51 protein-coding genes are annotated in these 56437 nt (G+C 66.8%); 30 read left to right on the top strand and 21 right to left on the bottom strand.

The window, feature by feature from the left end:
* Nucleotides 1-256: 256 nt before the first annotated feature.
* Nucleotides 257-2947: a winged helix-turn-helix domain-containing protein gene (locus tag BMY12_RS18125; RefSeq protein ID WP_093289250.1), complete on the bottom strand. Its 2691-nt coding sequence runs from the start codon at nucleotides 2945-2947 to the stop codon at nucleotides 257-259.
* Nucleotides 2948-3421: 474 nt separating this feature from the next.
* Complete coding sequence (locus BMY12_RS18130; RefSeq protein ID WP_093289252.1) at nucleotides 3422-4339, bottom strand: LysR family transcriptional regulator; 918 nt, start codon at nucleotides 4337-4339, stop codon at nucleotides 3422-3424.
* A gap of 114 nt (nucleotides 4340-4453) precedes the next feature.
* On the opposite strand from BMY12_RS18130, the gene BMY12_RS18135 reads away from it, so the two are divergent.
* The 4 genes from BMY12_RS18135 (at nucleotide 4454) to BMY12_RS18150 (ending at nucleotide 8528) form a co-directional block, all read left to right on the top strand.
* The gene (locus BMY12_RS18135; protein WP_093289253.1) at nucleotides 4454-5056 is read left to right on the top strand and encodes an FMN-dependent NADH-azoreductase; all 603 of its coding nucleotides are present in this window, start codon (nucleotides 4454-4456) and stop codon (nucleotides 5054-5056) included.
* Between the two features lie 38 nt (nucleotides 5057-5094).
* Nucleotides 5095-5493, top strand: a complete 399-nt coding sequence (locus BMY12_RS18140; RefSeq protein WP_093289255.1) for a DoxX family protein — start codon at nucleotides 5095-5097, stop codon at nucleotides 5491-5493.
* 45 nt (nucleotides 5494-5538) lie between these two features.
* The gene (locus BMY12_RS18145) at nucleotides 5539-6408 is read left to right on the top strand and encodes a pirin family protein (protein ID WP_093289256.1); all 870 of its coding nucleotides are present in this window, start codon (nucleotides 5539-5541) and stop codon (nucleotides 6406-6408) included.
* Nucleotides 6409-6743: 335 nt separating this feature from the next.
* Entirely contained in the window at nucleotides 6744-8528 is a 1785-nt protein-coding gene (locus BMY12_RS18150; RefSeq protein WP_093289257.1) for an acyl-CoA dehydrogenase C-terminal domain-containing protein, read from the top strand.
* Nucleotides 8529-8754: 226 nt separating this feature from the next.
* On the opposite strand, the gene BMY12_RS18155 is transcribed toward BMY12_RS18150, so the two are convergent.
* From BMY12_RS18155 to BMY12_RS18175, 5 genes are all read right to left on the bottom strand, one after another.
* Nucleotides 8755-9189 carry a DUF3429 family protein gene (locus tag BMY12_RS18155; RefSeq protein ID WP_093289259.1) on the bottom strand — a complete coding sequence of 145 codons (435 nt, stop codon included), beginning with the start codon at nucleotides 9187-9189 and terminating at the stop codon, nucleotides 8755-8757.
* A gap of 114 nt (nucleotides 9190-9303) precedes the next feature.
* Nucleotides 9304-9954: an MBL fold metallo-hydrolase gene (locus BMY12_RS18160; protein ID WP_093289260.1), complete on the bottom strand. Its 651-nt coding sequence runs from the start codon at nucleotides 9952-9954 to the stop codon at nucleotides 9304-9306.
* Between the two features lie 62 nt (nucleotides 9955-10016).
* The gene (locus BMY12_RS18165; RefSeq protein ID WP_093289262.1) at nucleotides 10017-10415 is read right to left on the bottom strand and encodes a YchJ family protein; all 399 of its coding nucleotides are present in this window, start codon (nucleotides 10413-10415) and stop codon (nucleotides 10017-10019) included.
* The gene (locus BMY12_RS18170) at nucleotides 10412-10807 is read right to left on the bottom strand and encodes an MAPEG family protein (protein WP_093289263.1); all 396 of its coding nucleotides are present in this window, start codon (nucleotides 10805-10807) and stop codon (nucleotides 10412-10414) included. The genes BMY12_RS18165 and BMY12_RS18170 overlap by 4 nt, the downstream gene beginning before the upstream one ends.
* Nucleotides 10808-10859: 52 nt before the next feature.
* Entirely contained in the window at nucleotides 10860-11618 is a 759-nt protein-coding gene (locus tag BMY12_RS18175) for a class I SAM-dependent methyltransferase (protein ID WP_177189067.1), read from the bottom strand.
* Nucleotides 11619-12026: 408 nt separating this feature from the next.
* Here BMY12_RS18175 and BMY12_RS18180 point away from each other — a divergent pair, with 408 nt between their 5' ends.
* Nucleotides 12027-13652 (top strand): methyl-accepting chemotaxis protein, encoded by a 1626-nt coding sequence (locus BMY12_RS18180; RefSeq protein ID WP_093289266.1) that lies wholly within the window; start codon nucleotides 12027-12029, stop codon nucleotides 13650-13652.
* Between the two features lie 171 nt (nucleotides 13653-13823).
* Here BMY12_RS18180 and BMY12_RS18185 read toward each other — a convergent pair whose 3' ends face one another.
* Both BMY12_RS18185 and BMY12_RS18190 read right to left on the bottom strand, forming a co-directional pair.
* Complete coding sequence (locus BMY12_RS18185; protein ID WP_093289268.1) at nucleotides 13824-14555, bottom strand: alpha/beta fold hydrolase; 732 nt, start codon at nucleotides 14553-14555, stop codon at nucleotides 13824-13826.
* A complete protein-coding gene (locus tag BMY12_RS18190) occupies nucleotides 14552-15568 on the bottom strand; it encodes a M14 family zinc carboxypeptidase (RefSeq protein WP_093289269.1) in 1017 nt (338 codons plus the stop codon). The genes BMY12_RS18185 and BMY12_RS18190 overlap by 4 nt, the downstream gene beginning before the upstream one ends.
* A gap of 144 nt (nucleotides 15569-15712) precedes the next feature.
* Between BMY12_RS18190 and BMY12_RS20410 the strand changes: the two genes are divergently transcribed.
* Entirely contained in the window at nucleotides 15713-15859 is a 147-nt protein-coding gene (locus BMY12_RS20410; RefSeq protein WP_177189068.1) for a hypothetical protein, read from the top strand.
* Here BMY12_RS20410 and BMY12_RS18195 read toward each other — a convergent pair whose 3' ends face one another.
* Entirely contained in the window at nucleotides 15860-16768 is a 909-nt protein-coding gene (locus BMY12_RS18195; protein WP_093289271.1) for a 5'-nucleotidase, read from the bottom strand.
* Between the two features lie 48 nt (nucleotides 16769-16816).
* Nucleotides 16817-17605: a sulfite exporter TauE/SafE family protein gene (locus BMY12_RS18200; RefSeq protein WP_093289273.1), complete on the bottom strand. Its 789-nt coding sequence runs from the start codon at nucleotides 17603-17605 to the stop codon at nucleotides 16817-16819.
* A gap of 267 nt (nucleotides 17606-17872) precedes the next feature.
* Between BMY12_RS18200 and BMY12_RS18205 the strand changes: the two genes are divergently transcribed.
* The 3 genes from BMY12_RS18205 to BMY12_RS18215 all read left to right on the top strand — a co-directional run bounded on the left by BMY12_RS18205 (nucleotide 17873) and on the right by BMY12_RS18215 (nucleotide 23139).
* The gene (locus BMY12_RS18205; RefSeq protein ID WP_093289275.1) at nucleotides 17873-22219 is read left to right on the top strand and encodes a DEAD/DEAH box helicase; all 4347 of its coding nucleotides are present in this window, start codon (nucleotides 17873-17875) and stop codon (nucleotides 22217-22219) included.
* 203 nt (nucleotides 22220-22422) lie between these two features.
* Entirely contained in the window at nucleotides 22423-22647 is a 225-nt protein-coding gene (locus BMY12_RS18210) for an AbrB/MazE/SpoVT family DNA-binding domain-containing protein (protein ID WP_093289276.1), read from the top strand.
* A 15-nt stretch (nucleotides 22648-22662) separates the two neighbouring features.
* Complete coding sequence (locus BMY12_RS18215) at nucleotides 22663-23139, top strand: type II toxin-antitoxin system death-on-curing family toxin (protein ID WP_093289278.1); 477 nt, start codon at nucleotides 22663-22665, stop codon at nucleotides 23137-23139.
* Here BMY12_RS18215 and thiC read toward each other — a convergent pair.
* Complete coding sequence (thiC, locus tag BMY12_RS18220; RefSeq protein ID WP_093289279.1) at nucleotides 23124-25013, bottom strand: phosphomethylpyrimidine synthase ThiC; 1890 nt, start codon at nucleotides 25011-25013, stop codon at nucleotides 23124-23126. The genes BMY12_RS18215 and thiC overlap by 16 nt on opposite strands.
* A gap of 274 nt (nucleotides 25014-25287) precedes the next feature.
* On the opposite strand from thiC, the gene lptF reads away from it, so the two are divergent.
* Both lptF and BMY12_RS18230 read left to right on the top strand, forming a co-directional pair.
* Nucleotides 25288-26352 carry an LPS export ABC transporter permease LptF gene (gene lptF / locus BMY12_RS18225; RefSeq protein WP_093289281.1) on the top strand — a complete coding sequence of 355 codons (1065 nt, stop codon included), beginning with the start codon at nucleotides 25288-25290 and terminating at the stop codon, nucleotides 26350-26352.
* Nucleotides 26349-27368, top strand: a complete 1020-nt coding sequence (locus BMY12_RS18230) for an LptF/LptG family permease (RefSeq protein WP_177189069.1) — start codon at nucleotides 26349-26351, stop codon at nucleotides 27366-27368. Before lptF ends, BMY12_RS18230 begins: the two co-directional genes overlap by 4 nt.
* A 74-nt stretch (nucleotides 27369-27442) precedes the next feature.
* On the opposite strand, the gene BMY12_RS18235 is transcribed toward BMY12_RS18230, so the two are convergent.
* The 3 genes from BMY12_RS18235 to BMY12_RS18245 all read right to left on the bottom strand — a co-directional run bounded on the left by BMY12_RS18235 (nucleotide 27443) and on the right by BMY12_RS18245 (nucleotide 30253).
* Nucleotides 27443-29026: an NCS2 family permease gene (locus BMY12_RS18235; protein ID WP_245732617.1), complete on the bottom strand. Its 1584-nt coding sequence runs from the start codon at nucleotides 29024-29026 to the stop codon at nucleotides 27443-27445.
* Nucleotides 29026-29472: a DUF3574 domain-containing protein gene (locus BMY12_RS18240; RefSeq protein WP_093289374.1), complete on the bottom strand. Its 447-nt coding sequence runs from the start codon at nucleotides 29470-29472 to the stop codon at nucleotides 29026-29028. The genes BMY12_RS18235 and BMY12_RS18240 overlap by 1 nt, the downstream gene beginning before the upstream one ends.
* Nucleotides 29473-29545: 73 nt before the next feature.
* Nucleotides 29546-30253 carry a Crp/Fnr family transcriptional regulator gene (locus BMY12_RS18245; RefSeq protein ID WP_093289284.1) on the bottom strand — a complete coding sequence of 236 codons (708 nt, stop codon included), beginning with the start codon at nucleotides 30251-30253 and terminating at the stop codon, nucleotides 29546-29548.
* A 128-nt stretch (nucleotides 30254-30381) separates the two neighbouring features.
* On the opposite strand from BMY12_RS18245, the gene BMY12_RS18250 reads away from it, so the two are divergent.
* The 12 genes from BMY12_RS18250 (at nucleotide 30382) to BMY12_RS18305 (ending at nucleotide 42853) form a co-directional block, all read left to right on the top strand.
* Entirely contained in the window at nucleotides 30382-32034 is a 1653-nt protein-coding gene (locus tag BMY12_RS18250; RefSeq protein ID WP_093289376.1) for an acyl-CoA synthetase, read from the top strand.
* Nucleotides 32035-32081: 47 nt separating this feature from the next.
* Nucleotides 32082-33404, top strand: coding sequence for a dihydroorotase (locus tag BMY12_RS18255; RefSeq protein WP_093289286.1), 1323 nt, complete (start codon nucleotides 32082-32084; stop codon nucleotides 33402-33404).
* Nucleotides 33405-33413: 9 nt separating this feature from the next.
* Nucleotides 33414-33806, top strand: coding sequence for an endonuclease domain-containing protein (locus BMY12_RS18260; protein WP_218140254.1), 393 nt, complete (start codon nucleotides 33414-33416; stop codon nucleotides 33804-33806).
* 132 nt (nucleotides 33807-33938) lie between these two features.
* Nucleotides 33939-34496, top strand: a complete 558-nt coding sequence (locus BMY12_RS18265) for a DNA-3-methyladenine glycosylase I (protein WP_093289287.1) — start codon at nucleotides 33939-33941, stop codon at nucleotides 34494-34496.
* 58 nt (nucleotides 34497-34554) lie between these two features.
* Nucleotides 34555-34896, top strand: coding sequence for a hypothetical protein (locus BMY12_RS18270; RefSeq protein ID WP_093289289.1), 342 nt, complete (start codon nucleotides 34555-34557; stop codon nucleotides 34894-34896).
* Nucleotides 34897-34975: 79 nt separating this feature from the next.
* Complete coding sequence (locus BMY12_RS18275; protein ID WP_143069004.1) at nucleotides 34976-36388, top strand: TolC family protein; 1413 nt, start codon at nucleotides 34976-34978, stop codon at nucleotides 36386-36388.
* Complete coding sequence (locus BMY12_RS18280; RefSeq protein ID WP_093289292.1) at nucleotides 36385-37722, top strand: multicopper oxidase family protein; 1338 nt, start codon at nucleotides 36385-36387, stop codon at nucleotides 37720-37722. Before BMY12_RS18275 ends, BMY12_RS18280 begins: the two co-directional genes overlap by 4 nt.
* A 70-nt stretch (nucleotides 37723-37792) precedes the next feature.
* The gene (locus tag BMY12_RS18285; RefSeq protein ID WP_143069005.1) at nucleotides 37793-38182 is read left to right on the top strand and encodes a hypothetical protein; all 390 of its coding nucleotides are present in this window, start codon (nucleotides 37793-37795) and stop codon (nucleotides 38180-38182) included.
* A gap of 63 nt (nucleotides 38183-38245) precedes the next feature.
* On the top strand, nucleotides 38246-38677 hold the full coding sequence (locus BMY12_RS18290; RefSeq protein ID WP_093289295.1) for a heavy metal-responsive transcriptional regulator: 432 nt from the start codon (nucleotides 38246-38248) through the stop codon (nucleotides 38675-38677).
* A complete protein-coding gene (locus BMY12_RS18295; protein WP_093289296.1) occupies nucleotides 38674-41001 on the top strand; it encodes a heavy metal translocating P-type ATPase in 2328 nt (775 codons plus the stop codon). The genes BMY12_RS18290 and BMY12_RS18295 overlap by 4 nt, the downstream gene beginning before the upstream one ends.
* Nucleotides 41002-41056: 55 nt before the next feature.
* The gene (locus tag BMY12_RS18300) at nucleotides 41057-41908 is read left to right on the top strand and encodes a metal-dependent hydrolase (RefSeq protein ID WP_177189070.1); all 852 of its coding nucleotides are present in this window, start codon (nucleotides 41057-41059) and stop codon (nucleotides 41906-41908) included.
* Between the two features lie 114 nt (nucleotides 41909-42022).
* On the top strand, nucleotides 42023-42853 hold the full coding sequence (locus tag BMY12_RS18305; protein WP_093289298.1) for a MerR family transcriptional regulator: 831 nt from the start codon (nucleotides 42023-42025) through the stop codon (nucleotides 42851-42853).
* 22 nt (nucleotides 42854-42875) lie between these two features.
* On the opposite strand, the gene BMY12_RS18310 is transcribed toward BMY12_RS18305, so the two are convergent.
* From BMY12_RS18310 to BMY12_RS18325, 4 genes are all read right to left on the bottom strand, one after another.
* Complete coding sequence (locus BMY12_RS18310) at nucleotides 42876-43895, bottom strand: TerC family protein (protein ID WP_093289299.1); 1020 nt, start codon at nucleotides 43893-43895, stop codon at nucleotides 42876-42878.
* A gap of 120 nt (nucleotides 43896-44015) precedes the next feature.
* Nucleotides 44016-44717 carry a DUF2490 domain-containing protein gene (locus BMY12_RS18315; protein WP_093289301.1) on the bottom strand — a complete coding sequence of 234 codons (702 nt, stop codon included), beginning with the start codon at nucleotides 44715-44717 and terminating at the stop codon, nucleotides 44016-44018.
* Nucleotides 44717-45205, bottom strand: coding sequence for a hypothetical protein (locus BMY12_RS18320; RefSeq protein ID WP_143069006.1), 489 nt, complete (start codon nucleotides 45203-45205; stop codon nucleotides 44717-44719). Before BMY12_RS18320 ends, BMY12_RS18315 begins: the two co-directional genes overlap by 1 nt.
* An 88-nt stretch (nucleotides 45206-45293) precedes the next feature.
* Nucleotides 45294-45899 carry a metal-independent carbonic anhydrase family protein gene (locus tag BMY12_RS18325; protein ID WP_218140256.1) on the bottom strand — a complete coding sequence of 202 codons (606 nt, stop codon included), beginning with the start codon at nucleotides 45897-45899 and terminating at the stop codon, nucleotides 45294-45296.
* Nucleotides 45900-46046: 147 nt separating this feature from the next.
* Between BMY12_RS18325 and BMY12_RS18330 the strand changes: the two genes are divergently transcribed.
* The 5 genes from BMY12_RS18330 to BMY12_RS18350 all read left to right on the top strand — a co-directional run bounded on the left by BMY12_RS18330 (nucleotide 46047) and on the right by BMY12_RS18350 (nucleotide 50684).
* Nucleotides 46047-46835 carry a helix-turn-helix transcriptional regulator gene (locus tag BMY12_RS18330; RefSeq protein WP_093289304.1) on the top strand — a complete coding sequence of 263 codons (789 nt, stop codon included), beginning with the start codon at nucleotides 46047-46049 and terminating at the stop codon, nucleotides 46833-46835.
* Nucleotides 46832-48745, top strand: a complete 1914-nt coding sequence (locus BMY12_RS18335) for a hybrid sensor histidine kinase/response regulator (protein WP_093289305.1) — start codon at nucleotides 46832-46834, stop codon at nucleotides 48743-48745. Before BMY12_RS18330 ends, BMY12_RS18335 begins: the two co-directional genes overlap by 4 nt.
* Nucleotides 48742-49209: a response regulator gene (locus BMY12_RS18340; protein WP_093289307.1), complete on the top strand. Its 468-nt coding sequence runs from the start codon at nucleotides 48742-48744 to the stop codon at nucleotides 49207-49209. Before BMY12_RS18335 ends, BMY12_RS18340 begins: the two co-directional genes overlap by 4 nt.
* Nucleotides 49210-49298: 89 nt before the next feature.
* Entirely contained in the window at nucleotides 49299-49652 is a 354-nt protein-coding gene (locus tag BMY12_RS18345; protein ID WP_093289308.1) for a hypothetical protein, read from the top strand.
* Nucleotides 49653-49718: 66 nt separating this feature from the next.
* Entirely contained in the window at nucleotides 49719-50684 is a 966-nt protein-coding gene (locus tag BMY12_RS18350; RefSeq protein ID WP_093289310.1) for a hypothetical protein, read from the top strand.
* Between the two features lie 5 nt (nucleotides 50685-50689).
* Here BMY12_RS18350 and BMY12_RS18355 read toward each other — a convergent pair whose 3' ends face one another.
* Nucleotides 50690-51184, bottom strand: coding sequence for a peroxiredoxin family protein (locus BMY12_RS18355; protein ID WP_218140257.1), 495 nt, complete (start codon nucleotides 51182-51184; stop codon nucleotides 50690-50692).
* Between the two features lie 138 nt (nucleotides 51185-51322).
* The gene (locus tag BMY12_RS18360) at nucleotides 51323-51958 is read right to left on the bottom strand and encodes a peroxiredoxin (protein WP_093289313.1); all 636 of its coding nucleotides are present in this window, start codon (nucleotides 51956-51958) and stop codon (nucleotides 51323-51325) included.
* 264 nt (nucleotides 51959-52222) lie between these two features.
* On the opposite strand from BMY12_RS18360, the gene cas9 reads away from it, so the two are divergent.
* Together cas9 and cas1 are read left to right on the top strand one after the other, a co-directional pair.
* A complete protein-coding gene (cas9, locus tag BMY12_RS18365) occupies nucleotides 52223-55534 on the top strand; it encodes a type II CRISPR RNA-guided endonuclease Cas9 (protein WP_093289314.1) in 3312 nt (1103 codons plus the stop codon).
* A 6-nt stretch (nucleotides 55535-55540) separates the two neighbouring features.
* Complete coding sequence (gene cas1, locus BMY12_RS18370; RefSeq protein WP_093289316.1) at nucleotides 55541-56425, top strand: type II CRISPR-associated endonuclease Cas1; 885 nt, start codon at nucleotides 55541-55543, stop codon at nucleotides 56423-56425.
* Nucleotides 56426-56437 lie beyond the last annotated feature (12 nt).

Genomic DNA, 56437 nt, shown 5'->3' on the forward strand with positions numbered 1-56437 from the left:
CGCCGCTTGAGCGTCTTCCGCAGCAAGCCGCCGCCGCCTCAAGACACACGACTGATCCGGCATCAGCACCCAGGCCGGTGCCGGCAGCGAATTGCTGCATCGCTGCCTGCGCGGCGACATGTCAGCGCGGAAGGCGGGTTACGCGGCTTGCGCCGCTACCCCCCCCTACGTGACTACGTGACTGCACAATCGGCTTGATCAACCACCGTTGGCGTGCGCATCGTCTGCATGCCTGGCACAGCGCCGGCGTCTGCTTTCAAATCAGCTTCATCTGCCGCGCCGCGCTGATCGCTTGCAGGCGGCTGCTGACGCCGAGCTTGGAGTAGATGTTCTTCAGGTGAAACTTCACGGTGTTTTCGGAGACGAACATCTTGCGCGCCAGCACTTTGTTGGCGGCGCCGTTGGCGAGCAGCACCAGGAATTCCTTTTCGCGATCGGTGAGCGCTTCCAGAGGCTCGAAGACTCGTGTGGCCTGCTGCTGCGCGGCGCCGTTCGCGGCGCCGCTGGCCTGATGCAGACGCTCGAGAAAGGCCGGCACACCCGCATCGCCACGCATGCCTTCTTCTTCACGCTGAGCTTCGGCCGCGAGCATTTTCTGCAGCTGCGGGCCTTCGTCTAGAAAGGCGCGCAAAAAGCCGCGCGGCGCGGCCAGGCGCAGGGCCTGCTGCAGCGTGCGGTGTGCCTGTACTTCGCCACCCTGCTGCTGATGCGCCAGCGCCTGCAGGATCAGCAGGCGAATCTGCCGGCGCACGCGGCGGCGGCGCTGTGCGTCGTCCAGCTCGGGCGCCAGACGCCGCAGTGCTTCTTCGCCGCGATGCTCATGCAAGGCCAGACGGGCGCCGCCGATGATTTCGCATTCCAGATCCTCGGCAAAACGCAGCCAGCCTGTCGGCAGCGCCTCGCCGTGTGTGGCGCGGCTGGCAATGGCGGCGGCCTGCGCGGCATCGCCGCGCTGCAGCCAGATGCGCACGCGCTCCCAGGCGACGATGCGCACCAGACGCGGCAGCTGTGCATGGCCGATCAGCTCGGCCTCGTCCAGCAGTTCGATGGCGCGCACACCTTCGCCGCTGGCTTCGTGGATACGCGCCATGGCCACATAAGCCGCTGCCAGGAAATCATGCATGCCGGCGTTGGCAATCATGTCGTGGTAGCGGTTGAACAGATTGCGCGCGGTGTCCAGCTCGTTGGCTTCATACAGGGCCATGATGTAGCTGGATACCAGCGAGGCGGCCGACACGGATTCGTCGAGCAGGATGCGCGGCTCGGCGACGCCGCGACGAAAACATTCCAGCGCTTCCGGCAACCGGCCCTGCACCATCAGGTTCATGCCGTCCACGGCCACCGTGTAGCCCTGACTCAGACCGGCACTGGCGCGCTGGCCGTGACTGCGCGCCAGCGCCAGCGCTTCGTGCGCGCCTTCGAAGTCACCGGCGATCATCGCCAGATAGCCTTTGAGATTGCCGGCGGCGGCGAGCTGGAAGGCGACGAAGCCGTTCGACTGCGGCTGATCCAGATCGATGTGCTGCGCGATCTCGAAGGCGGCCTGCGGCTCGTCCTGCAGAATCATCAGCATCGAGCGCACCACTTGCGGATCAGCCGGATCGCCGGGCCGGGGCTGGCGTGGCATCTGTTCCAGCAGCTTGAGCACGGGGCTGAGCTTGTCGCGACGGCGCAGGAAGGCCAGCGCCCAGGCCACCTTGATCACCAGCGTCGGGCGCCGCTGCAGCTCTTCGAGCGGCACGCGGTCATACCAGCGCTCGATGGTCATCAGGTCGCCGTCCATCACCAGCTGCGTGGCCCAGACATCGAAGATGTCCACGGCGCCGCTGTAGTCGCGACAGCTGAGCGCGTGATGCAGGGCCTCGTCGTAGATGCGCTGGCTGCGATACCAGGCCGAAGCGCGACGGTGCACTTCCGGAATCAGGTCTTCGGCTTCCTCGCGCAGCTGTTCGCTCAAAAATGACGAGAACAGGGTGTGATAGCGGAACCAGCGCAGCTCGGCATCCAGGCTGCGCAGGAACAGGCCGGAGGTTTCCAGTTCCTTGAGCAGCAGCTGGCTGCCTTCGCGGCCCATCACCGCATCGCACAGCGGCGCGCACAGCCGGCTGAGCAGCGAGGTGCGCAGCAGGAATTCACGCAGGCGCGGCGACTGCAGGGCCAGCACGTTGTCGGCCAGATAATCGGCCAGCTGCGCGGGCCGCGAGCTGCTCAGGTCCTGCAGCGAGCGGCGCACCTCGGCGCGCGCCAGCGACAGACGATAGAGCTGCAGCGCTGCCGGCCAGCCTTCGGTGCGGTCATAGATGGCGTGCAGCTCGGCGGGCTGCATCGCCAGCTCCTGCGCACCGGCGAAGAAACGGCCCACTTCCTCGGGCGAGAAGCGCAGATCGTCGCCGCGCAGAATCAGCGCCTGGCGATTCACCACCAGGCGCGCCAGGCCGATGTCGGGCACCGTGCGCGAGCCGATGAAGATGCGCACGCGCTCCGGCACGTGCTCCAGCAGATTGCGGAAGAAGGCCAGCGCGGAGCGGCCGCTGAGCGTCTGGAATTCGTCGAAGAACAGCGCCACCGGCGCGCCGGCGGCGTAGAGACGGTTGGTGAACCATTCCGAGCGCGTGTTGCGCGTGGCCGCCGGGCTGGCCTGCAGCGCCGCAGGCGTCTTGCCGTCCAGCGCGCGCAGCATCGCCTCCAGATGCAGCACGAAGCGGCGCACGTCGTTGTCGGCTTCGTCGAAGCTCAGCCAGGCGCAGAGCATGCCGTGCTCCCGTGCCAGCGACATGGTCTGCTGCAGCAGGGTGGACTTGCCATGCCCGGCCGGCGCCTGCAGCAGCACCACATGCGGCGCCTCGCTACCCAGCACGCGTTCGAGAATGGCTGAACGCCGCACCGCACCCAGATACACGGGCGGCGCGTACAGCTTGTGCATGGCGATGGTATCCGCCTGATTCATCGGCGCCGCCCCTCCTCTTCAGCGCCCTAAAGTCCGCCGCTCGGCATCCTTTCCGGCACCATCATTTCCTCATTTCAGCGTTCCTGTTCCGGAACGTCATGCTTGGCTCCGCGGCCCCAGCGAAAACACGGCAGGGACTGCAGCCCTGTGGCGTCGCTGCGGCGCTTGCCGCGAGTCCCCCATCTTAGAACCTATCCGTGCATTGCGCGCACCGGCGACGGAGGTCCCAGTCAAACCGACGGGGCCGCAGGGCAAGGCGGCAGACGCGCTGCTTGGTGATTCCAAGCCAGCGGCTGCCCACGCCGCCCTGCGGCCCAAGTAGTCCACCTGCCCCCCGTCCCGCCAGGGTTGCGCCGAAAATCGCGCCTTGCCTGGCGTGATTTTCGACAGCAGCGCAGACCTGCGCAATGCACGGACAGGTTCCCAGCCACAGCGCGGCAACCTGCCCAGGTGCGGCGTGCAGACACGCTGCCGTCACGGCGCTGAACGCGAGGGACATTGCTGCGCGAGCAGTTCGCGGATGATTTCGCCCAGGCGCCAGGCGCCGCGACCGGGATAATCGCGGTCGGCAAACACCAGATACAACTCCAGATAGCGCTCCAGCCCTTCGCGCATCGGCAGGCGCTTGAGCTCGCCGCTGGCCAGTTCCTCGCGGATGGTGTCCTCGGCAAACCAGGCGAAGCCCAGGCCCATTTTTGCTGCCGCGATGGAGGTGGCCTTGTGGCTCACGGTGAGCCTTTGCGCCGCACCCAGCCAGGCGCCGGATTCGCGCGGACGGTTCTGCGCCGAATCGCGGATCACCAGCTGGCGATGGGCACGCAGGTCGCGAAAGCTCAGCTCGCGTCCCAGCTGGTGCAGGGGATGTCCGGGATGGGCGGCGGGCACGAAGCGCACGCGCATCAGGGCCTCGCCGATGAAACCCTGCGGCACATTGCCGGTGATGGCCAGGTCCACCTGCCGCGTGAGCAGGGCCTCGTCGGTGCCGCCCAGCACGGTTTCATACAGCTGGATGCGGGTCTGCGGCTGCTCCTGGGCGTAGCGTGAAAAACTCTGCAGCAGCAGCCAGGTGGGAAACACGATTTCCGCGGCGATGCGCAGCTCCGCCTCCCAGCCGGCGGCCATCTGCGCCGCACCGTGCTCCAGCTGCGCCGCCTCGGCCAGCAGAATCTGGGCACGTCGGTAGAGGATTTCACCGTCGCGGGTGAGCTTGGCCTTGCGCCCTTCGATGGCGAACACCTTCAGACCCAGCAGGCGCTCGATCTTCTGCACCGCATAACTGAGGGTGGATTGGGTCTTGTGCAGGCGCTCGGCGGCCTGCGCATAACCACCGGCTTCCACCACCGCGGTGAGCGCCCGCCACTGCTCCAGGCTGATGCGAGGCTGATCGCTCATCTTCTAATGATTCGATTGATTGGCCCGATAAATTCCGCTTTTTTATCGAATCAATCAAGAGCGTAATGGCTGCACGCACTTAAACCCGGCCCGATAGGCCGAAAGGAAACCGCCATGAGCACGCTCCTGCAGATCAATTCCAGCCTGTTTGCCGATCAGGGCCAGTCCAGCCAGCTGGCCGATGCCTTCGTGCGCCAGTGGCGCGCCGCACATCCGGACGGCCGCGTGATCGTCCGCGACCTGGGCAAGAACCCGCTGCCGCATCTTTCCGCCGAGCGCGTGCAGGCTTTCTTCACCGCGCCGGAACAGCGCGACGCCGCGCAGCAGGCGCACGCCGCTGCCAGCCAGGAGCTGATCGACGAGCTCAAGTCCGCCGACGTGGTGGTGCTGGGCCTGCCGCTCTACAACTTCGGCGTGCCCTCCACGCTCAAGGCTTACTTCGATCATCTGGCGCGCGCCGGCATCAGCTTCCGCTATACCGCCAACGGTCCCGAGGGCCTGCTGGCCGACCGCAAGCTCTATGTGTTCGCGGCGCGCGGCGGCTTCTTCAAGGGCACGGTGCTGGACACGCAGACGCAGTACGTCACGCACTTCCTCAACTTCCTGGGCATCCGCGACATCGAGTTCGTGTACGCCGAAGGCCTGAACGTCAGCGCCGAGCAGAAGCAGAAGGCGCTGGAGCAGGCGCAGCAGCAGATCGCCGCGCTCGCCGCCTGAAGTCTGAACCCCATACCAAACACTTTCGGAGCAAAAACATGAACACCTTCTTCGACCGTCTCGCGCCCTTGGGCAGCCTCGTCGGCCGCATCCTGCTCGCCGCCATCTTCGTGGGCGCCGGCGCCAGCAAGATCGGCGCGTATGCCGGCACCCAGGCTTACATGGCCAGCGCCGGCGTGCCCGGCGCGCTGCTGCCGCTGGTGATCGCCCTGGAGCTGGGCGGTGGTCTGGCCATCGTGCTGGGTCTGGCGGCGCGGCCCATCGCGGTGCTGCTGGCGGGCTTTTCGGTGACCGCCTCCCTGCTCTTCCACGGCGGCGCCGATCAGATGCAGCAGATCATGCTGATGAAAAACTTCGCCATCGCCGGCGGCCTGCTGCTGCTCGCCGCCTACGGTCCGGGCAAGCTGAGCCTGGATGCGCGCCTTGCCCGACAATAGTTCAAGCCCGAAGCTCACTACATAGCCTTTCTACGGAGCACGATCATGAGCACCCTGCGTGGTTTGCGGCACGTGATTCCCTCGATGGCCACCTCGGACGGCGCCGGCGTGAAGCTGCGCCGCTCCATCGGCAGCCAGCGCGGTCTGTATGTGGATCCCTTCCTGATGCTGGACGAGTTCTACTCCGACAATCCGGACGACTACCTCGCCGGCTTTCCCTCGCATCCGCATCGCGGCTTCGAGACCGTCACCTACATGCTCGACGGCCACATGCAGCACCGTGACCACCTGGGCAACACCGGCGATCTGGGTCCCGGCAGCGTGCAGTGGATGACCGCCGCGCGCGGCATCATCCACTCCGAGATGCCGCAGCAGAGCCAGGGCCGCATGCGCGGTTTCCAGCTCTGGATCAATCTGCCGGCGGCGGAAAAGATGAAGCCGGCCAGCTATAGCGACATCCCGGCCAGCCAGGTGCCGACGGTGCAGCTGGGCGAGGGCGTGAGCGTGCGCGTGATTGCCGGCACCCTGCAGCACGGTGACCAGCAAACCGACGGGCCGATCAGCCCGGCCGGCGCGCCGCTGTCCACCACGCCGCTGTACTTCGACGTGCAGCTGGCGCCGGGCGCGCGCTTCACGCAGAGCCTGGCGCCGGGCCTCAATGCCTTCGTCTATGCCTACGAGGGCGAGGCGCAGATCGCGGGCAAGACCCTGCCGCATCGCGCCGCCGGCGTGCTGGATGTGGGCGACACCGTGGAGCTGGTCGCCGGTGCCGCCGGCGCCCGCGTGCTGCTGCTGGCCGCGCGTCCCCTGCACGAGCCGGTGGTGCAGTACGGCCCCTTCGTGATGAACACCCGCGAGGAGATCGAGCAGGCGATTCAGGACTACCAGAACGGCACCCTGGCGCAGGCCGCCTGAAACTGCGGTTTTGCCTTGCCGAGCCGGCCTCAGGGCCGGCTTTTTATTTGCTGGAGATGAGGGCCTGCTGACGTTCACTTTGCCCGCTGTGACGGAGGCTGTTTTGGCGCAGGGCAAGGCGGCAGACGCGCCGCTGGGTGACTCCAAGCCAGCGGCTGCCAAGGCCGCCCTGCGCCACAACAGGCCCTAGTCCGCTTGGCCCATCCGCCAGTCGGCCAGTCGCGCGCGGGTGCTGCACTGCGGTAGCGACATACGCTAGGGTATGGGCATACTGACAACATTCGGGGCGCCACGGGCGCTGCCCACCCTTTTTTGATCTGCCAGGAGATTTTCCGATGCCGCAATACACTCCCCCGGTCCGTGACATGCAGTTCGTTCTTCATGAACTGCTCGATGTCGGCGCCGCCTTCAGCCAGCTGCCGCCGCATGCCGATCTGGACGCGGACACCGTCAACTCCATCATCGAAGAAGCCGGCAAGTTCGCCTCGCAGGTGATCTTCCCGCTCAACCAGAGCGGTGATGAGGAAGGCTGCACCTATGTCGGCGACGGCGTGGTGAAGGCGCCCAAGGGCTATCGCGAGGCTTACCAGCAGTACTGCGAGCAGGGCTGGCCGGCGCTGTCCTGCGATCCGGAATTCGGCGGCCAGGGCCTGCCGGAGCTGGTGAACAATGTGCTGCAGGAGATGCTCAACTCCGCCAACCAGGCCTGGACCATGTACCCCGGCCTGACCCACGGCGCCTATTCCTCGCTGCATGCCTACGGCACGCCCGAGCAGAAGAAGGTGTACCTGAGCAAGCTGGTGTCCGGCGAATGGACCGGCACCATGTGCCTCACCGAGCCGCATTGCGGCACCGACCTGGGCATCCTGCGCAGCAAGGCCGAGCCGCGCGGTGACGGCTCCTATTCGATCAGCGGCACCAAGATCTTCATCTCCTCCGGCGAGCACGACGTCTCCGAGAACATCATCCATCTGGTGCTCGCGCGCCTGCCGGACGCGCCGGCCGGCACCAAGGGCATCTCGCTGTTCATCGTGCCCAAGTTCCTGCCCGACGCCGCCGGCAAGCCGGGCGCGCGCAATGCCGTGAAGTGCGGCTCCATCGAACACAAGATGGGCATCCACAGCAACGCCACCTGCGTGATGAACTTCGACGGCGCGCAGGGCTTCATGGTGGGCGAGCCGAACCGCGGCATGCAGGCCATGTTCGTGATGATGAACGGCGCGCGCCTGGGCGTGGGCATGCAGTCCCTGGGTCTGGCCGAAGTGGCCTACCAGAACTCGCTGGCCTATGCGAAGGATCGTCTGCAGTCGCGCTCGCTCACCGGCGCCAAGCTCAAGGACAAGCCGGCCGATCCCATCATCGTGCACCCGGACGTGCGCCGCATGCTGCTCAGCCAGAAGGCGCATGTCGAAGCCGCGCGTGCGCTGTGCTACTGGGTGGGCCTGATGATCGACCAGGAGCACAAGCATCCGGATGAGGCCGTGCGCAAGGACGCCGGTGATCTGGTCGCCCTGCTCACGCCCATCGTCAAGGCCTTCATCACCGACAACAGCTTCGAGTCCACCAACCTGGGCATGCAGGTGTTCGGCGGTCACGGCTATGTGCGCGAATGGGGCATGGAGCAGTACGTGCGCGACGCCCGCATCAACCTGATCTACGAAGGCACCAACACCATCCAGTCGCTGGATCTGATCGGCCGCAAGGTGCTGCAGGACGGCGGCGCCAAGCTCAAGAAGTTCGGCAAGCTGGTGCAGGACTTCGTGGTGGCGCAGGCCGGCCGCGAAGACATGAAGGAATTCGTCGAGCCGCTGATGGACATCGGCGACAAGGTGGTCAAGCTCACCGGCGAGATCGGCATGAAGGCCGCGCAGAACCCGGACGAGATGGGCGCCGCCGCCGTGCCGTATCTGCGCGTGGTCGGCCACCTGGTCTACTCCTACCTCTGGGCACGCATGGCGCGCCTGGCGCTGGACAAGCAGGGCGAAGGTGATTTCTACAAGGCCAAGCTCGCCACCGCGCGTTACTACTTCGCGCGCATGCTGCCGGAAACCGCGAGCCTGATCCGCGTCGCGCGCGCGGGCAGCGGTTCGCTGATGGCGATGGACGCGGCGCTGTTCTGAAGTCCTTGCGGTGAAAAGGCCCGCTCCGGGGGGAGCGGGCTTTTTTTTGGAAGCGCAGAGGACACAAAGGCGCAAGGCAGCAGCACCGCGGCTGATGCGAGCCCTTGTCATGCGTATGCAGGCGGGCATCCAATGGGCGCGTGCTGGCGCGTGCAGCGCCCGATCACTGGATTCCCGCTGGCGCGGGAATGACAGAAGCTTGTCTTTGCCTCACCCCTCACGCGTCTCAGACGTGCAAGGCAATCCGCCAGATCATGGCAATCAGCACGCCCACCGTCAGGGTGATGCGCAGGTACAGATAACTGCTCATCGGATCGAGCGTGCGCTCACGCCAGTACTCGCCCACCGCCAGCAGCAGGAACACCAGGGCCAGCAGGTACAGATCCTCGGGAAACGGCAGCAGCAGCGAAATCCAGGCGGTGAGCATCATCAGCGCCGAGAACACCGTGCCGAGCATGCCGGCCGGATTTTCGATCACCACCAGCGCCAGGCCCCAGAACGAGCCGGCCATGAAGGCGGCGATCATCGCCGCATAGCTGAGCCAGGCGCGGTCCAGCCACACCGGCGCGGTCTGCGGCGAGAGCGTCAGCCACAGGGGGGCTGCCATAAACGGCAGCAGTCCCGCATAACCCAAGAGGTACAGCAGTCGCGGCAAACGCATGCGCTTGGCACTCCAGGCCCTGATGCCGGCAGCCTAGACCGTTCCACCGGCCGCCGTCAGCCCCGGCGACGGCCGGTCATCCGACCGGGATGCAGGGTCGGTCGGGGCGGCGCTTCAGCCGAAGCGCGCGTCGGCCACGAAGGGATTGCTGCGCCGCTCCTCGCCGAAGCTGGAGACAGGTCCGTGACCGGGCACGAAGCGCACCGCATCGCCCAGCGGGAACAGGCGCTGACGGATCGAATCCAGCAGCTGCTGGTGATCGCCGCGCGGAAAATCGGTGCGGCCGATGCTGCCGGCGAAGATCACATCGCCCACGAAAGCCAGCTGCGAGGGCGCGTGGTGGAACACCACATGGCCCGGCGTGTGGCCCGGGCAGTGCAGCACCTCCAGCTCCAGGTTGCCGACGCGGACGCGATCACCGTGCTGGAGCCAGCGCGTGGGCTCGAAGCTGCGCGCCGGCGGGAAGCCGTAGCGCGCGGCGGCGTCCGGGAGACCTTCGATCCAGAAGCGGTCGCCTTCCTGCGGACCTTCGATGGGCAGCTTGAGTTGTTCGGCCAGATCGGCGACGCCGCTGGCGTGATCCAGATGGCCGTGCGTGACCAGCAGCTTTTCAAGGGTCACGCCGTGGTGTGCGGCGCGCGCCTGCAGACGCTCGATCTCGCCGCCGGCATCGATCAGCGCGCCGCGCAGGGTCTCGGTATCCCAGATCAGGGAACAGTTCTGCGCAAACGGCGTGACCGGAATGATTTCGCACTGCAGGGACATGAGCGGCTCGGGCTATCGCAAGTTTTGGAACGCGAATTGTATCGCCGGCACAGGCCGCCGCCTCAGGACCACTGGCCGTCACGGTAGTACCAGCGCCCTTCGATGCGCTCGAAGCGGCTGCGCTCCTGCAGGCGCTGCGCGCTGCCGCCGCCGACGCGATAACGGGCGATGAATTCCACCTCGGCGGCATCCTCGGCCAGCGCGCGCTGCGCGAGCACCCGCAGGCCCAGCCAGCGCGTGCCGGGCGCTTCGGCCGGCAGCTGCGCCGGGCGCGTCTGCGGATGCCAGCTGGCCAGCAGATAGTCGCCCAGGCCCAGCGCATACGCGCTGTAGCGCGAGCGCATCAGCGCCTCCGCGGTCGGTGCCGGCGTGCCGGCATGCAGCGGCGCGCAGCACTGCGCGTACTCGCGTCCGGACTCACAGGGACAGCGCGTGAGCGGCGCGTCGGGTTTGCGGCTCAAGGCAGCGGGTGGCCCAGGCCGCTGTACACACAAAGGCCCGCCGCCGCGACCAGCACGATGAAGCTCAGCAGCGTGCCGAGGAAACGGCCGGGCACGAACTGCTCGGCAAAGCTCAGCGCATAACCGTGCAGCACCCGCGCCAGCAGCAGCGTGGCCCCCAGGGCATGCAGATAGGGCGCGCTCAGATGCGCGCTTTCCAGCAGCGCCAGCAGCAGCAGGATCAGCGGCACGTATTCGGCGAAATTGGCGTGGCCGCGGATGCGGCGCAGCATCAGCGGATTGCCGCCATCGCCGAGATTGATCTTCTGGCTGCCGCGCGCGGCCACCACGCGCCAGCTCAGCAGCATGAACAGGATGCCGAGCAGGCCGGCATAGAGTGTGGTGATGGGCATGTCCTTCCCCCTGGATGGTTGATGCAGCGAAATGCGGCGCGCCCGGGCGGCCTCAAGGCTTGCGCAGGATGATGCAGGAACTGGGCGTTCCGAACAGAAAATGCGGCCCGCTGCGACGCAGCAGCTGCAGGCCCTGCGCGCGCAGAAAGCCCTCGTACTCGCGCACGTGGCGGATATCGATCAGCAGCAGCTGCCCGCCGGGCTTCAGCACCCGCAGCATCTCCTGCAGCGCGCGCTGGCGCTGCTCGCCTTGGGGCAGGTTGTGCAGGGTCCAGCTGCTCAAGACCAGATCGAAGGACTGCGCATCGAACGGCAGCTCGCGGGCATCGGCGGTGTGCACCTCGACGCGCCCCGCCACCTGTTCCAGCCGCGCATTGCGCAGCGCCGACTCCGGGCGGTTGCGGCCCGCCTCGCGCTCGCTCCAGACGTCCACCCCGATGGCTTTTCCGCTCGTCAGACGCTTGGCGGCGCCGATCAGCATCAGGCCGTGGCCGCAGCCGATATCCAGCACGCTCTCATCACCGCGCCAGGGCAGGGCATCGAGCAGCTTGTCGCGCAGCCGCAGCTTGCCGCTGCGACTGCCCCAGAGCAGCAGCCCGGCGGTGGCGACAAACAGGTAACCCATCGCGCCCAGCGCAGGCGCGGTGCTTCGCAGCGCGAAGGCAGCGTGCACCGGCAGCAGCGCCGAAATGGCGGGCATCGCGAACTGCACGACCAACAGCACGGAACCAAGGCTCAGGAAGCGCCGGATCGCCTCCGGGGCGTCGATGCCGTAATCGGGTTTTTCTTGAGTCTCTGAGGAGGGTGACAACGCCATGTCCGCAAGCTTGCACCAGATCTGTGACACAGGACCAGCCGTCGCCGACCACGGCACTCAAGAACGGGGCTTTACCTTCCGCTATCAAACCCGGTGCCAGGGTCTGTCGACATTTACTTTGTCCGCTGCGTTGCTGCCGCAAATCGCGCCAGGCAAGGCGCGAAACGCAGGCCTTGGTGGTGCCAAGGCCAAGTTTCGCAACGCCGCATGGCGCGATTTGCGGCGCAACCCTTACGGGACGGGGCCCCAGGTGGACTACTTGGGCCGCAGGGCGGCGTTGGCAGCCGCTGGCTTGGAATAACCAGGCGGCGCGTCTGCCGCCTTGCCCTGCGGCAAAACGACCTCCGTCGCAGCGGGTAAAGTGAATGTCAACAGACCCTAAGCCGGTCAAGCGAGTTTTTCATGCATGCCATTCCCCAATCCACTCATCTCGAAGACCGTCGCCACGAGGCCGGCGAGCCGGGCCTGCCCGCCACCGCGCATGCGCCGGCCGACGACGGCCTCGCCCAGCTGCTGATGCAGCTGGACCAGCTGGCGACCGGCGGCTGGCCACAGGCGCCGGTACACCCGCGCCTGCAGCCCTTGCTGGAACGCCTGGGCAGCGCGCGGCAATCCGAGCAGTTGCTGGCGCAGCTCACCGCGCGCCTGGCGGCCTGCGATCTGGACCTCAAGCCCGATGGCGAGCTGCGCAATCTGCCGCAGCTGATGCAGCTGAAAACCGGGGTCGGCAATATCGCCGAGGCGATCCGGCAGGCCGTGACCCTGAGCAGCGCCGTGACCCGGGAGGCACCGCAGATCGCCACGGAAAACGCCGAGCTGAGCCATCAGTCCGAACAGCAGGTGCAGGCGGTCGAAGCGCTCAACGAGAAGACCGCAGCCTTGACCGCAGCGCTGAACAAGGCGGGCGAGGAGCTGCAGCAGCTGCTGTCCCTGGCCAACGAGGCCGAGCAGCGCGCGGCCAGCGGCGGCGAAGTGGCCGAGACCCTGCGTCAGGCCATGGGTGAAGTGGACGCCAAGGCCGCGCAGATCAACAGCGTGATCGAGGTCATCGACTCGGTGGCCTTTCAGACCAACATCCTGTCCATCAACGCCGCGATCGAAGCGGCGCATGCCGGCGAGGCCGGACGCGGCTTCGCGCTGGTGGCCGGTGAAATCCGCGGGCTGGCCAATCGCACCGCCAGTGCCGCGCGTGATGTCCGCGGCCTGATCGAGCAGACCCGCAGCGCCGCCGGCGCCGGTGCGGCTTCCGCACAGGCCACACGCGGCGCGCTGGGTGATCTGGGTTCGCTGCTGCAGCGCACCGCCAGCGCCATCCGCAGCGCCGGCGAGACCATGCAGCAGCAGGGCCGCGAGGTGCACAGCATGGAAGCGACGCTGAGCGAGGTGGCACAGCTCAGCGCGCACAATCTCGAACGCGCCGGCAGCATCCAGCAGCGCACCGAGCAGCTCAAGCTCAACACGGAACAGCTTGCCGACTGCATCCAGCTGTTCCGTCTGCCGGCCGACCCGCTCAGCGAGCCGCGCCATGCCCGGGCCTGCGAGGCCGCGCAGCTGACCGCCGCGCGCATCGGCGCAGCGATGGATGCAGCACTCGCCCAGGGCCTGATCGAGGCCGAGGCCTTGTTCTCAAGACAGTACGAGCCCATCGCCGGCACCGATCCGCTCAAGCATCACAGCGCTTTCGACGCTTTCTGCGATGAGCTGCTGCCGCTGCTGCAGGAGCCGCTGCTGGAGCAGCACACCTGGATGGCGTTTGCGATCAGCGCCAACCGCGATGGCTATGTCCCCACGCACAATCTGCGTTTCAGCCAGCCGCTCACCGGCGACCGCGCCCGCGATCTGGTCGGCAATCGCACCAAGCGCATCTTCAGTGATCGCGTCGGCCGCACCGTAGGCGCACATGAAGAGGCCTACCGCCTGCAGGTCTATCGCCGCGACACCGGCGAGATCATGTTCGACATGTCGGTGCCCATCTACGTCAACGGCGAGCACTGGGGCGGGTTTCGCATCGGCTACAAGCTGGGCTAGTCAGGCGTGATGGCGGCATGCCCCGCCGGGCTTTGCCGCTGATTGCTGCCTGTGCTGCTCGATCTATTGCCTCTTTCGACCGCCCTGCGGCGGCGGAAGAAACCAATCGATCAAGAGACAGGCGAAGCCAGAAGCGGCAAAACCAGACCGGCTGCTTAAAGCGCCATCGCGCTAAAGCTGCGCCAGTACCCAGGCCGGATCGTCGAGTGGCAGATCGTGCCCGGCATCGGGATGCTCGATCAGGGGCAGATGCCAGGCCTGCGCCAAGCGGCGTGAACAATCCGGATTCACCAGCGCATCACGCGCACCGGCCAGCAGCAGCATCGGCACCGACGGCGCCTCGCGCGGCGCCATGAAGCGCATCGCCGAATGCAGCTGCCGCCAGGCATTGGCGCGCGACACCGGCGTGGCACTGCGCCAGGCACACCAGTCGGCCAGCACCTCGCGCATCTGGCGCCGGCTGGTCATGTGCAGCAGCCGCTGCTCGCAGTACGGCGCATCGTGCCAGCGCAGCACCATGCCCAGCAGGCGCGGATACTGGCGCGGCCGCAGCCGCTGATAAAAACGGCTGTACGGCCGCAGGCTGGTGTTGATCAGCACGCAGCGCTTGAGTTCCTCCGGCGCCTGCTGCGCCCAGGCCACCGCGACCATCGCCCCCAGCGACATCGCCAGCAGACGATACGGCGGCGACAGACCCTGCGCCTTGAGCTGCGCGCGACACTCCCGCGCCGCATCCTCGACACGCGCAGCGCTGGGCTCGCGATACCGCAGGCCGTTGCCGGGCAGATCGAGTGCGATGATGCGCGCATCCGGCTCACGCTCGCGCAGCGCCGCCGCGAAACCGCCCCAGTGCCGTGCATCGCGGGTGAGTCCACGCAGCAGAATCCAGGGCGCTGCGCTCATGCCAGCTGATCGCGATACCAGCGCGCCAGCGCCTGGGCGCGATGCAGTTCGCGCGCCTCGCCCTGCGGCAGCCATTGCCGCCAGCTGGCGGCGGCGCGCGTGAAGAAATCCAGCAGCGCCAGATGCCGGCGCATCACGCGCTGCTGACGGTGCGCGATCAGCGGATTGAAGATGCCGAAGCGCGAGAACATCTGGCGCGGATTCTTCTTCACCCACAGCCAGGAGCCCATCTCCAGGGTCAGCGGCAGAAACACGCGCTCGCTGTTCGCGCCGGCACGCAGATAGAGGTAATCCCAGAGATCGCCATGCGTGAGGTACTGGCAGCTCTGCGGCTCGAACACATACTGATGATGCGCGTAGCTCTGCGCGAAGATCGCGCGCAGCGCTTCCAGCTCCGGCAGATGTGCGATGGGCCGGCGCGTGTGTGCATAGGGGAACCAGAGACGATCCTGGGTGCCGAAACCGGAATGACAGTCCAGGGTCAGCGCAAACGGCCGCTGCAGCAGCTCCTCTTCGACCAGCGCGCAGAGCGCCGCGCTCTCCGCCTCCATGCTTTCGCGCGCGCCGCGATACCAGGGCAGTCCGGCGCTGTAGCGCTGGCCGCCGATCATGAACGGCACCTTCTCGATGGCCTCCACCGGGGCATTGCGCATCAGGTCCACGCCGCGCGGATTGGCGCGGGTGCGCAGCCAGATGCCGCCCGGATTGACCAGGGGCATGAACACCAGATGCAGCTCGCGCAGCTGCTGGCGCAGGGTCTCGTCCCAGGACAGGCGCATCACCAGGCTGCGCAGATAGGCCAGCACCACTTCGGCGCCGATGCGTTCCAGACCGTGCACGCCGCCGAAGAAGCCCACCGCCGGCGCCTGTGGATCCTCGCTGCCCAGGCTGAGCACCGGCACCGGAAACTGCCGGTCACGCACCCGCACCTCGCAGGCGATGCGTGAACGCAGCAAACCGCCGGACAGCGCGATCAGCTCTTCCAGTTCCTTTAGTTCCGGCAGCTCGCCCATGTGTCTGTGTTGATTCCCGATCTTGCCAACCGCGCAGCTTAAGGTCCGCCGATTGCAGGCCTTTGACAGCGGCGCCTGTCATCGTGCCGCCATCGGGCTGTCACAAGCGCCCGCTAATTTGCCTGCACGCACGGAGAAAAAGCCATGAACAAGCTCGCACGCAAAATCCTCTGCTCGCCGCCGGTGACCCTGAGTGCCGTGGTGCTGGTGGGTGTGGTGGAATTCTTCGCCCTGCAGCGCAGCCAGGCGGTGGGCGCGGTACGCGGCCAGCTGGCGCAGCTGAAATCCTGATCAGCCGCGCTGATTGACCACGCCCGCCGCGACATGTCCGGTGGGTCCGGCCAGGCTCGCCGACTGGCAGTGGTTGAGCTGATCGTCGAAGAAGAAATCCGGCTCGAACTGCTGCAGGAACGGCCCTTTCTCCAGGCCGCCTAAAAACATCGCCTCGTCCACGGCGATGCCCCATTCCATCAAGGTGCGGATCGCCCGCTCATGCGCCGGCGCGCTGCGCGCGGTGACCAGCGCGGTGCGCAGGCGCATGCCCAGGGTGTCTCCCGCCGCGCGCTGCAGGCGGTGCAGCGCCTCCAGCAAAGGCTTGAACGGGCCCGGCGGCAGCGGTCGCTGCGCATGGGCCTGCTCATGCGTCTGGAAGGCATCCAGGCCGCTGGACTGGAACACGCGCTCGGCCTCGTCGGAAAACAGCACGGCATCGCCGTCGAAGGCGATGCGCAGTTCCTGCGGATGCCGCGCCGCGTCCACCACGGATTCCGAGAACACCCGCGCAGCGGGAAAGCCGGCGGCCAGGGCGCCGTGCACATCGTCGATGTGCGCGGACAGGAACAGGTGCGCGCCCAGGGGTTTCAGGTAGTGATACGGCGGCCGGCCCTTGGTGAACACGCCGCGCTGCAGGGCCAGGCCCGCCGCCTGCGCCGACTTGAACACGCGCAGGCCCGAGACTGGATCATTGCGCGAGAGCATCACCACTTCCACGCGATGCTCGCCGTCCTCGTTGAAGGCCAGCAGCTTGCGCACCAGGGGAAAGGCCACGCCCGGCTGCGCCGGCTGATCGACACGGCTGAGCTGCAGGCGCACGTAGGCATTGTCGCCCTGCTCTTCGAATACCTGGTTCTCCGCCTCCAGATCGAACAGGGCGCGGGAGGACAGGGCAACGACCAGCTTGTTGTCGAGACTGACGGGCATAAAAAATGGCGGCTCGCGAAGAGCCGCCATTGTGCCGCAGTGCGGGCTCTAGAAGGCCATCATCTTCAGGCCCACCACCACCAGAATCAGGGCGATGAGGGTGCGGGTGACTTTCTCCGGCGCCAGATGACTGCCGAAGGAACCCAGCACGATGCCGGGAATCGAGCCGATCAGCAGCGCGCCGAGCATGCTGACATTGACATTGCCCAGCAGCAGATGGCCGGTGCCGGCGAGCAAGGTCAGGGGAATGGCGTGGACGATGTCGGTGCCCACCAGAGTCACCGGGCTCATGCGTCGCGGATACAGATACAGCAGCATCACCGCGCCCAGGGCGCCGGCGCCGATGGAGGTGAAGGTGACCAGAAAACCCAGAATCGCACCGGCCACCACCGTCAGCACCGGCTGCAGCGACTTGAACTCGATGGGCCGGCCCGCGCGCACCCGCTCACCCCAGGCATGGAAGCGGCTGCGGAACACCGAGGCCACGGACGTCAGAATCAGCACGCCGCCCAGGGTGCGCATCATCAGCGTGCTGTGGCTCTTGTCAGCGCCGCTCAGGTGCAGCCAGAGCAAGGTGGCCAGGGCCGCCGGAATGCTGCCGTAGAACATGCGGCGCAGCACCTGCCAGTCCACCGAGCCCTTCTTGCCGTGCACGAAACCACCGACCATCTTGGTGATGGCGGCAAACCACAGATCGGTGCCCACCGCCGTGCTCGGCGCCACGCCGAACAGCAGTACCATGATCGGTGTCATCAGCGAACCGCCGCCGACGCCGGTCAAACCCACCAGCAGGCCCACGCCGAAACCGGCGATGGAGTTGGTCCATTCAAGCGTCATGTCCGCGCGGTTTCCCGAAGCTCAAAGCGGGCGCGCAAAGCACGCGCTGCGCGGCAGGCTGGCGCGCGAGGGCGCCGGGTACAGGCAGGGCATCTGGCTCTCCGGATGGAATCTGGTTCAATGCCGGTACCGGTTCGTGCCGGCACCTTTCGATTACGAGGCTATCGGTTTTTCCCTACATCTTATGCAGTCCCGATCTAAGCATGGTACTCAAAGCGCGGCGCGCGCCAAGCTGCCGAGTCATTTGGTTCTAAGCTAAGAACCACAATGCAGCAGCACCTGCCCTTTGCCGATTGCGTGAACGACAGCCCCCTGGGCGCGCCGTTTCATCCGGCGGTGGCCGACTGGTTCACTGCCGCCTTCGGCACGCCCACCGAGGTGCAGCGCCAGACCTGGGCCTACGCCGCGCAGCAGCGTGATGTGCTGGCCACCGCACCCACCGGTTCGGGCAAGACCCTGGCGGCGTTTCTGGCCGCCATCAACGCGCTGGTCATCGAGGGCCTCGATGGCCCCCTGCCGGACGCGGTGCAGGTGCTCTACGTCTCGCCGCTCAAGGCCCTGTCCAACGACATCCAGAAGAATCTCGAAGCGCCGCTGGCCGGCATCGCCGCGCAGCTGCGCGCCCGGCATCTGCCGCCGGTGGACATCCGCAGCGCGGTGCGCACCGGCGATACCAGCACCCTGGAGCGCGAGCGCATGCGCCGCGCGCCGCCGCACATCCTGGTGACCACGCCCGAGTCGCTGTACATCCTGCTCAGCAGCGACTCGGGTCGGCAGATGCTGCGCAGCGTGCGCAGCGTGATCGTCGATGAGCTGCACGCGGTGGCGGTGAACAAGCGCGGCGCGCATCTGGCGCTGTCGCTGCAGCGCCTGGATGCACTCTGCCAGCGCCCGCCGACCCGCATCGGCCTGTCCGCCACGCAAAAGCCGATCAGCCGCATGGCCGAGGCCCTGCTCGGCGCGCGCAGCGCGGACTGCGCCATCGTCGATACCGGCCACAAGCGCCAGCGCGATCTGGGCCTGGAGCTGCCACGCGCGCCGCTCACGGCGGTGATGGCCACCGAAGTCTGGGGCGAGATCTACGATCGCCTGGCCGAGCTGGTGAGCGCGCATCGCACCACACTGATCTTCGTCAACCAGCGCCGCGTGGCCGAGCGCGTCGCACACCATCTGGCCGAACGCATCGGCGAGGCACACGTCACCGCCCATCACGGCAGCCTGGCACGCGAGCATCGCTTCGACGCCGAGCAGCGCCTGAAATCCGGACAGCTCAAGGCCCTGGTCGCCACCGCCTCGCTGGAACTGGGCATCGACATCGGCGAGGTGGATCTGGTCTGCCAGCTCGGGTCGCCGCGCGGCATCAATGCCTTTCTGCAACGCGTGGGCCGCGCCGGTCATGCGGTGCGCGCGCTTCCCAAGGGCCGGCTGTTTCCGCTGTCGCTGGACGATCTGCTGGAATGCACGGCGCTGATGGACGCGGTGGCGCAGGAGGAGCTGGATCACGCCGTGCTGCCGCAGGCGCCGCTGGACGTGCTGGCGCAGCAGATCGTCGCCGAGGTGGCCTGCCAGGACTGGCCGCTGGCCGAGCTGCATGCGCGCATGCGCGCCGCACAGCCGTATCGTGAATTGAGCCTGGAACGCTTCGAGCAGCTGGTGCAGATGCTGGCCGATGGCTATGCCACCAAGCGCGGCCGGCGCGGCGCGCTGCTGCATTACGACGCGGTGCACCGCATGCTGCGCGCGCGGCGCGGCGCCAAGCTGGTGGCGGTGAGCAATGCCGGCACCATTCCCGATCAGTTCGATTCCGAAGTGGAGCTGGTGCCGGAAGGCGTGCGCATCGGCACGCTCAATGAAGACTTCGCTTTCGAATCCCTGCCCGGCGACATCGTGCAGCTGGGCAACACCTCGTATCGCATCCTGAAGATCGAGACCGGGCGTGTGATCGTGGAGGACGCCAAGGGCCAGCCGCCGAACATGCCGTTCTGGTTCGGCGAGGCGCCGGGCCGCAGCGATGAGCTGTCGATTGCGGTCTCGCGCTTGCGCGCGCGCGCCGAGGCGCTGCTCGATGAAGGCGTCGAAGCCTTGCGCAGCTGGCTGCAGGACAAGCACCAGCTGCCGACCGCTGCCGCCGAGCAACTCGCGCAATACCTGGCCGCCGCCAAGGCCGCGCTGGGCCTGCTGCCCACGCGCGAGCGCATCGTCTTCGAACGCTTCTTCGATGAAGTAGGCGACACGCATCTGGTGATTCACGCGCCGCTGGGCTCGCGCATCATGCGCGCCTGGGGGCTGGCGCTGCGCAAGCGCTTCTGCCGGCAGTTCAACTTCGAGCTGCAGGCGGCGGCGCTGGACGATTCCCTGGTGCTGTCCCTGGGCCCCACGCACAGCTTCCCGCTGGAAGACGTCACGCGCTACCTGCATTCCAACAGCGCGCTGGACGCGCTGATTCAGGCCGTGCTGCAGGCACCGATGTTCAACACCCGCTGGCGCTGGGTGGCGAGCGTGGCGCTGGCGGTGGAACGCAATCGCAAGGGCAAGCGCGTGCCGCCGCAGTTCCAGCGCTCGGACGCCGAAGACCTGCTCACGCATGCCTTTCCGGACGCGCTGGCCTGCCAGGACAATCTCACCGGTGATCGCGAGGTGCCGGATCATCCCCTGGTGCAGCAGGCGCTCGACGACTGCCTGCACGAGGTCATGGACGCCGATGGCTTCCTGGCTTTGCTCAAGCGCCTGGAGTCCGGCGCCACGCAGGTGATCTGTCGCGATCTCACCACGCCCTCGCCGCTATCCGAGTCCATTCTCAATGCGCGGCCTTATGCGTTTCTGGATGACGGCGCCGCCGAGGAACGCCGCACCCTGGCGGTGAAGACACGCGGCCTGGACTACCTGAAGGACATCGAGCCCGGCCGCGATCTCGCGCGGCTGGACCGCGAAGCCATCGCCAGCGTGCGCGAGGAGATGCGCCCGGAGCCGGCAAACGCTGAAGAAGTCCATGACGCACTGGTCACGCACGGCTTTTTCACGGAGGACGAAGCGAGCGGCTGGACCACGCAGCTGCAGGAACTGATGCAACAGCGTCGTGTCGCCCGCTTGTCTCCCTCTCCCCCCGCCGCGCGGGGGGAGAGGGCCGGGGTGAGGGGGGCGCCCGAAGCCGCATCGACACCCGCCCCGCTCTGGGTCGCCGCCGAACGCCTGCGCGAACTGCGCGCCGTGTTGCCGGAGGCCGCGCTCGAAGGCGATGCGCCGCTGCTGGGCAAAGACATCGACGCCGACAGCGCGCTGCGCGAACTGCTGCGCAGCCGCCTGGAACTGCAGGGTCCGGTCACCGCTGCCGAACTCGCGACGCCGCTGGGCTTGCCCGCGAATCTGATCGATGCCGCATTGCTGGCACTGGAGCAGCAAGGCAGCGCGATGCGCGGACATTTCGAAGCACTGCCGGAATTGCAGTGGTGCGAGCGCCGCCGCCTCGCCCGCATCCACCGCTACACGCGCGACCGCAAGCGCGCGCAATACGAGCCGGTGCCGCCGGCGGCCTTCATGCGCTTCCTGCTGCACTGGCAAGGCGTGGTGGGCGAGGAACGTCGCGAAGGACCGGTGGCGCTGGAAGCGGTGCTCGCGCAACTGGAAGGCTTCCCCGCCGCTGCCGCCGCCTGGGAAGCCGAGCTGCTGCCCGCGCGCCTGCGCTGGTACGAGCCGCACTGGCTGGATCAGCTCTGCGCCACCGGCCGCGTGTTCTGGCAGCGCCTGCCCAGCGGGGACAACAGCCGCAAGAACGCACCCGTGCGCGCCACGCCCATCGTGCTGCTGGCGCGCGAGCGCGCCGCCTGCTGGCAGAGTGCGCCGGATGCCGCGCCCGAACTCTCGGCGAGTGCGCAGGACGTGCTGAGCGCACTGCGCGCCCAGGGCGCCTCGTTCTTCGTGGACCTGGTCAGCGATACCGGACGCTTGCGCAGCGAGGTGGAAGGCGCGCTGGGCGAGCTGGTCAGTCATGGCCTGGTCAATGCCGACGGCTTTGCCGGGCTGCGCGCACTGATTGCACCGGCCGAGATCAAGGCGCGTCGCCTGCGGCGCGGCGGCCTGCGTGCCGCGTTTGAAAACCTGGAAGGCGCCGGCCGCTGGAGTCTGGTGCGTCAGCGTCGCAGCGAGGAAGAACAGCCCGAGGCGCTGCGCATCGAGACCATCGCCCGCAGCCTGCTCAAACGCTACGGCGTGCTGTTCCGCAAGCTGCTGGAGCGCGAGCCGCAGCTGCCGCCCTGGCGCGAGCTGGCCTATGTGCTGCGGCGTCTGGAAGCGCGCGGCGAGATTGCCGGCGGCCGCTTCGTGAGCCTGTTTGCGGGCGAACAGTTTGCCTTGCCGGAAGCCGCCACCGCGCTGCGCCGCTTCCGCGAGGATCGCGATGAAGCGCTGGCCGTGGTCTGCGGCAGCGACCCGCTCAATCTGCTCGGCCTGATTCTGCCGGGTGAGCGCGTCCCCGCCCTGCCCGGCAACCGCATTCTCTATCGCGGCGGCATCGCGGTCGCGACCCTGATCGCCGGCGAAGTGAACTACCTGCAGCCCGCCGAGGCTGCGCAGCAACACGAGTGGAAACAGAAGTTGCTGCGCCGGACCGGCGACTGAGCGGCGCGAAGCACGCCTTTTCTCTATTCATTCCCGCGAACGCGGGAATCCAGCGCCCGTCCCCGACAGCCACCACCGGGATGTCCGCCTGCGCGTGCATGACAGCGAGTGTTCTTCTTCGCCTCAAGCCCTCGCCAGATGCTTCCTTCCCCTCAGACCCTGCGACGTTATAACATGCGTTTTAACACCACCCGGAGCCCGCCATGGAACTGAAGATCATCGCTGTCGGCAATTCGGCCGGCGTGCTGCTGCCCAAGGAATTGCTGGCGCGGCTGCGCGTGGAAAAGGGCGACTCGCTGTACGTGGCCGAGACGCCGGACGGCATCAAGCTGATGCCGCACGATCCGGAGCTGGCGGCGCAGATGCAGGTGGCCGAGGGGGTGATGCGCAAGCGGCGCAATCTGTTACGCAAGCTGGCGGACAACTGAAGCGGCGGAACCGCCATGATCGTCTGGATCGAAAAACCCCTGGTGCTGATGCTGCATGACCGGCAGATCGCCGAACACGGCGGCGCTGCCGGTGTGCGCGACGATAATCTGCTGCAATCTGCGCTGGCACGCCCGCAGCAGCTATACGCCTATGGCGATCCGCCGCCTGATCTCGCCGATCTGGCCGCGAGCCTCTGCTACGGCATTGCCCGCAATCACGCTTTCGTGGACGGCAACAAGCGTAGCGCCATCGTCAGCTGCGAAACCTTCATCGAACTCAATGGCGCGCATCTGCAAGCCGGCGACACTGAAATCTTTCCGGTGATTCTCGCCCTCGCCGAAGGCCAGCTCAGCGAAGCCGAATTCGCCGCCTGGCTGCGCGCGCATCTGACACTCGACACGACCAGCGGCGTGCAGGAGCCACCGGCGCGCTACCGCAAGACGGCGGCGCGCCCGAAGACGCGCCGCCGCAAAACTCAGAGCTTGCGATAAACCTCGGCGCCCTCGCGCTTGAACTCTTCGGACTTCTCCGCCATGCCGCGCATCAGCGCATCCTGCTCTTGCGCGCCGATCTTATCCGCGTAGTCGCGCACATCTTGCGTGATCTTCATCGAGCAGAAATGCGGCCCGCACATGGAGCAGAAGTGCGCGAGCTTGGCGCCTTCCTGCGGCAGGGTTTCGTCGTGGAACTCGCGTGCCTTTTCCGGATCCAGGCCCAGATTGAACTGATCCTCCCAGCGGAACTCGAAGCGCGCCTTGGACAGCGCGTTGTCGCGCACCTGCGTGCCCGGGAAGCCCTTGGCCAGATCCGCCGCATGCGCGGCGATCTTGTAGGTGACGATGCCTTCACGCACATCGTCCTTGTCGGGCAGGCCCAGATGCTCCTTGGGCGTCACGTAGCAGAGCATGGCGCAGCCGTACCAGCCGATGTTGGCGGCGCCGATGCCGCTGGTGATGTGGTCGTAACCCGGCGCGATATCGGTGGTCAGCGGGCCGAGCGTGTAGAACGGCGCCTCGAAGCAGTGCTGGAGCTGCTCCTCCATGTTCTCCTTGATCATCTGCATCGGCACATGGCCGGGGCCTTCGATCATGGTTTGCACGTCGTGCTGCCAGGCGATCCTGGTCAGCTCGCCCAGGGTGTGCAGCTCGCCGAACTGCGCCTCGTCATTGGCGTCGGCGATGCTGCCCGGACGCAGGCCATCGCCCAGCGAGAAGCTGACGTCATAGGCCTTCATGATTTCGCAGATTTCCTCGAAGTGCGTGTAGAGGAAATTCTCCTGGTGATGCGCCAGGCACCACTTGGCCATGATCGAGCCGCCGCGGCTGACGATGCCGGTGACGCGGTTCGCGGTCCAGGGGATGTAGCGCAGCAGCACGCCGGCGTGAATGGTGAAGTAGTCCACGCCCTGCTCGGCCTGTTCGACCAGGGTGTCGCGGAACAGCTCCCAGGTCAGTTCTTCGGCCTTGCCGTTGACCTTCTCCAGGGCCTGATAGATCGGCACGGTGCCGATGGGTACCGGCGAGTTGCGCAGAATCCACTCGCGGGTTTCGTGGATGTTCTTGCCGGTGGACAGGTCCATCACGGTGTCGCCGCCCCAGCGGATCGACCAGACCATCTTCTCCACTTCCTCGGCAATCGAGGAGCTGACCGCGCTGTTGCCGATGTTGGCATTGATCTTCACGCGGAAGTTGCGGCCGATGATCATCGGCTCCAGCTCCGGGTGATTGATGTTGGCGGGGATGATGGCGCGGCCGCGCGCCAGCTCGCTGCGCACGAATTCCGGGGTGATCTCTTTCTGCAGGAAGGCGCCGAAGTTCTGTCCCGCATGCTGGCGGCGCAGATAGCCGGCCTTCTCGTAGCTCTCGCGCAGCTCGGCCAGGCGCGCGTTCTCGCGGATCGCCACGAACTCCATTTCCGGCGTGATCAGGCCGCGCCGGGCGTAATGCATCTGGCTGACGTTGGCGCCGGCCCGGGCCTTGCGCGGCGCGCGGATGTGCTCGAAGCGCAGATTCGCGGTCTTGTCGTCGGCGGCGCGGATGCGGCCGTAGATGGAGCTGGGGCCGCGCAGGGCCTCGGTGTCGCCGCGCGCCTCGATCCAGCCCGCGCGCAGTGCCGGCAGCCCCTCGCGCAGATCGATGCGCACCTCGGGATCGGAATACGGGCCGGAGGTGTCGTACAGCGTCACCGGCGGATTGGGCTCGATGCCGTCGCGGGTGCGCGTGGGCGACAGACTCACTTCACGCATGGGCACACGCACATCGCCCGAACCCGCGACATAGATCTTGCGGCTGGCGGGAAAGGGCTTGCGGACCTCGGCGGAGAGTTCGTCGGCCTGACGAAACAGATTGTCGATCACTGCGTTCATCGTTCTTTTTCCCGAATGTGACGGGCGGGGAACGCAGCGGGCGCTCGGCGCCCGTTAGCCTTCCCTCGCCGCGTGTGAAACCAATTCCTGGCGGCCAGGTTCCAAGGGTTTGATCTCAGCCGCCGCAGCGCGGAAGCGATGCGGCCGGCACCCCCGGCTATCGCGTCTACTTTACCGGGCCGGGCGCGGGAGCGAAACCGGCGCCGCTGCGAGCCGACACCACCGCCGCCTATACTGCGCGACTTATGATGCCGATCCACCCGAGAGCCGCCGCGTGAACACGCTGAGCCGCTACATTTTCAGCGATGCCATGTGGCGCTGGGCCGGCGCCAGCGTGGTGCTGCTGGGCCTGGCGATCCTGACCCGCGCGCTGCGCTTCGTGGCCGAGGCCGCACTGGGCCGCATCCCCGCCGGCACCATCCTGCCGCTGATCGGCCTGCAGAGCCTGCAGTTCTTCGCCTACCTCATGCCCGCCACCGTGCTGCTGGCGGTGATGATGTGCTTCATGCGCCTGCACGACGACCGCGAACTCTCGGCCCTGTTCGGCTGCGGCGTCTCGCCCTATGCCATCGCGCGGCCGCTGGCGGTGGCCGCCCTGCTCTGCGCCGCCATCGCCGCCACCCTCTCGCTCTACGTCTCGCCCTGGGCGGCGCGCACCTTCGACAGCAGCGTCAAGGCCGCGCGCGCCGCGATGGGCCGCAGCGCCCTGCACGCCGGCGAGCTGCGCGAACTCTCCGGCGGCCGCGCGGTGATCTATGCCGGCGAGCAGGGCAACGACACCCTGCTCTCGCCGCTGTTCGCCTGGCGCGGCCTGGACAATGGCGAGCAGATCCTGGTGGCGCATGACGGCCGCTGGCTGACCCTGCCCGATGGCAATGGCGAGATCGACGTCAACAACGGCGAGTTCACGCGCCTGCTGCCCAAGGCCACCGAGCAGGCGCGCTTCGCCTCCGGGCAGATGCGCGTGTCGCTGGCCGACCCCGAGCTGCCGCCCTCGCGCCGCCGCTACGACAGCACCGCCTCGCTGTGGAAGGATCGGGATCCGGTGGCGCAGGCCGAGCTGCAGCGGCGCATCGGCCTGCCGCTGTCCTGCCTGCTGATGGTGACCCTGGCCTTCGTGCTCGCGCCGTTCGCGCCGCGCGCGCCGACGCGCGCGCGCATGGCCGGCGCCTTGCTGGTGTACGCGGTCTACAACCAGCTGCTCACCGCCGCGCAGCGCTGGACCGAGAAAGGCACGCTGAGCGTGATGATCGGGCAATGGTGGGTCCACGCCCTGCTGGCCCTGGCGCTGGGCTTCATGCTGCTGCGCCGCTATGGCGGCCTGGGGCGCGCCACATGATCCGCATCGCCGACCGCTATCTGGCCACGCGCGTGCTGCTGGGCTGCGGCGCCGTCACCGCCGGCCTGCTCACCGTCTATCTGGTGCTGTCGCTGGTGGACGAAAGCGGCAGCGGCAGCAGCTGGAGCGAGGCCCTGCGTGATTCGCTGCTGGCCCTGCCCTCCACGCTGCAGCGCCTGCTGCCGGCCATGACCCTGCTCGGCGCCGCGCTGGGCCTGGGTTACAGCGCGCGCCATCACGAGCTGATCGTGCTGCGCGGCGCGGGACTCTCGCCGCTGCGCCTGGCGCGCGGGCCGATGCTGGCAGGCCTGCTGATCGGCGCCCTGGGTCTGGCCAATGCGCACTGGCTGCTGCCGCTGGCCGGCGCGCAGCAGGGCTATGGTCAGCAGGCGCTGTGGGTGCCGATGGGTGAAGCCGTGGTGCGCGTGGAACGCATGCCCGATGCGCAAAGCCTGCGCGGCGTGAGCGTCTATCAGTTCAGCCCCAACGGTCTGCAGCAGGTGCTGCGCGCCGACAGCGCGCAATACCAGAACAACGGCCGCTGGCGGCTGCAGCAGGTGCAGAGCCTGCGCTTCGCCGATGGTCAGCTGCAGCAGGACAGCCAGGACAGTCTCGACAGCGAGCAGCTGCCGCAACCCGAGGTGCTGCGTCTGGAAAGCCTGGAGCGCGGCGCCGTGGGCCTGGGCGATCTGCTGCGCTTCGTCGCCGACCGTCGCGCGCACGGCGTCCCCAGTCCGGAAGCCGAGGTGCGTCTGGCGGCGCTGCTCATGCAGCCCGTGCTGCTGCTGGCCCTCCTCAGTCTGATGGCGGCGGGCCTGGCCGCACATGCCAGCCGCACCGGCCTGGGTGCGCGCCTGATGCTGCTGATCGGCCTGGGTCTGGCCGCCAGCGTCGGACAGGATCTGCTGGGCGCACTGGCGCAGCTGCAGCGCTGGCCGCCGATTCCCAGCGTCGCGGCCGTGCCGCTGGCGGTATTCCTGCTGGCGCTGATCAGCCCGCGCCTGCTGCGGGCCTGAGCGACTGCCAAAGCTTTAAAGGGCTTGGCGTCCCTTGCGCCTTTGCGTGATTCTTGATGCCTTCTTCAGGCCACTCAGCCCTGCTCCTCCGCTCGCCGCGATTCATCCGGCTGCGTCAGCCAGCGCGCGCCCGCAAACAGCAGCGCCATCAGCGCATAGGCGATCACCCAGGGCCAGGCCGGCTGCAGCGCCAGGGCGGTGTCGCCGTAGGTGTAGCGGTACGCGTGCATCAGGCCTAGTGCGCTGAGGGCCGAGGCCGACAGACACCACAGCGCGGCGCGCAGGAACTGCCGCTCGATCACCGCCACGGTGGCGGCGGAAAGAATCATCGCGGTGAACACCACGCCCTGCTCCAGCGCGAACGCGCCGTCGATGTGGATGTCCTGCAGCAGAAACTTCGGCAGCAGCTCCGGCGTGAAAGGCTGCGTGACGCCGACACCCGCCGCGCGCAGACCGGCCTTGGCCATCAGCGCACCCCAGGCGGCGACGCCGGGCAGCAAACCGATCACCACCGCCGGCGCGTGCGCACGCGGCGTGGCGCTGAAGGCCTGCGCGCTCATCACGATGCCGATCCACAGCAGAATCGCCATGCCCGCTTCCACCGGCACCGCCCAGGCCAGATGCGCGAGCGTGCCGCTCAGGCACAGCAGCGCGATCACCACGCCGCTGGCCGTGGAATAGCCGGCGCGCGCGCCCATCGCCTTCCAGCCGGGATGCCCGATGTACAGCGTGGTGGGGAAGCAGGAACCGAACAGCGCGGCGAGCATGGAGCCGGCGCCGTTCACCGCCAGCGAAGGCGCGGTGGCGTAGCGATCGCCAGCCGCCTCGGCAGACTCCAGGTTCTGCATCGAGCCCACCAGGGTGAACAAGCCCATGGGCACGATCACCGCGAAGTACTGGCTGATGAAATCCCAGCGAAACGCGGCGATGAAATCCGCCAGCACCGGTACCGGCAGATGCAGGCTCGGCGCCGGGGGCGGCGCGCCGGCCGGCGCCAGGCCCGTGCTCCACGCCAGCAGCGTGCCGAGCAACACCGTCACCAGACCCACCGGCAGACCGCCGCGAAAGCGCACCCGCCCGAAATAGCCCAGCAGCACCACCGCCAGCGTGCCCAGGCCGACGATGGGTTGCGCATAGGCGCGCAGCAGAAAGCCCAGCGCGATGAACCCCAGCGCCAGACCGGCGAGCGTGGACAGCAGCGCGGCGCGCGGCGTGGCGCGGCGCAGGCGCTCGGCGAACAGCGCACCGGACAGCTCGATGAAGCCGCAACCGAAACAGGCCAGCAGACCCGCCTGCCAGGCGATGCGCTCGGGATCGGCGGCGCCGGCCGCCTGCGCCGCGAGCTTGGCCGGCAGCATCACCAGGAACACATAGGCGAACACCGTCACCGCATTGAGGCCATAGGGCAGCGCGCAGACATCGCTGCGCCCGGTCTCGCGCGCCAGACGCCGCGCCTGCTGCGCGTAATAGAGATTGCCGACCAGCAGCGAGATGGCGGCGCCCGGCAGCACATGGCCGAACAGCAGGGCATCGGAAAAGCCCAGCACGCCCCGGCACAGGCCGGAGAGCACCAGCAGCAGCATCAGATTGTCCAGCGCCAGACCGAAGAATCCGTCGAGATCGCCGCGCGAGAAGCGCGGCAGCGTTGCGGCACTCATCAGAACGAAACCTCCACGGCCTGCGTCACGCGCAGCACCGACTGATCACCGGTGCGCTGCTTCCAGGCCTGACGGATGGCCTCGATCTTCGCCGCGCTGTCCGGCGTGTCCGGATGCAGCAGCACCAGCAGCTTGGAAGGCAGGCGCTGGATTTCGCGCTGATCCTTGCCGCGCCATTGCCCGTAGACCTCCAGCACCGAGAGCCCGTCGGGAAACCGCGGGCTGACTTCCTCGTCGAGAAATTTCCGCCACTGCGCGGTGCTCACCAGCTGTCGCGGACGATCCGCCGGGCGCATGCCGAAGTACAGCTCGGTGCGCAGCCAGTGCGGCGCGGCGGCGGGATGCGCGGGGTCATCGTGCAGCGTGGCGTCGGGCGCGGCGGCGAGAGGACCGGCCAGCAGCAGGCCCAGGCAGCACAGCAATATCCAGCGAAGTTTTCTCGGCATCATTCCAGGTGATTCCCAATCCGGAGCGCCTGGATCATGCAAGCGCGAGGCCAGTCTGGCCAGCGGCGGCAGCTCAGATCTGCCGCTGCGCGTAGGCGCGCAGCCGCTCCAGATCCAGAACCTCGATGCGGTTGTACGCCAGGCGCAGCAGCTGCAGGCGCTCCAGCTCGCGCAGCGCGCGATTGACACGCTGCCGCGACAGGCCGGTGAGCAGGCCCAGCTCCTCCTGCGAAAGCTCCAGACGCTGCGCCGTGAACGGATAGAGCTGCGGGTTGAACAGCTGGCTCAGGGCCGCTGCCACCTGTCCTTCCACCGACAGCAGACGCTGGTTCTGGATCGCGGCGATGAACTCGCCCATGCGCTCGTTGAGCTGGCGGATCACGAAGCCGGAGAACGGCAGGCTGTGATCGAGCAGGAAATGGAAATCATCGACCGGCAGGAAGATCGCATCGCTGGCGCGCAAGGCGATCACGTCGTAGCGGCGCAGCTCGCGCTTGAGCACGCTGCCCTCGCCGAACCAGCCGCCGGCCGGCACGCCGGAGAAGGTGCAGCTGTCACCGGCGGCGTTGTAGACCGCCAGCTTCACCAGGCCGGTATGCACGCCGATCCAGTCTTCGGTGGGTGCCTTGCGATGCGCGAGCACCTCGCCGGCGGCGAAGTGCTGCAGGCGTACGCGCGCCAGCACGTGCGCCTGATGCGCAGGCGCCAGCTCGTGAAACCAGCCGTGGGCGGACATCGCCCTGGCGATCTGGGGATCGGCACGCATGCGCGAAATTGTCATTCAAATGACAGAGCCGCAGCCAGCACCCCGCTATGCTGCCCAGCTGCCAGCGAGCGCTGCCGGCACACCGCCGCCGTGCGGGCATGGCCGCAGCCGCCGCTGCCGGCTTGCCACATGAGGAGAACACGATGAGCAGTGCCTTCGACCAAGGCTTGGACCGCTGTGCCGCCAACTACGTCGCCCTGAGCCCCGTGGATTTCATCGCCCGCAGCGCCGCGGTCTACGGCGAGCGCCCGGCGATCGTCTATGGCGAGATCCGCCGCAACTGGGCCCAGACCTACGAGCGCGCCCGCCGCCTGGCCAGCGCCCTGGCGGCTGCCGGCGTGCGGCGCGGCGACACCGTGGCGGTGCTGCTGCCCAACACTCCGGCGATGGTGGAGGCGCATTTCGGCGTGCCGATGTCCGGCGCCGTGCTCAACACCCTCAACACGCGGCTGGACGAGCCCAGCCTGCGTTTCATGCTCAGCCACGGCGAAGCCAGGCTGCTGATCGTCGATACCGAATTCGCGCCGCTGGTGCGGCACGTCATCACCAGCCTGCCGCAGCTGAAGGTGATTGCGGTGCACGATCCCGCCTCCGGCGCCGCCGAGGTGCCGGAGTGGCCGCAGTACGAGGACTTCCTGGCCGCCGGCGATCCGCAGTACGCCTGGCAGCCGCCGGAGGACGAGTGGCAGGCCATCGCGCTCAATTACACCTCCGGCACCACCGGCGATCCCAAGGGCGTGGTCTATCACCATCGCGGCGCGGCGCTCAACGCGGTGAGCAATGTCCTGGAATGGGACATGGGCAAGCACCCGGTGTACCTGTGGACGCTGCCGATGTTTCACTGCAACGGCTGGTGCTTTCCCTGGACCGTGGCGCTGCGCGCAGGCGTCAACGTCTGCCTGCGCAAGTTCGATCCGCTGCTGGTGCTCAAGCTGATCCGCGAGGAGCGCGTCAGCCATTACTGCGGCGCGCCCATCGTGCAGGCGGCGATTGCCAACGCCCCGCTCGCCGCGCGCGAAGGCATCACGCACACGGTGCGCACCATGGTCGCGGGCGCGCCGCCGCCGCCCGCCGTGATCGCGCAGATGACGCAGATGGGTTTCGAACTCAGCCATGTCTACGGCCTGACCGAGGTCTACGGGCCGGCGGCGGTCTGCGCGCCGCAGGAACACTGGCGCGAGCTGGATGCCCAGGAGCAGGCGCGGCTCACCGCGCGCCAGGGCGTGCGCTATCACCTGCAGAGCGGGCTCACGGTGCTGGACCCGCAGACCGGACTGCCGGTGCCGGCCGATGGCGAGACCATGGGCGAACTCGCCTTCCGCGGCAACATCTGCATGAAGGGCTACCTGAAAAATCCGCGCGCCACCGAAACCGCATTCGCCGGCGGCTGGTTCCACACCGGCGATCTGGGCGTGATCGCCACGGACGGCTACGTGCAGATCAAGGACCGCGCCAAGGACATCATCATCTCGGGCGGCGAGAACATCTCCAGCATCGAGATCGAAGACACGCTCTACCGGCATCCGGCCGTGGCCGCGGCGGCGGTGGTGGCGGCGCCCGACCCGAAGTGGGGCGAGACACCCTGCGCCTTCGTCGAACTCAAGCCGGGCATGCAGGCCAGCGCCGAGGAGCTGCTTGCGCACTGCCGGCAATGGCTGGCCGGCTTCAAGCTGCCCAAGCAGATCCGCTTCGGCGAACTGCCCAAGACCTCCACCGGCAAGATCCAGAAGTTCGAGCTGCGCAAGCTGGCCGGATCGCAGCAGGCCATCGACCTCGCCAGCAGCGGCCGGCCCTGAGGCATTAACATGGCGGCCTTCGCCTCAGCCTCTACGGGACGGCCGCCATGCTCATCACCAATGCCCACATCATCAACGAAGGCCACGAGACCGCGGCCGATCTGCTGATCAAGAACGGCCGCATCGAGAAGATCGCGCCGCAGATCCGCGCGCCGGCCGGCGTGGAAGTGTTCGACGCCCAGGGTCTGTGGCTGATTCCCGGCGTGATCGACGACCAGGTTCACTTCCGCGAGCCGGGCCTGACCCACAAGGGCGATCTGTACACCGAGTCGCGCGCGGCGGTGGCCGGCGGCACGACCAGTTACATGGACATGCCCAACAACAAGCCGGCCATCACCACGCGCGCGCTGCTGGCGGAAAAGTACGCCAACGCGCAGGGCCGCTCGTTTGCCAACTACGCCTTCTACTTCGGCGGCGCCAACGACAATCTCGAAGAGATCGCGGCGCTCAAGCGCGACGAGGCCTGCGCCATCAAGGTGTTCATGGGCGCTTCCACCGGCAATATGCTGGTGGACGATCCGCAGACCCTGGACGGCATCTTCCGGCGCGCACCGATGATGGTGGTCACGCACTGCGAGGACACGCCGATGATCGTCGCCAGCGAAAACGCCGCGCGCGCGCAGTTCGGCGAGGACGTGCCGGCCGCCGAGCATCCGCGCATCCGCTCCGAAGCCGCCTGCTACAAGTCCACCGAGCTGGCCGTGGGTCTGGCGCGCCAGCACGGCAGCAATCTGCACGTGCTGCATCTCACCACCGCCAAGGAGCTGGCGTTCTTCACGGCCGGGCCGCTCAAGGACAAGAAGATCACGGTGGAAGCCTGCGTGCATCATCTGTTTTTCAGCGAGGCGGATTACGCCAGCCTGGGCCATCTGATCAAGTGCAATCCCGCGATCAAGACCGAGGCCGACCGTCGCGCCCTGCTGCGCGCGGTGATGGAAGACCGCATCGACGTGATCGCCACCGACCACGCGCCGCACACCGCCGAGGAGAAAGCCAACACCTACTTCAAGGCGCCGTCCGGCCTGCCGCTGGTGCAGCACACCCTGCTGATGCTGCTGGAGCTGGTGCATCGCGGCGAACTGAACATGCGCACCGTGGTGCGCAAGACCAGTCATGCGGTGGCCGACCGTTTCGGCGTGGTGGATCGCGGCTACATCCGCGAAGGCTACTGGGCCGATCTGGCGCTGGTGGACCACCACGCGCGCACCACCGTGCGCAAGGAAGACGTGCTGTACAAGGTGGGCTGGTCACCGCTGGAAGGCCGCACCCTGCGCGGCGCGGTGCGCGCCACCTGGGTCAACGGCGCGCTCGCGTACAAGGACGGTGTGGTGCTGCCGCAGCCGCTGGGGCAGAGGCTGCGCTTCGTCTGAGCGCTGGCGATGCCGCGCCAGCGCTCGCCGATGGAGTCTTTGGCGCGTGAGCTGCGGCGCACGCAGACCGATGCCGAGCGCGTGCTCTGGCAGCGTCTGCGCAATCGCCAGTTGCTGGGGCACAAGTTCCGCCGGCAACTGCCCATCGGGCCGTACATCGTGGACTTCGTTTGCGTGGAACGGCAGCTGATCATCGAACTGGATGGCGGTCAGCATGCCGAACAACGGGCGCGGGATGCGCAGCGCAGCGCCTGGCTCCAAGCGCGCGGCTTTCGCGTGCTGCGCTTCTGGAATGATCAGGCTTTGAAGGAAACCAATGCCGTGCTGGAATTCGTGCTGCGGCACCTGAGCGAGAACCCCTCACCCCAACCCTCTCCCCTTGCAGGGGAGAGGGAGTTGTAAGCTCTCGCACGCAGCTCAGGCGCGCAAACATCAGCCAAGCTGCATGAACCTCAATCCAGCGTCCCCTCTCCCCTCCCCGAGGGGAGAGGGCCAGGGTGAGGGGAGCGCCCGCCACATCAACAAACGCAAGCCATGACCGACAAACCCCGCTGCCCCTGGTGCCTGTCCACCGCGCAGTACATCCGCTATCACGACGAGGAATGGGGCCGCCCGGTACGCGATGACGCCGTCCTCTTCGAATTCCTCATTCTCGAAGGCGCGCAGGCCGGCCTGTCCTGGCGCACGATCCTGGAGCGGCGCGAGGGGTATCGCAAAGCCTTTGCGAACTTCGATGTCGCCAAGGTCGCGCGCTTCAGCGATGCGAAGCTGGAGAAGCTGCTGCTCGACCCCGGCATCATCCGCAACCGCCTGAAGGTCTTTGCCACGCGCACGAACGCGCAGGCCTTCATCCAGGTGCAGAAGGAGTTCGGCAGCTTCGCCAACTATCTCTGGGGCTTCGTCGATGGCCAGCCGCTGGTCAACCGGCCCGGCTCCCTGAAGCAGGTGCCGGCCAAGACCGCGCTCTCGGATCGCATCAGCAAGGACCTGGGCAAGCGCGGCTTCAAGTTCATCGGCAGCACCATCATCTATGCCTATCTGCAGGCGGTGGGCGTGGTGGACGATCACCTCGCCGACTGCTGGCGGGCTTGACGCCGGTCATCGTCGCGGGCTTGCCCGCGGGCAGGCGCGGGCAACATACTGCGGCACGATGAAATGGCTCGCGACACTCACGCTGCTCTGGCTCGCACTGCTGCCTTTCCAGGCGCAGGCCGGCAGCGCCATGCCCTGTCATGAGCACACCGTCAGCAGCGCGCCGCAGACGCAGGCGCCAGCCCAAGTCTCGGCCGATACGCAGCAGCACTGCCCGCATCATGGCGGCGCACGCTGTCACTGCGTGCAGGCCTGCGGCGCCGCCGGTGCGGCGCTCCTGGTCGGGCTGCCTGCGCTGGCCTTCGCACCGGCGCCCGACGCGCCGTCCGCGCTGCGTGCCCTCGCGCTGCCCCGCAACAGCGCCGCCCCACCGCTGCGGCCTCCCATCGCCACGCTCTGATCGCCTCTCTGCGGCGGACCTGCGTCGTCCGCCTGGACCTCGACCGGCGTAAGGCCGGCATCCGATTGGAGTGTTGCCCGTGTCATCCATCCGTTTTCTGGCAGCGCCTGGCGCGCTGCTGCTGCTGAGCGCCTGCGCCAGCCTGCCCGCCGACTGGGGGCGCGGCGCGCTGGATGCGCAGCTGCGCGACCGCGGCCTGTCATCCGCCACCGTCCCGCGCGAGCGCTTCACCGCGCAGGCGCTGCGCGAACCCCTGGACCTGGAGCGCGCGATCCAGCTGGCGCTGCTCAACAACCCGGAGCTGCAGGCGCGTTATGCCAGCCTGGGCTTCGCCGCCGCCGAGGTGTACGAAGCCGGACGGCTGAGCAATCCGCTGCTGTCATTCACGCAGCTCTCGGCCGGCGGCGAGGCGCATGCGCAGCTCACGCTGGGCGTGGCGGTGAACTTCACCGAGCTGCTGTTTGCGCGCACGCATCGCCGCATCGCCGATGCGCAGTTCGCGGCGCAGAAAGCCGCCGTGGGCAGCGCCGCGCTGGAACTGGCCGCGCAGGTGGAAGCCGCCTACCGGCGCTGCGCCGCCGCCGCGCAGCTGCTGCAGCTGCGCGAACGTCTCGCGCAGACCGCGCAGGTTTCCGCCGCGCTGGCGCAGCGCTATTACGAGGCCGGCAATCTCAAGCCCGCCGAGCTGGCCCTGGAACAGGCCGGCGGCGCGCAGGCCGCGCTGCAAGCCGACACCGCGCAGCTGGAACTGTCGCTGGCGCGCGCCAGCCTGCAGCGCTTGATGGGCTTGGCGGATACGCAGACGCCGTGGCAGCTCGCCGAGCCCCTGGCCGCGCTGCCCGCCGCCGATGAAGCGCTGGACCGCCTGCAGGCGCAGGCGCAGGCCTCGCGTCTGGACCTGCAGGCCGCCCAGGCACAGCTGCAGGCGGTGCAGGCGCGTTACGGCATCGCCACGCCGCAGAGCCTGATCGGCGAGCTGCAGCTGGGCGCGGAACGCGAGCGCGATTACGACGGCAGCCTGCATGCGGGGCCCACGGCGGCCATCAGCCTGCCGCTGTTCGACACCGGCAAGGGCCGGCGTGCGCGTGCGCAGGCCGAGCTGCAAGAGGCGCAGGCCGCCTTGCAGGCCGCCGAGCTGGACGTGCAGACGCAGCTGCACAGCGCCTACGCCCAGCTGCGCAGCAGCCGCAAGCGCGCCGAGCGTTATCGCGATGAACTCATTCCCGCCCGCGAGCGCGCCTTCGAAGCCCTGCAGCGCGAACACAACTACATGCTGATCGGCAGCTTCGAACTGCTGGCCGCGCGCCAGCAGAGCTTCGATGCCTACGCCGGCTACATCGAGGCCCTGCGCGATTACCAGCTCGCGCGCGCCGATCTGGCGCGCGCCGTCGGCCGTCGCCTGCCGCAGACTGACCCCGCGCCCGCCGCAGCGCTGCCCGAAGCCGCGCCACAAGACCCGCATGCCCATCATCACGGAGATCACACGCCATGATCAGCCGCCGCAAGCTTCTCTCCGCACTCAGCGCCACCGGCCTGGGCGTCGGGCTCATGCGCAGCGCCAGCGCGCAGCATGAGCAGCATCAGGCCGCGCCTGCCGCCGCCGCCGCGCCGTCGCCATCGGCCGCGCCCGCCGCAGGCGCGTACACGCCGGTGCGCACGCCCAATGGCTGGACGCTGCCCCATCGCCTGAAGGACGGCGTGAAGGAATTCCATCTGGTGGCCGAAGAGATCGAGCACGAGTTCGCACCGGGCAGCAAGGCCAAGTGCTGGGGCTACAACGGCTCCACGCCGGGACCGACGCTCGAAGCGGTGGAAGGCGATCGCGTGCGCATCTACGTCACCAACCGCCTGGGCGAAGCCACCTCCGTGCACTGGCACGGCATCCTGCTGCCCAGCGGCATGGACGGCGTGGGTGGCCTGTCGCAGCGGCACATCCAGCCGGGCGAGACCTATGTCTACGAGTTCACGCTCAACCAGCACGGCACGCATATGTATCACCCGCATGCCGACGAGATGACGCAGCTGGGCCTGGGCATGATGGGCTTCTTCATCATCCATCCCAAGGCTGGCGAGATCGAACGCATCGACCGCGACTACGCGATCATGCTGCACAACTGGGCCCTGCACCCCGGCACCTCGCGCCCCGATCCCTCGATCATGAGCGAGTTCGATCTGTGGACCTTCAACAGCAAGGTCTTCCCCGCCACCGAGTCTCTGGTCGCCGCCAGCGGCGAGCGCGTGCGCATCCGCTTCGCCAATGTCTCGATGTGGAATCACCCGATCCATCTGCATGGTCATCGCTTCGAAGTCACCGGCGGCGACAGCGGCCGCTGGCCGCGCACGCAGTGGCGACGCGAGGTCACCGAGATCATCGCCGTGGGCCAGACCCGCGATCTGGAATTCACCGCCGTGCCCGGCGACTGGGCCCTGCACTGCCATATGTCGCACCACACCATGAACGCCATGGGCCACGGCATCCCCAATCCCATCGGCGTGGACCAGCGCGGCGTGGCCGAGCAGGTGCGCGAACTGCTGCCCGGCTACATGGCCATGGGCGAGCACGGCATGAGCGAGCACGGCGAGCATGTGGCCATGGGCATGCTGCCCGGCCCCGACAACACCCTGCCCATGGCCAGCGGTGAAGGTCCCTACGGACCGCTGGAAATGGGCGGCATGTTCACTGTGGTGAAAGTGCGCGAGAACCTGGCGCGCGGCGACTACCGCGATCCGGGCTGGTACCGCAGCAGGCCGGCTGAAACGGCGCGACGCGTCTCCAGCGAGCCGGACTTCGGCAAGCCCTATCGTCGCGCCAGGGCGGGAGCTTGACCGGCATCAAGGCCCGCCTGTCCTGCCACTCGCAAGCTGCCCTCTCCGCGCAAGCTCCAAGGGGCTCACCATGAACATCCCGTACCGACTCACTGGCCTGCTGGCAACCCTGCTCTTGCCGGCTGCGGCTTTCGCGGCGGGGGCGATGGACGATGCGAAGCCCATGCCCGGCGACATGAAGATGAGCGGCTGCATGCAGATGGATGCCGAGGGCAAGGACATGATGGCCGAGCATCGCCACCATCTGCAGGCGCTGCACGCCATCGCCACTCAGCTGGCGAAGGCCAGGACCGACGCGCAGCGCGTCGCGCTCTTGCAGCGCTACGTGAGCCTGATGGACGAGCAGCAGCAGGCGATGCTGGCGAAGATGCACCCGCAGCATGACCGGCATCCTGCGGATCAGGATCATGGCGAAAAGCCCGAAGCTGCGCCGGAGCATCAACACGAGCACGAGCACTGAGGACTTGACCCTGGACTCGACACCAGGGTTTAGCATGACGGCAATCCGCACTGGAGCACCGTCATGCCCACCAAGTCGCATTCCGCCGAAAGCCTGAGCATCGGCCGCCTCGCTGCGGCCGCCGGAGTCGGCATCGATACCGTGCGCTACTACGAGCGCAGCGGCCTGCTGCCCGCACCGCCGCGCCGCGCCTCCGGTTACCGCGCCTATCCCGCCGACAGTCTCGCGCGCCTGCGCTTCATCCGTCGCGCCAAGGCCCTGGGTTTCGCGCTGGATGAAATCGCGGAGCTGCTGCGGCTGAGCCAGCCTCACGAACGCGGCGCCAGCGATGTGCGTCAGCTCGCGCAAGTCAGGCTGCAGGAAGTGGAAGCGAAGATCGCAGAGCTGCAGCGTGTGCGCGCTGGCCTGCGCCAGCTGGTGAAGGCCTGTCCGGGACGAGGCTCGCCGCAGGCCTGCCCGATCATCGCCGCGCTCTCCGATGGAGCGCGCACATGAATGTGAAGTCTCTGGTGCGCGACCCGGTCTGCGGCATGCAGGTCGATCCCGAGCGCAGTCCGCACCGCTTCACGCACGCCGGCCAGATCCATCATTTCTGCAGCGCGGGCTGCCTGCACAAGTTCGAGCAGGATCCGGCCGCCTACGAAAGCGCAGCCCCGGCATCCGGCTGCTGCGCGCATCAGGCCAGCACGCCGCCGGCGGCCGGCGCGATATGGACCTGCCCCATGCATCCGGAGGTGCGTCAGGATCATCCGGGCAGCTGCCCGACGTGCGGCATGGCGCTGGAGCCCGAGCATCCCGCTGCCACACAGGACGATGGTGAGCTGCGCGACATGCAGCGGCGTTTCATCGTCGGTCTTGCCCTGAGCCTGCCGCTGCTGTGGCTGAGCATGGGCGAGCTGCTGCCGCAGCGTCTGCAGGCAACGCACTGGCTGGGTCATCAGCAGGCGGCCTGGTTGCAGCTGCTGCTGGCCTCACCCGTGGTGCTGTGGGCGGGCTGGCCGTTCTGGCAGCGCGCGGCAGCTTCGCTGCGGCATCGCAGTCTCAACATGTTCACCCTGATTGCGCTGGGCGTGGCGGCGGCTTACGGCTTCAGCCTGCTGGCCCTGCTCGCACCGCAGTGGCTGCCGCCGGGCTTTGCGATGTCCGGCATGGCGCCGCTGTATTTCGAATCGGCGGCGGTCATCACCACGCTGGTGCTGCTGGGCCAGGTGCTGGAACTGCGGGCGCGCGCGCAGACCTCAGGCGCGATCCGCGCGCTGCTGGCGCTGGCGCCGGCCATTGCACACCGGCTCGATGCGCAGGACCGCGAAAGCGAGGTGACGCTGCAGCAGGTGCGCCCCGGTGATCGCCTGCGCGTGCGGCCGGGCGAAAAGATTCCGGTGGACGGCGTGGTGCTCGACGGCGCCAGCCACGTCGATGAAGCCATGCTCAGCGGCGAGCCGACACCGGTGGCCAAGCGCGCCGGCGACGCCGTGAGCGGCGCCACGCTCAACGGCAGCGGCACGCTGCTGATCCGCGCGCGCCGCGTCGGCGAGGACAGCCTGCTCGCGCAGATCGTGCGACAGGTGGCACAGGCGCAGCGTTCGCGTGCGCCGGTGCAGCGTCTGGCGGATCGCGTCGCGGCCTGGTTCGTGCCGGCGGTGATCATCATCGCTGTCATCAGCGCGCTGCTGTGGCTGCACTGGGGTCCGCCGCCGGCGGGCGCACACGCGCTGCTCGCCGCCGTCTCGGTGCTGATCATCGCCTGCCCCTGTGCGCTGGGTCTGGCGACGCCGATGTCGGTGATGGTCGGCGTCGGCCGCGGCGCCGCGGCCGGTGTGCTGGTGCGCGATGCCGCGGCGCTGGAAGCCCTGTCGCGCATCGACACCCTGGTGCTCGACAAGACCGGCACGCTCACCGAAGGCAAGCCCAGCCTGCGTCAGCTGTTGCCGCTGCCCGGCTTCGACGAGGACGAGCTGCTGCGTCTGGCCGCAGGCGCCGAGGCGAGCAGCGAGCATCCGCTCGCGCGCGCCATCGTCGCGGCCTTTCTGGCGCGTGGCGGCACCTTGCCGGCGACACGGGACTTCGGTTCCGATCCGGGTCTGGGCGTGTGGGCGCAGATCGAGGGGCGCAGCGTGCTGCTCGGCAATGCCGCGCTGATGCGGGCTCGCGGCGTCGATCCCGCCGCGTTCGCGCCGCTGCTGGCCGAACACGGCGGCGACACCCGCGTGCTGCTGGCCTGCGACGGACAGCCGGCCGGCGTGCTGCGCATCGCCGATGCCGTGAAAGCCAGCACGCCGGAAGCGCTCGCGGGCCTGCGCGGCGCGGGGCTGCGCCTGCTGATGCTCAGCGGTGATCGCCGCGACAGCGCGCAGGCCATCGCCCGGCAGCTGGGCATCGACGAGGTGATTGCCGAGGTGCTGCCGGCCGACAAGACCGCCGTGATCGCGCGGCTGCAGCAGGAAGGCCGGCGCGTGGCCATGGCCGGCGACGGCATAAACGACGCACCGGCCCTGGCCCGCGCCGACGTCGGCATCGCCATGGGCAGCGGCACCGATGTGGCCATGCAGGCGGCTGGCATCACCCTGCTGGGCGGCGATCTGCGCGGCGCGCTGCGCGCCTTGAAGCTGTCGCGGGCGACCTTGCAGAACATCCGCCAAAACCTGTTCTTTGCCTTTATCTACAACGCCTTGGGCATTCCCATCGCGGCCGGCGCGCTGTACCCGCACTACGGCCTGCTGCTCTCGCCGATGCTGGCCAGCGCGGCCATGAGCCTGTCCTCGGTCTGCGTGATCGGCAACGCCCTGCGCCTGCGCCACCTGCAGCTGGACGCGGCTTGACGGGACCTCCGCCTGACGATTACATTGAAAACTGTAACATTCATTGAGGAGAGTCATGGAACCGTCCAGCGATACCGTGATGCCGGTGCGCCGCGATCTGCACTTCTCGCTGCCGCAGGCGCGGCTGAGCGATTGGCATGACGCCGGGGTGCATGTCAGCCACTTCTTCAACGCCATGTCGCTGTTCTTCCCGGACGGCGAGCGCTTCTTCATCCACGCGGTGCGTCACTACCGCGACCAGATCCGCGATCCGCAGCTGCAGCAGGCGGTGACCGGCTTCATCGGTCAGGAGGCCATGCACGGCCGTGAGCACACCGAGTGCAACGAGATGCTGGACCGCGCCGGTCTGCCGGGCACGGCGCTGCAGCAGTTCGTGTACCGCCTGCTGGAACGCATGAAGCGCCGCGCGCCCAAGGCCATGCAGCTGTCGGCCACCATCGCCCTGGAACATCTCACCGCGATCATGGCCAATGCCCTGCTCAGCGATGCGCGCGTGGTGAGTCAGGCCGAGCCGCATTTCGCGCGGCTGTGGCGCTGGCATGCGCTGGAGGAAACCGAACACAAGGCGGTGGCCTTCGACGTGTGGCGCGCGGTGATGCCCAAGACCCTCTTCAGTTACCTGCTGCGCATCTGGGGGCTGATCGTGGCCAGTGCCATCTTCTGGCCGCTCGTGGCGATCTTTCACTGGCGACTGCTGCGCGCCGATCCGGTGGCGCGTCGCGAGCGCGGCGGCTACTGGAAGATGATCCGCTGGCAGTTCTTCACGCCGGGGCCGCTGCGTCGCGCGGCGCGGGAGTGGTTCGATTACTTCAAGCCCGGCTTCCACCCCTGGGATCACGACAACCGCAGCCAGCTGCAGCAGCTGCCGCCCTTGCTGAGCGAACTGGAAGGCGCGACGGCGGCTTGAATGGGCGGGTCTCCTGCCGCGATGCCCGCTCGCGCGGGCATGACAGGACATGATGGCTGCGCTTGAACGCGCGCCGCATACCGGCGGCCACAGGCTGCCGGTATGATTCGCGCGATGAGCACGCCGCTGAACGACAGCGCCACGGCGCCGGCCAATGAGCCCGAAGCACCGCAGGCCGCCAACGAATACACCATCGATGAACTCGCCCGCGCCGGCAACAGCACGGTGCGCAATGTGCGCGCCTATCAGGATCGCGGGCTGCTGGCGCCGCCGCAGCGGCGCGGTCGCGTCGGCATCTACACCAGCGAGCATCTGCGCCGCCTGCAGCTGATCAATCAGCTGCTGTCGCGCGGGTACACGCTCGCCAACATCCAGGAGCTGGTCGAGGGTCTGGAGAAAGGCCGGCAGTTGCAGGACATCCTGGGTCTGGAACGTGCCATTTCCAGTCCCTGGTCGGCCGAGCAGCCGCGTCAGTATTCGCTGCCGGAGCTCTTGAGCCTGTTCGGCATCAGCGCCTTTGATCCTGCCGTGCTGGGCAAGGTCCTGAGCCTGGGCCTGCTGGTGCCGGAGGGCCTGGGCTTTCGCGCACCGAATCCCAAGATCCTGCAGGCCGGTGCCGAGCTGGCGCGCGCCGGCATGCCGCTGAACGACATGCTCACCATCGTCGAAAGCCTGCGCGCCAACGTGGAGCGCGTGGCCGATGAAATGGTGCAGCTGATCGCGCGCATCCTGGACCGCTACAACGGCGGCCTGCCGCCGCCGGAAGACGTGCCGCGTCTGGCCGAGCTGATCTGGCGCCTGCGTCCGCTGGCCAACATGGCGGTGGACGCGGAAGTCTCGCGCGCGCTGGAGAACAGCGCCAACAAATTCCTCGGCGAGCGCGTGGCGCAGCTGCTGGAACACATGCTGCCCGCAGCGCCACGCCCGCCTTCAGAGCCACTCTGATCGCCGCACAGCCGCGACCGATTCAGGTCTTGTCGCCGGACTCCGGCTGCCCCTTGCCCGCAAAGGGATAGGCGCCGCCGCCCTTGCCCCGCGGCGGGATGTAGAGCGACAGCAGCATGGTCACCACCAGGATCGCCGCAGTGACCGACAGCGACCACAGCACCGGAATCTTGTAGAGGTCGATGATCAGCATCTTGATGCCGATGAAGGCCAGCACCACGGCAAGACCGTAGCTGAGCAGGTGGAAGCGCTCGTGCACGCCGGCAAGCAGGAAGTACATGGCGCGCAGACCCAGGATCGCGAACACATTCGAGGTGAGCACGATGAACGGGTCGGTGGTAATGGCGAAGATCGCCGGAATGGAATCCACCGCAAACACCAGGTCCACGATGCCGATCAGCAGCACCACGATCGCCAGCGGCGTGGCCATGCGCAGGCCCTGCGCCACGATGATGAACTTCTCGCCGTCGTAGTCCGGCGCGATACGGATCCTGCGACGCAGCCACTTAAGCGCGGGATTGGCCTCCAGATCAGGCTCCTGACCGGCGGCCCACCACATCTTGATGCCGGTGAACAGCAGGAAGGCGCCGAACACATAGAGAATCCAGTGGAACTGCGCGATCAGCCAGGCACCCACCAGAATCATCACCGCACGCAGCAGCAGGGCACCGAGCACGCCAATCATCAGCACGCGCTTCTGGAACTCCGGCGGCACCGCAAAGTAAGTGAAGATCATCAGGAACACGAAGACGTTGTCCACCGCCAAGGCTTTTTCGATCAGATAGCCGGTGATGAATTCCACGGCCTTGGCATTGGCCAGGCTGCGCGCCGCGGCATCGCCGTCCAGGCCCCCCAGCGACCACCACAGCCAGGCCACGAACACGAAGGACACTGCCACCCAAATCAGCGACCAGATGCCGGCCTCGCGCATCGACACCCGATGCGCGCCCTGACGCGACAGGGCGAAGAAATCCACGGCCAGGGCCAGCAGTACAAACAGGCCGAACAAGGCCCACATGGTGGGGGAACCAATCGTCGTCATCGTGGCAAACTCAGTTCTTCAAGAAATCTCGCCCCTGCGGGCATCACGGGAAACGGGCAGGCTGCTGCGTCATGCTGCAGCGGCCTGCCCTTGGCTGAGAGGCATGGCAACCCAAGCGGCTCAGATCTTGGTGGAAATCTGCAGCTGCAGCGCATGGTTCTGTGTATCCACGCTGCGGCCCAGCACCAGCTGATTCAGGTAACCGGCCTCCACATCCAGCTTCGGACTGAAACGCCAGCCCAGCCCGGCATAGAGGCGGTTCTGATCGAAAAGTTTCCCGTTCAGGCGCTGGCGATGGCTGAGATGGAAGAACACCTCGTCCTGCAGGAACGCAAAGGCACCCCGCTCCAGCGGCTTGTCGCGGTCCTGCAGCGGCATCGTCACGCGACCCTGCAGGCGCAGGCGGTCGGAATACGTATCCGGCGCTCCGGCGCGCTCGATGAAGCGCTGCTCCAGTCGCAGGCGCTCGCTGAAGGTGCAGCCACCGATCCGCTGGCTGGCAATCAGCTGCTGCCAGCTGCGATGCTCGGTGAGCGTGGATGAACCGGGCCGGTAGGTATCGATGTAGGCAAAGCCCGCCGCCATGCGCAGCTGCGGGTTGAGGGCGTAGCTCAAGCCGGCCCGGACGATGAAATTGCGCAGGTCTTCGGCGTCATCATTGCTGCGCAGCTGCACATCACTGACCAGCGACCAGTCGCGCGACAGCGCCGTGGTGTTGGACCATGAGGTCCATAATGTCTGGGTGTGGTCGGCATCCGCCCAGGCTGCTCCCGGGCCTGCGCCCAGGAGCAGCACTGCCAGAACCTTGCTGAAACCCCGCATCAGCCCTGCTCCTTGTCGTCAGGTGCCGCCTTGAAATGCACCTCGAAGTGCTCGATGTGATCGACGGTGAAGCCGTCGTCCTTAGGGTGCTCCACATACTGGTGTGTCAGCTCGCAATCACCGGTCGGCTGCACCTTGTGATGCTTGAACAACCACCAGCCGCGCTCCTCGACGGTGGCGCAGACCACGCGCTGCTGCGGCGCCTCGAACACCACCTCGGCGCGCTCGCTGTCGTAGCGAAGACCCGGCACCGGCACGCGATGGTGCTCGGTCATTTCGCTGGTCGGATAGAACAGATCAACTTCCACCCAGGCGCGCCCCAGCTCCGGGTTGATCGCAAAGCGCTTGGATTCGCTCGGCTGGAAGCCGCTGGCGGGCGCCTTGAAGATGCGCTGCTCGGATTGGTTGGCCTGCACCTGGGTGAGGCTCGTACTCAGGCCCAGCGCCACGCCAAGGCCAAGAGCCACCGCGCTCAGACTGGATTTCATGCTTGTTACTCCGGTGTTCAAGGTAGGGATCTGCGGTGCCGCTGGCGCAGGTGCCCGCCGCGAGGCGGGCACCTGCGCTGGCGCGCGATCAGCGCGTCACGGGCAGAGACGAGTGGTGCAGCACGATGCGCAGATTGCCCTGGTCATCGCGCATGTAGCCCCAGGTCTTGTCGACCGTGGTGACCTTGCCGGCCTTGTCGGTGAGGATCACATTGCCCATCGACAGCGCGGTGTCACCGTGCAGCTGGATGGCGGCGTTGCGGATTTCCACTGAGCGCCAGCCCTTCAGCGCGAAGCCCTGGTCATCGGGATAGGCCTTGTCATCGCCCACGAAGTAGGCGAGCGCACCTTCACGCGTGGTACGGAAGGTCTGCGGCGCAACCGTCAGGGTCGGCTTGAACAGCACGGGGCCGTACTGATAGCCGTAGGCACTGTCGATCACGCTGCTGGCGGTGGCCTTGGCCTTGGCGATGCCGCCGGCCTCATAGTCCTTGGAGATCTGCACCAGCGCTTCGCCCCAGGCGCGCTGCGCGGCCAGCACCTGCGCCTCGGTGATGTTCTGACTGGCGATCGCCGAAGGCGGTACCACCTGCTTGACGGCGCTGCTCTGGGCGAGCGCGGCACCGCCTGCGCCCAGGCCGCCGGCCAGGGCCAGGCTCAGGGCGAGGATACGGAAGTTCATGGGCTTGTTCATGGCGACTCTCGATGGCTAGGTCCGACATTGGACTGTGGCCAGTGTCGGCGCGGCGAGGCCCGCCGCCATCGGTCATCCGGCAGAGCATGCGATCTGCCGACTGGCCTATGATTGACGGATGTCGTTTGCGCATCCTTACTGCACGCCATGAGCAAGATCCCCTCAGCCGAAACACCGGACAGCGAGAGCACCCGGCTCACCGCGCGGGCGCTGCGCGGGCGCATGCGCAGCGTCGAGCACGAAGCCAGCCGCCTGCACCTGCTGGAGTCCTGCGCACAGACGCTGGCCGAGGACAGCAGCTTCAAATCGGCGCTGGGCTCGGTGCTGGCCCTGAGCCTGCGGCATCTGGGCGCCGACACCGGCCTGCTGCTGTGGCAGGACGGCGGTGCGCTGACCGTGCAGGCCGCGCAGGGCGATGCCCTGCCGGTGGGCGCGCGCATTCCAGTCGGCGGGGTGCTGGCGGCCGTTCTGCGGCCACCGCTGCAAGCCAGCCTGCGCAAGCACATCGAAAGCCGCCTGCGGCTCGGCCGTGATTCCGAGGTGGCCTGGGAGCTGCTGCTGCCGCTGCGCCTGAGTGGCAAGGGTCTGGGCGTGCTCGCCCTGATGAGCCGGAACGGACGGCTGATGCCCTCCGCCGAGGATCTGCACACCCTGCTGGCGGTGGCCACGCTGCTGGCCGGCGCGCTGGCCGCCAGCATCGCCAGACCGCGTGCGCAGAAGCGTGAAGCGGCTCACTCGCTGTCGCGGCTGACGCCGCGCGAGCAGCAGGTGCTGGCCCTGCTGCCGCAGGGCCTGAGCAATAGCGAGATCGCCGCGCAGCTGGGCATCAGCACCGGCACGGCCAAGATTCACGTCGAACGGATCCTGCACAAGCTGGGTCTGAAAGACCGCACACAGGCGGCGGTTCGCGCCACGGAATGGGGACATCGCACATGAGCGCACGATGGTGGCGCTGGCAGGACTGGTCATTGGGCGCCAAGAGCGCAGCGGCAGTGGCGGTGCCACTGGCCTCGCTGCTGGCGGCGCTGTCGTTCAACTACCGCCTGCAGCAGGATCTCAACGCCGCCGACGCCGAGGTGCGGCGGGCGCTGGCCATCCAGGCCGATATCCAGACCCTGCACACCCAGCTGGCGGAGGCGGCCACCGGCGTGCGCGGTTACCTGCTCACCGGCCGCGACGACTTTCTCACTCCTTATCTGCGCGCCCGCGACGCTCTGCCGGGCACGCTGGCCGAGCTTCGCCGCAACATCAGCGATCCGCAGGTCATGGCGCATCTGGAGAGCGCCAGCGCGCTGCTGGAACGCAAGCAGCAGAGCCTGGAGGAACTGCGCCTGCAGGGCCGGCAGCTGGCACCGGCCGAGCTGCAGGCGCATCTGATCCGCAGCAAGCAGGTGCTGGATGCGCTGCGCGGCGAGGTGCGCGCCATGCAGTCGCGCGAAACCGATCTGGTGGCGGAGTACTCGGACAAGGCCCGGCGCGCGCTGCATCGCAATTTCTGGATGGACATCGTCAGCAGCATCCTGGTGCTGGCCAGCGGCGTCGGCGCCTTTCTGCTGCTGTACAGCGGCGTGGTGCGGCGCGTGCAGCGTCTGGCACTCAATGCCGAGCGTCTGGCGCAGGGCGCACCGCTGGCAGCCCTGCCCGCCGGACGTGACGAGCTGGGGCAGCTCGCCGACCGTCTGCACAACGCCAGCCTGCTGCTGGCCAAGCGCGCCGCCGAGGCGCAGTCAGCCAACCAGGCCAAGACCCAGTTTCTCTCACGCATCAGCCACGAGCTGCGCACGCCGCTCAATGCCATCCTGGGTTTTGCGCAGCTGCTGGAGAGCGATCTGCAAGGCAGCGCACAAGCACCTCAGGTCGAGCAGATTCTGCTGGCCGGGCGCCATCTGCTGGCGCTGATCGACGAGGTGCTGGACATCGCCCGCATCGAATCCGGCAGCCTCAAGCTCAAGCTGGAGGCCCAGCCGCTGCAGCCGCTGATTCAGGAGGCCTGCGATCTGGTGGCGCCGCTGGCCACGCGCCACCGCATCCGCCTGCAGCACAGCGGCGAGCACGAGAATCTCGCCGCCCTCGCCGACCGCCAGCGCCTGCTGCAGGTACTGATCAATCTGCTTTCCAATGCCATCAAGTACAACCGCCCGCAGGGCGAGGTGCGCATCAGCCTGCAGGAAAGCGAAGGCAAGGTGCGCATCGCCGTGCAGGACAGCGGCGTGGGCATTCCCGCCGCGCAGATTCCGCGTCTGTTCACGCCCTTCGATCGTCTGGGTGCGGAAAGCGGCACGGTGGAAGGCACGGGCCTGGGCCTGGCAGTGTCCCGGCAGCTGATGCTGCACATGGGCGGCGACATCGAAGTGAGCAGCAAGCCGGGCCAGGGCAGTGTCTTCGTCCTGCGGCTGGACATGGCGCAGGCACAGGTGAACGAGACCGCCGCCCCGGCGCTCGCGCCGGCTGCCGGTCTCACGCTCAGCCAGCCCCGCGCCATGCAGTACGTGCTGGTGATCGAGGACAATGCCTCGAATCTGGCCTTGCTGCAGGCGGTGATTGCACGCCGCGCCGGCTGGCATCTGGTGGCGGCGCGCGATGGCGCCGAAGGCCTGCGTCAGGCGCGCGCCCTGCGGCCGGCACTGATTCTGCTCGATCTGCATCTGCCCCTCATGAGCGGTGAGGCGGTGCTGGCCGAGTTGCGCGGCGATCCGAGCTTTGCGCAGACACCCATCGTGATCATCAGCGCCGACGCCCTGCCGGCCACCATCGAGCGCCTGCGCGCGGCCGGCGCCAGCGACTATCTCACCAAACCGCTGGCAGTATCGCGCGTGCTGACTCTGCTGGACCGGAGCGGCGCATGAACGACGATGAGATCCTGAGCTCGCGCATCCTGATCGTCGACGATCTGCCCACCAATCTGCGCCTGCTCGAAGACCTGCTGGAACGCGAGGGCTTCCGCAACGTGGTCAGCACCACCGAGGCCGAACAGGCGCTGGACCTGTTCGCCGCCTTCGATCCCGACTTGGTGCTGCTGGACCTGATGATGCCGGGCCTGAGCGGCTATGCAGTGCTGGAAAAGCTGGAACGCCAGCGTGCACCCGACGAGTTCCGGCCGGTGCTGGTGCTCACTGCGGATGCCACCACCGCTGCCAAGCGCCGCGCGCTGTCGCTGGGCGCCAAGGACTTTCTCACCAAGCCCTTCGACCATATCGAGGCGATGCTGCGGGTCTGGAACCTTCTGGAGACGCGCCTGCTGCACAAGCGTCTGCGCGCCTTGGTGCCGGAGGCGGCGCGGTTGCCACGCGGTCCGCACCAGTTCAAGTAGCGCAGGACGGCCAGCGGCGGCGCCGTTTTGCGGCGGGCGGCGATAGCCGTTTCTGAGCAGGCGCATCACCCTGTTACGATGCCGACCTCATGTCCGCGCGCCTGCGTCATCGTCTGCATTGCCTGCTGCTGGCCATTGCCCTGCTGGGCGTGGTGCCGCGCACGCTGCTGCCGCTGGCCATGGCCGCGCCGCAGGGCGCGCACGCGCTCTGCCATGCCGGCGGCGAAGGACCGGATCATCCGGCCAGCCACTGCTGCTGCGAAGATGGCTGCTGCAGCGTGCTCGACGGCTTCAACGGCCTGCCCGCCTCAGCCGCTGCCGCGCCCCTGGCGCTCACGCGCGGCGTGGACCTCATCTGCAGCGCCGGGCAGCACGCCGCCGTCGCACCCTGGCGCTATCGCGAACCACCGGGACAAGCGCCGCCGCACACGCTCTTCGTCTAAAAGCCTGATCTCCGCTGCAGCCCGAACGGCGCTGCGGCCCATCATTTTTTGCAGGACACGAAGAGCATGAATCACTTTCGGTTTACCGCCGCGGCGCTGGCCGCCGGCCTGAGCGCGTTTGCCGGCAGCAGCCTGGCCTGTTCCAGCTGCGGCTGTTCCCTGGGCAGCGAATGGGCCGACAACGCCTATTCCACCAACCGCGGTCTGCGCCTGGATCTGCGTTATGACTTTGTCGATCAGAACCAGCTGCGCTACGGCAGCCACCGCGTCAGGCTGGGCAGCCTGAGCTTTCCCAACGACGATGAAATCCAGCTCGGCACGCTGACGCGCTTCTACACGCTCAGCGCCGACTACGCTTTCAACGGTGATTGGGGTCTGAGCGTGCAGGCACCGTATCTGCGGCGCGATCATCAGACCATTGGTGAAGGCGACACCGAGACCTCCACCTCAGCCACGCGTGGCATCGGCGATGTGCGCGTGATCGGCCGCTACCAGGGTTTCTTTGCGGATCGCAGCTGGGGCCTGCAGCTGGGCCTGAAGCTGCCCACCGGCAAGACCGATGAGCACTTCCGCAGCGGCCCTGCGGGTGAAGACGGCGAGATCATCGACCGTGGCCTGCAGAGCGGCACGGGCACCACAGATCTGATCGCCGGCGTCTATCACTACGCGGCGCTGTCGCGTGACTGGGACCAGTTCCAGCAACTGCAGATCAAGCAGGCTCTGAACCAGCATCAGGACTTTCGTCCCAGCACGCAGCTCATCGGCAATGCGGGCCTGCGCTATCTGGGCTTCGGTGCGCTGGTGCCGCAGATCCAGCTCAACGCCCGCATCGAAGGTCGCGAGACCGGCGCGCAGGCCGATTACGCCAACAGCGGCAGTCAGGTCCTGAATCTGAGTCCCGGCCTTGCGGCCACGCTGGGCAGCCGCCTGTCACTCGCGGCGTTCGTGCAGCTGCCGGTGTATCAGCACTACACGGGTTATCAGCTGGCACCGCACTATCTCAGCAGCGTGAATCTGGGCTATCGCTTCTGAGCGTTTCAGCGCGTGGGCGCGGCCGTTGCCTGCAGCAGCGGCCGCAGCTCCTGCTCCAGGCTCGGCAGATCCCAGAGCTTGCGCTGCCCGGCACCGCCGTCGAAACGCAGCACGCCGTCGCGGTCGATCACGAAGCTGATCGGCAATCGCCAGATGCGGCCGTAACCCGGCGCCTGCAACTGCGCGATCAGCGCGGTGGGAAAGGAATACTGCGCGGCGATATGGCGGACCTTGTCGAGCTGCTCGGGGTCATCGGTATTGATGGCCAGCACGCTGAGGCCTTCATCGCGATGCGCCCGGTAATAGGCTTCGAACGCCGGCAACTCTTCCTGACAGGGCGCGCACCAGCTCGCCCAGAAATTCACGATCACCAGCTCACCGCGATGCGCCGCCAGAGAGTAGCTGCTGCCATCGAGCGTGGTCGCATGCAGCGCCGGTGCCGCGCGATTTTCCAGACCGCGCGCCTGCGCGGCGCCGCAGAGCAGAAGCAGCAAGAGCAAGGTGCAGCAGCGCATGCGCGCGAGGCCTGATCCGAATCGGGATGCGGATTTTGACAGAAGCGGCGACATGAAACGAAAAGCCCCCGGGCCACGGTCGCTGCACGGCCGGGCACAGGGGCTTTATTCCCGCCGCAGGACTCAGGTCTTGGGCTGCGGCACGATGCGCAGATAAGGCTTGAGCGTCTTCCAGCCCTGCGGGAACAGCTTCTTCGCCTCCTCGTCTTTCAAGGCCGGCACGATGATCACGTCCTCGCCCTGCTTCCAGTTCACCGGCGTGGCCACCTTGTGCCGGTCGGTGAGCTGCAGCGAATCGATCACGCGCAGGATTTCATCGAAGTTGCGGCCGGTGGAAGCCGGATAGGTGATGATCAGGCGCACCTTCTTGTTCGGGTCGATCACCACCACGCTGCGCACGGTGAAGGTATCGCTGGCATTGGGATGGATGAAGTCATACAGCAGCGAGACCTTGCGCTCCGGATCGGCGATCAGCGGGAAGTTCAGCGCCGTGCCCTGCGTCTCGGCGATGTCCTTGCTCCAGCCGTGATGATCCTCCAGCTTGTCCACCGACAGGCCGATGACCTTCACGCCGCGCTTCTCAAACTCCGGCTTGAGCTTGGCGGTATAGCCCAGCTCGGTGGTGCACACCGGCGTGTAGTTCTTGGGATGCGAGAACAGCACGCCCCAGGAATTGCCCAGCCACTGGTGAAAGGCAATGGGGCCTTCGGTGGTCTGTGCCTCGAAGTCGGGGGCGATGTCGCCCAGTCTGATGCTCATGTCGTCTTCTCCGGTGTGCGGGGAGCTCATGATGCGCCCACCAATGGGAAGTTCAAGAGCTGAGGACTGAATGCTCTATCCTCAGAACTGCGAAGCAGATTGTCATCAGTTGATGCCTACAGGCAAAACGAAACGGGCCTCCGAAGAGGCCCTGTGTATCGGTAGCATCGAGACCGAAGTCTCTAAAGCTTTGTTGCCGATAGTCCCCACCATCGGAAAGCCTGATACGGTTAGGAGGGTACAGAAAAATATGGGAGATTGGCAATGGCTTACAGATTGGGCCTGGATGTAGGCACGGCATCTTGTGGGCTGGTGGCTTGGCATCTGGATGAAACCGGACATCCGGTATCCCTGCCCTATTATTCGCTCGACATCTGGCAGGAGCCACTGCTACCGGCCAAATCGGGAGGAGTGGGCGAGCCCAAGAAGGCAGCGCGGCGCGCAGCCCGCATGATGCGTCGTGGCATCTGTCGACGGGCTCGCCGGCTGCGCCGGATCGCCTATCTTGCTGAGCGGCTCGGACTGGACCGTCATCAGATCGCCAGCGATTCCGGCCAGCAGATTCATGCCCTGCGTGCGCGTGCCGCGGAGGAACGGATCGAACTCTCTCAACTCATCCCGGTGCTGCTGCACCTGGCCAAGAACCGGGGTCCGTCTGGGGACTGGGTCTACTCGGAACCGGAGCGTAAATCCACCAAGGAAAAAAAGAGAGACGCTGACGATGAGACGAGGCCGACAGAAGGACCCGATGAGAAAGCCATTGAAATGGGCAAGATCGTTGGGGGCGTCCGCCACCTCGAAGCACTGATGGCCGAGGCAGCCCTCGAACTGGGCAAAGACTCCATAACCCTCGGACAGTACCTGAATCTTCGCAGACAAAAGAAAATCAGCACCACTCTTGGCCCCGCTGGCCTGTACCCAAGTAGGCGGATGGTCGAACAGGAATTCGCGCGCATCTGGGACACGCAGTCCGCTTTCTACGCTGTTATGCGCGATGCAGACACCTGCGAACAGTTCCGCGCGGCCATCTTCGATCAGCGGCCGCTCAAGTCGCCGGCGCCGATGGTCGGTCGCTGCCCGCTGGAACCGACGCTGCCACGGTCACCCGCCGCGCAGATGGCTGCTCAAGCTTTCCGTATCGAGAAACAGATTGCCGATTTGCGCTGGGGCATGGGAAGACGCGCCGAACAACTAAATTCACAGCAGCGCGAAACGGTGCGAACCCTGCTTCATAACCCCGAAATGCTGACGGCCAAGGGCGAATTGAGCTTCAAGAAGCTTCTCGATGAACTCCGGGCGCGCGGCTTTCCCGGACCGGGAACGCGTGGACTGAACATGGATCGCGCCAGCCGCGACAGCCTCAAAGGCAACACGACGCTGGTCGCCTTTCACCGGCTCGGATTGTTGAGCGCATGGCAAGCATTGGACGACAAGACCCAGGTTCAGATCATCAACTTTCTTGCCGACCTAGGCTCGCCAGAGGCACTGGACGGTAGAAACTGGCATCTCAATTTCAAGACCACCAGCGGCGAAAAAAGAAAGTTCAGCGAGGCCCTGGTCACGTTCATCAACTGCATGCGCGACAAATCGAACTTCGACCGCCTGTCAAAAATGGGTTTTGAAAGCGGCCGCATGAGCTACTCCATAAAAGCGCTCGGCAAACTCAATGCGTTAATGCAAGAAGGCTGGGATGAGCGCACCGCCATCGACCAGGCCTATCCCGAATACCACAAGCCCAGGGCCGCAAGCCTGGAACTGCCTTTGCCACCGGAGACTGGAAACACGGTGGTCGATGTTGCCATGCGTCAGGTCTACCGGGCCGTTCGCAAAGCAATGGAAGCACTTGGAGGCCCACCTACGGAAGTGATCGTCGAACTGTCACGCGATATGGCGCTGGGCGTCGGCAAGCGTAACGAGATCGAAAGCAAGATCGATAAGAACCGGAAGGCGCGGCTTCAGGCAAAAAATGCGCTCGAAACCCAAGGCCAGGAAAGCACCGAGCGAAACATCCAGCGCTATCTTCTTTGGGAAAGCCAAGGTCACTACTGCCCTTACTGCGCTGATCGCATCTCGATTGGTGACGCTCTGAGCGCAGCCACTGAGCGCGAACATATTCTTCCGCGCAGCCTCACGCGCGTTGGCGGCAAGCGCAATCAATTGGTTCTGGCGCATCGCGCCTGCAATCAGCAGAAGGAGAATCGCACGCCCTGGCAGGCTTTCGGCGCTGATGAGAACCGCTGGCAACGCGTCAAGCTCTGCGCCGAAATGCTGACAAAAAGCAAACAATGGGGAAAAGCCAAGCTCCTTCTGAAAGAAGATTGGGAAGAGGAAGTCCTGGACGATGAAGCCATCCAGGGCTTCAGCGACCGTCAGTTTCACGAATCCAGTTGGATCGCCAAGCTCACGGCTCAGTGGCTGGGCCGCGTATGTCCGCCCACTGAGCGCAACGGTCAGCCCGTGATGGTATCGAGGGGCGAACTGACCGCTCACCTGCGTCGTATCTGGAAGCTCAATACCGTGATTCCGGAAGTCCGGTTCGAGACCGGATTGCCAGTTCTGGACGAAGAAGGCAAGGCCATCACCCGCGTGGAATTCGACCGACATCGTCTGTGGTGGGATGGACAGGAACGACATGCCGGCGCCATCCCCGCCGACCGCCGCCCCGACAAGCGCATCGATCACCGTCACCATATCGTGGATGCCTTGGTCATTTCGCTCACCTCACGCAGCCTCTTCGTGCGCATGGCCCAGAATTACAAGCTCGAACGCGAACGGGAGAAACGCGGTGAGCGGGCTCGGATGAGTTTGCACGAGGCGCCGCCGATTCCACTCATCCGTGATCTGGCACTGGAGATTGTTCGCAACGTCGAAATCCGACACAAGCGGGATCATCACCCCGACGGGGCTTTATTCGATCAGACGGCCTATGGGCGCAGCCGGAAACCGGATGAAGGCGGGAGCCATCTTTTGACTTCGAGCAAGCGGCTGGCATCGCTGATTGACCCCGCCAATGCCGGCAAAACCCGTGGTCGCCTGGAGACCATCGAGAGCGAGAAGACCCGCGAGATTGTTCTTTCCGCTTTTGAACAGCGCTTGAGAGCCGGCAAATCTCTCAAGCAGATTTTCGACGAACCCGTTGTCCACCCACAGTACGGAACCCATATCAGTCGTGTGCGCCTACTTCGAGAGTCGGAGCATACCGCCGCCGTAGTTCGACACAAGAACCGGCACGGTCAGATGCTTGAAAAGCGCTACACCCACTCGGGCAATGCGTACCTTGAAATTATGATCGAAGACGGGAAACTCGTCGGGGCGCCTCGCCTTGTGAATATTCAAGAGGCCATGCTGGAAAAAAGTTCACGGCCGCCTCATGGCGTTCGGCGATTCTGGAAAGGCGACACTATTCAAGACGCGCGAGATGGCAAGAGCTTTGTCATACGTCAAATAAAAAGTGAAGGTGGCGGAGCTCTGATCGGGGCCTTGAATTCCGAAGCAAGGGAAGTGCGTGACCTTACAGCTGCCTCCGGCTATCGGATGTTCAAAGGAAAAAGTTTAGCCAAGCTAACGGTGATTTAGCAGGCCATGTCTGAGCACCGTATCCTGCTCATCGAGAATCCGGCGCGCCTGAGTGTCGATCTCGGCCGCATCCGCATCTGTCGTGAGAACGAAAAGGACATTTTCGTGGCGCCGGGCGACATCGCGGTAATGGTGTTGCATCACCACACCGTTGAACTTACCGCGCAGACTCTGCAACTTCTGGTAGAGAACCGGGCCATTGTGCTGCTCACCGACAGCAAGCACCATCCTAGCGGCTGGCTGACGCCCATGTACGGACTGCCTCAAGCCACACTGCGCTTGCGGCAGCAATTGGAGTTGGCAACGGATACGCGCAAGCGCCTCTGGCAATCGATCATCCAGTCGCGTATCAGAACTGAAGCCAATACCCTGCGCGAATTGTCGCTCAATGGCGCGCTGCGTCTTGAGCGGATGGCAACGGAAGTGATGCCAGGAGACGAATCACGCCACGAGGGCCAGGCGGCCAAGCACTACTGGGACTGCTTGTTCGGCAAGGGCTTCAAGCGTGACAAGCAGGGCGCCGAGGATCTGACCAATGCAGCGCTGAACTTTGGCTACGCCGTACTCAGATCGCTGGTGGCACGGGAACTCGCGGTGGCGAGCCTGACTCCGATGCTGGGCATCGGGCACAGCAGTGGCGATAACAGTTACAACCTTGCCGACGACTTCATAGAACCCTATCGGCATCTTGTCGAGCGCCTGGTCTTCGAGCAACACGATTCGTTTGGTGAATTCGACGCCAAAGCCCGGCTCGCTGTACTGGGCCTCATCAAGAAGACGGTGCGGCTGGGCAATATGGAGTTTCGCCTGCCTGCGGCGGTACGCGAGACTGTGGCCAGTTACCTGCGGATTCTGGAAACCGGTCGCGGCGGACTCGCCCTGCCATGCTGAAGCAAAGGTAGA

The sequence above is a fragment of the Solimonas aquatica genome (assembly GCF_900111015.1).
Lineage (GTDB): Bacteria > Pseudomonadota > Gammaproteobacteria > Nevskiales > Nevskiaceae > Solimonas > Solimonas aquatica.

Coding starts and splice junctions, on each gene's coding strand:
- BMY12_RS18235 (WP_245732617.1), bottom strand. CDS start 29,026: ATGAGTGCCGCAACGCTGCCGCGCTTCTCGCGCGGCGATCTCGACGGA.
- BMY12_RS18205 (WP_093289275.1), top strand. CDS start 17,873: ATGCAGCAGCACCTGCCCTTTGCCGATTGCGTGAACGACAGCCCCCTG.
- BMY12_RS18185 (WP_093289268.1), bottom strand. CDS start 14,555: ATGAGCGCAGCGCCCTGGATTCTGCTGCGTGGACTCACCCGCGATGCA.
- BMY12_RS18320 (WP_143069006.1), bottom strand. CDS start 45,205: ATGAAATCCAGTCTGAGCGCGGTGGCTCTTGGCCTTGGCGTGGCGCTG.
- BMY12_RS18130 (WP_093289252.1), bottom strand. CDS start 4,339: ATGAGCGATCAGCCTCGCATCAGCCTGGAGCAGTGGCGGGCGCTCACC.
- BMY12_RS18215 (WP_093289278.1), top strand. CDS start 22,663: ATGATCGTCTGGATCGAAAAACCCCTGGTGCTGATGCTGCATGACCGG.
- BMY12_RS18265 (WP_093289287.1), top strand. CDS start 33,939: ATGACCGACAAACCCCGCTGCCCCTGGTGCCTGTCCACCGCGCAGTAC.
- BMY12_RS18250 (WP_093289376.1), top strand. CDS start 30,382: ATGAGCAGTGCCTTCGACCAAGGCTTGGACCGCTGTGCCGCCAACTAC.
- BMY12_RS18360 (WP_093289313.1), bottom strand. CDS start 51,958: ATGAGCATCAGACTGGGCGACATCGCCCCCGACTTCGAGGCACAGACC.
- BMY12_RS18135 (WP_093289253.1), top strand. CDS start 4,454: ATGAGCACGCTCCTGCAGATCAATTCCAGCCTGTTTGCCGATCAGGGC.
- BMY12_RS18170 (WP_093289263.1), bottom strand. CDS start 10,807: ATGCCCATCACCACACTCTATGCCGGCCTGCTCGGCATCCTGTTCATG.
- BMY12_RS18270 (WP_093289289.1), top strand. CDS start 34,555: ATGAAATGGCTCGCGACACTCACGCTGCTCTGGCTCGCACTGCTGCCT.
- BMY12_RS18350 (WP_093289310.1), top strand. CDS start 49,719: ATGAATCACTTTCGGTTTACCGCCGCGGCGCTGGCCGCCGGCCTGAGC.
- BMY12_RS20410 (WP_177189068.1), top strand. CDS start 15,713: ATGAACAAGCTCGCACGCAAAATCCTCTGCTCGCCGCCGGTGACCCTG.
- BMY12_RS18150 (WP_093289257.1), top strand. CDS start 6,744: ATGCCGCAATACACTCCCCCGGTCCGTGACATGCAGTTCGTTCTTCAT.
- BMY12_RS18200 (WP_093289273.1), bottom strand. CDS start 17,605: ATGACGCTTGAATGGACCAACTCCATCGCCGGTTTCGGCGTGGGCCTG.
- BMY12_RS18160 (WP_093289260.1), bottom strand. CDS start 9,954: ATGTCCCTGCAGTGCGAAATCATTCCGGTCACGCCGTTTGCGCAGAAC.
- BMY12_RS18180 (WP_093289266.1), top strand. CDS start 12,027: ATGCATGCCATTCCCCAATCCACTCATCTCGAAGACCGTCGCCACGAG.
- BMY12_RS18190 (WP_093289269.1), bottom strand. CDS start 15,568: ATGGGCGAGCTGCCGGAACTAAAGGAACTGGAAGAGCTGATCGCGCTG.
- cas9 (WP_093289314.1), top strand. CDS start 52,223: ATGGCTTACAGATTGGGCCTGGATGTAGGCACGGCATCTTGTGGGCTG.
- BMY12_RS18195 (WP_093289271.1), bottom strand. CDS start 16,768: ATGCCCGTCAGTCTCGACAACAAGCTGGTCGTTGCCCTGTCCTCCCGC.
- BMY12_RS18285 (WP_143069005.1), top strand. CDS start 37,793: ATGAACATCCCGTACCGACTCACTGGCCTGCTGGCAACCCTGCTCTTG.
- BMY12_RS18325 (WP_218140256.1), bottom strand. CDS start 45,899: ATGAACAAGCCCATGAACTTCCGTATCCTCGCCCTGAGCCTGGCCCTG.
- BMY12_RS18345 (WP_093289308.1), top strand. CDS start 49,299: ATGTCCGCGCGCCTGCGTCATCGTCTGCATTGCCTGCTGCTGGCCATT.
- BMY12_RS18330 (WP_093289304.1), top strand. CDS start 46,047: ATGAGCAAGATCCCCTCAGCCGAAACACCGGACAGCGAGAGCACCCGG.
- BMY12_RS18300 (WP_177189070.1), top strand. CDS start 41,057: ATGGAACCGTCCAGCGATACCGTGATGCCGGTGCGCCGCGATCTGCAC.
- BMY12_RS18240 (WP_093289374.1), bottom strand. CDS start 29,472: ATGCCGAGAAAACTTCGCTGGATATTGCTGTGCTGCCTGGGCCTGCTG.
- BMY12_RS18335 (WP_093289305.1), top strand. CDS start 46,832: ATGAGCGCACGATGGTGGCGCTGGCAGGACTGGTCATTGGGCGCCAAG.
- BMY12_RS18290 (WP_093289295.1), top strand. CDS start 38,246: ATGCCCACCAAGTCGCATTCCGCCGAAAGCCTGAGCATCGGCCGCCTC.
- BMY12_RS18125 (WP_093289250.1), bottom strand. CDS start 2,947: ATGAATCAGGCGGATACCATCGCCATGCACAAGCTGTACGCGCCGCCC.
- BMY12_RS18245 (WP_093289284.1), bottom strand. CDS start 30,253: ATGACAATTTCGCGCATGCGTGCCGATCCCCAGATCGCCAGGGCGATG.
- BMY12_RS18280 (WP_093289292.1), top strand. CDS start 36,385: ATGATCAGCCGCCGCAAGCTTCTCTCCGCACTCAGCGCCACCGGCCTG.
- BMY12_RS18140 (WP_093289255.1), top strand. CDS start 5,095: ATGAACACCTTCTTCGACCGTCTCGCGCCCTTGGGCAGCCTCGTCGGC.
- BMY12_RS18310 (WP_093289299.1), bottom strand. CDS start 43,895: ATGACGACGATTGGTTCCCCCACCATGTGGGCCTTGTTCGGCCTGTTT.
- BMY12_RS18340 (WP_093289307.1), top strand. CDS start 48,742: ATGAACGACGATGAGATCCTGAGCTCGCGCATCCTGATCGTCGACGAT.
- BMY12_RS18305 (WP_093289298.1), top strand. CDS start 42,023: ATGAGCACGCCGCTGAACGACAGCGCCACGGCGCCGGCCAATGAGCCC.
- BMY12_RS18155 (WP_093289259.1), bottom strand. CDS start 9,189: ATGCGTTTGCCGCGACTGCTGTACCTCTTGGGTTATGCGGGACTGCTG.
- BMY12_RS18295 (WP_093289296.1), top strand. CDS start 38,674: ATGAATGTGAAGTCTCTGGTGCGCGACCCGGTCTGCGGCATGCAGGTC.
- thiC (WP_093289279.1), bottom strand. CDS start 25,013: ATGAACGCAGTGATCGACAATCTGTTTCGTCAGGCCGACGAACTCTCC.
- BMY12_RS18210 (WP_093289276.1), top strand. CDS start 22,423: ATGGAACTGAAGATCATCGCTGTCGGCAATTCGGCCGGCGTGCTGCTG.
- BMY12_RS18260 (WP_218140254.1), top strand. CDS start 33,414: ATGCCGCGCCAGCGCTCGCCGATGGAGTCTTTGGCGCGTGAGCTGCGG.
- cas1 (WP_093289316.1), top strand. CDS start 55,541: ATGTCTGAGCACCGTATCCTGCTCATCGAGAATCCGGCGCGCCTGAGT.
- BMY12_RS18230 (WP_177189069.1), top strand. CDS start 26,349: ATGATCCGCATCGCCGACCGCTATCTGGCCACGCGCGTGCTGCTGGGC.
- BMY12_RS18145 (WP_093289256.1), top strand. CDS start 5,539: ATGAGCACCCTGCGTGGTTTGCGGCACGTGATTCCCTCGATGGCCACC.
- BMY12_RS18255 (WP_093289286.1), top strand. CDS start 32,082: ATGCTCATCACCAATGCCCACATCATCAACGAAGGCCACGAGACCGCG.
- BMY12_RS18315 (WP_093289301.1), bottom strand. CDS start 44,717: ATGCGGGGTTTCAGCAAGGTTCTGGCAGTGCTGCTCCTGGGCGCAGGC.